This window comes from Flavobacterium sp. KH_035 (genome assembly GCF_057839565.1).
In genome coordinates, this window is sequence record NZ_CM174492.1 from 1,152,223 (window position 1) to 1,209,893 (window position 57,671).

Genomic DNA, 57,671 nt, shown 5'->3' on the forward strand with positions numbered 1-57,671 from the left:
CAGTTGCAGTTACACTTTCTCCCTCTTCCAACTTAAACTGATCTGCTACATCTATAGAAGCATTAAAACCGCTAGCTGCGAGATTTATACTTCCTGTTGCATTACATCCTCCAAAATCTACCTGAACGGTATAAACTCCGGAATCTTTTGCATTTACTGTACGGGTATCACCACCAAAAGCAGCGCCATCTTTTTTCCATACGTAATGATTTCCTTTAGAAGCAGTTAAAACAGTACCTTCTGTAGTTGCACAAAATGGATTTCCTAAGCTTGAAGTAATCACAACTCCACTACCTGATGCAGAACTTGTAACTGCAACCAAATTTGAACTAATATTAGGCTCAGTACATCCACCATATTCGACCAAAGCATAATATTCACCTGCAGAACTAACAACTAATGCAGTACCAATTTGTCCTGAAATAACAACACCATCTTTAAACCATCTGTATTTTAAAACTGGATAATTTAAAGGAGATGATTCTATAACAGTTGGTGTATCGTTGTCTATAGAAATGGTTAAATTACTCCCTGCGCATATTGTAGCATTGGTAGCTTTTCCATTAATAGAAAACGTTGACTCATAAACTTTGTAATAAGCTGGAAAAGATGTAACCCCCAAAGAATTTTTAAATCTTGGGCTAACAGCACCTGTAGAACTTTTAATTCTTAATCCGTAAGTATCGGATCCTACCAGAGTAACCGGAACAGCAAATTTTATAGTTTGTTGTGTCGGAGAAACGTCAATAGGACTTCCCAACAAAGTTGTTGCGATTGGAGAATTTGAACTATCTAAAAGTTCCACTGCAAATGTGGTTCCCACTGGAAAATTTACATAACTAAATGTCGCATAAAATTCATTAAATGACTTACCTGCGCATAGTTTTTCAAGCCCATCAAGAGGCTGTGGAACTATTGTCTGCGCATGGATATTCGGTTTACAAAAGAATAAAATGCTAAATAATAGAAAAAGATTGGTAAAATTTGGGGTAATTTTTCGAATCATATAGTGCGTGTTCTTGCTAAATCTATGTCTTCAAAAAACAGGATATCAATAAATGTTTCAGAAAAATCGTACTTATAGTTCTCGATAATATCTTTTGCAAGAATTGAAAAAGAACCAGTTAAAAATCGATTTTCTTTGTTACACTCTGAATTCTGATCTTTCATATCAATTGCCATAGAAAGGCTATCCTTGGGGATGGATAGCCCTGCTAATAACTGATTAGAATTATCTAATTTGCCAGTACTTAATTGTCCGGCATTTTTTATATTTTGATTCTCACACCCTATCTTTTTAGTCGTAGCATCAATAGAAATTGTAGGTCGTTCTATTGTATTTTGAGCATATAGACTAAGCAAAATAGGGGAAACCAAAAATATTATATATATAAAATATTTTTTTCTAGATGGAGCCATTATGTTTTGATCTTTATTTGTCCGGTATTAAGACGAATACATAAATTGTGTCTGGGGACTTTATTAATAAAATTTACGCTGAAATAAAAATCGAAATCTATTTTATCTGTTGCTGCTAGACGCTGTAATTTTTCCTAATTGTAATCTGAAATCCGGTTTCTTAGCATTGAAAATATCGATGAACGTCTCTCTGTTATTACTTTGAGAATATACATTGAAAAACACGCTATTTCCATACCAGCTCTCTAAATCTTCATTGTTTGAATTGTACTCTGTAAAGATATTTCCGTTACATAGGTTGAAGTACATTTCTTCAAATTTGATTTTCTTAAGATTAGCATCATTAATTTCTGTTTTACTATCTAATAAAACAGCAGGATTAAATCCGGAGATCACACTACGCTTCATTTCAAGTGAAGCATTTTCAGCCACATATACAGCTTCTTTTACTAAACCAGACTGAATATCAGCTTTAATATTTTCACTGTCATTAAGCATTGTAATGTTAGTTGCAACAACTAAAGTTTGTTTTTTAGTAAAATCTGTTTCACTTTTCTTTTCGAATGATTTTACTTCCATACAACGAGATCCGTCTTTATTACTTGATAAATATGAAGATCTTACCGCTAATGAATTGTATAAACGACATTGAGCACCTTGAGTAAACTTGTAATCGTCGTTGATTGATTTGTAAGAAACAAACTTAGTAGCGTTTACATCACCTCCAAAAAAGGCAAAAGAGTCACCACCAGAATAACTTACCATAATGTTTTCAAGTATTGTTTTAGATCCAACACCTGCAACTGTTAAACCGTTGAAAGTATCTACTCCTTTTACTTTTTTACCTGCGAATTCGATTCTTACGAATCTCAAAATCCCTGAATTTGCAGCAGCATTATCACCACCATAAGTTGTCAAAGTAGGATCAAGATCTAAATTGTAAGAACTAACATTTCCAAATTTATTGATTGGAGCATCACCAAGAATTACAATTCCACCCCAGTCTCCAGCTTTTTTCTGGCTGCGGTTTGAAGTAAATACAATTGGGTCTGTTTCTAGACCATCGGCAACAAGTTGAGCACCTTTTGTAACTACCAGTGTTCCTTTTGTTTCAAAATCACCAATAATTAAAGTTCCAGGTTCGATTGTTAAAACAGCATTGTTAGTAACATAAACATTGCCTTGTAGTACATAAATATTCCTTTTCAGCAATTTAGTATTAACAGAAATATTTCCTGCTAAAATTTGGTTTGCTTCTCCATACTCTACTTTGTTAGGCTTAAATTCGGTCCAGTTGTTCAACCAATTGTTGTAGCCCATAATTCCTTTCTCTTGCTGAGCACTCATACTGGTAACTGTCAAAAGAACGCAAATCATTTGAGTAATTTTTTTCATGATAAGGGGGTATTAGGGTTAATAATAAATTTGGGTATGCGTAAATGAAAAAACTCATCTCGAGTTTTCTGATTATAGTCAGAACCTTTCGAGAGAGTTGTTTTTTATCTCTTTTTTTTAAATGTTGACATAAATTGAACTCATCTACGTAAACACTCTCAAAAAAGTTTTAAAAAATAATATTTTATTACATATCGTTCAATTCGTTGAACTCGTGTAAAGATTTCAATGTGCTTTCGTAGAATAAAATCGCTGCGACTAAGTTTCCTTTATCAGAATACGGCATCATTTTTCTTTGAAATTCTACTGTTGTATCTAAAAATGTTGTAGTACCTATGGCCTGACCATCTAATACTTTTTTGTGTTCGTTGTCATCCGGAATACCTAAGTCTGCCATTGTAACTCCCGGTTTTGTTACTAAAGCAATATAAGGAAGAGTTTTTACTAAAACTTTAATACGCTCGATGTATAGTTCCAAAAGTTCTCCTTTTTGCATACCACTCAATTCTTTTTGATCATGGTATTTGCGAATAATCGCAGTTGTACTTATTATACTTCTCGGAGCATTTTTAGCTTGGGCCGAAATGGCACCAGTTGTCATAAAAAAAAGTGCACTTAATAAAATAATTTTCCCTTTCATAGCTTCTTAGTTTATAATTGGTTGTTCATAAAAACAAAAATATAGAAATTAACTTAAACTGCAACTTTATTGATTTCTTTTTTCAAAAAAAAAGCTTAAAAAAAGCTTAAAAACCAGCCTTATGTCGAGAAAATGTGCGTTTTAACGGAGTTTTTGTTAAAATTAACCCAATCACATCAGGTAAGATATTAGCCATAAAAAACAAACCTACCGCATAATTAATAATCAAAAAAAGCTTCCGTTAATCGTTTATCGCGAAAAACTATTAACAAAAAACCCTTAATATCTCCACATATTGACATGTTTATTAACAAAAGTTAGTCAACAAACCGCAAAAAACAGAGCTGAAATCTTCATGAACGTCAAAAATGCGACTGGATTAATAAACTTTTGAGCTAAAATTTTTGACTATATCATTTTCTTCTATCTTTGCTTCATGCAATTTTCTCAAATTTTAGGTCAAGACTACATCAAAAGTCACTTGATAAAAAGTGCAGCTTCCGGACGAATTCCGCACGCGCAATTATTCATTGGGCCGGAAGGAAGTGGTACATTATCAACGGCAATTGCTTACGCACAATATATTTTATGCAACAATACGGGAGATGAAAACTCGAATGGAAATGATTCCTGTAATTTAAAGTTTCAAAACATCTCTCATCCTGATCTGCATTTTATTTATCCAACAGTAACCACCGAGGACGTAAAAACAAAACCCAAAAGTTTAGATTTTATTCAGGACTGGCGTACTTTTATTCAGGAGATGCCTTATGGAGGTTTATTTGACTGGTATAAAATACTGGGTGTTCAAAACAAACAAGGAGAAATTCGTGTTGAAGATGCACAGGAAGTTTTAAAATCACTTTCGCTAAAATCATACGAAGGCGGTTACAAAATTATGATTATCTGGATGGCCGATAAAATGAACATCGCTGCCTCCAACAAACTTCTGAAACTACTGGAAGAACCTTCAGATAAAACCATTTTTATTCTGATTTCCGAAAACGAAGAAGACATCATTCAAACCATACGTTCCCGTTGTCAGGTAATTCATTTTAATGGACTTCCCGAAAAAGTAATTGCAGAAGCTTTAGTTACTAAAGAAAATACCGACGAAAAATTAGCCTTTAAAATTGCGCATCAGGCACAGGGAAATTTCAGCAAAGCCTTACATCTTTTAAAAGAAGACGATTCTGAATATCCTTTCGAACAATGGTTTGTTAATTGGGTACGCGCCGCTTTTAGAGCAAAAGGAAATGCAGCAGCCATTCAGGATTTGATATCCTGGAGCGAAGAAATTGCAGCTCTTGGACGTGAAAGCCAGAAAAAATTCATCCAGTTTTGTATCGAAATGTTTCGTCAGGCACTATTGCTCAATTATCAGGCTCCCACTCTCGTTTACATTGAACCGAAAGTAGATAAATTCAAACTCGAAAATTTTGCACCTTTTGTAAACGGAAACAATATTCACGAAATTTTCAAAGAACTTTCAGATGCGATGTATCACATTGAAAGAAACGGAAATGCGAAAATAATTCTAACCGATTTATCTATAAAACTGACTCGTTTAATTCATAAAAAATAGTTTTCAAATGAATAATGTTGCCTCCATTTTGTTATTAGCCTTTTTAGCCTTAACATTCTTACAATCAGGATACGAGAAAATATTTTATTGGAAAGACAATGTCGAGTGGCTTAAAGGTCATTTTGCGAAAACAATACTAAAAAACCAGGTACCACTCGCCCTACTCCATCTCTTAATTTTAGAATTAATTTCAGGAATTTTGTGTGTTGTCGGAGCCATACAATTACTCACCAACAGCGGTCGTGAATTTGGTTTGTATGGCGCCATATTCTCATGTATCAGTTTATTAATGATGCTTTTCGGTCAACGATTAGCTAAAGATTACGATGGTGCAAGAACCATTGTTATATATTTTATTCCAGCTGTAATAGCTGTTTACTGGTTGAATTAATCAGCCTTAATTTTAAAAAGTAAGCCACAACTTTCACAAATTTAAAAGGTTTATTAACTGTTTTTAATCAGTGAAATCTACGGCAAAAAAATTATCAAAAAATGAATCCAAAACACCCATCAGAGTCCCTAACAATCTTAACCGATTTAGTTTTACCAAGTGAAACAAATCCATTAAACAACCTTTTTGGTGGCGAATTATTAGCCCGAATGGATCGCGCGGCAAGTATTGCTGCTCGTAGACATTCTCGCCGAATTGTAGTTACCGCCTCTGTAAATCACGTTGCTTTCAACCGAGCCATTTCGTTAGGAAGTGTTGTAACTGTAGAAGCAAAAGTTTCAAGATCTTTCAAAAGTTCGATGGAAGTTTTTATCGATGTCTGGGTAGAAGATCGTGAATCCGGAAGCAGAACAAAAGCGAATGAAGCCATTTATACATTTGTTGCCGTTGACGACACCGGAAGACCTGTTGAAGTTCCGCCAATTGTACCGGAAAGTGAACTTGAAATACAACGTTATGATGCTGCTTTGCGTCGTAAACAACTGAGTTTAGTACTCGCCGGAAAAATGAAGCCTTCCGATGCTACAGAATTAAAGGCTTTATTTTTATAGTCGAAATTTGTGACAATTTGGAACAATTTGAGAGAATCAAACTTCGAAAAAAAGAACTAATTTTACAAAATTACAAGCCTGATACAAATCTAAATCAGTAAGTTATCATTTCTGGTTTGTTTTTGAGAATAAATTATAAAAATTTACATGAAAGAAAAAGAAAAAAAAGAGATGAGTTCAGAGAAAGATGCCAAATTAAAAGCGCTACAACTTACGCTTGACAAACTAGATAAAACTTACGGAAAAGGTACCGTAATGAAAATGGGCGATAAAGCCATTGTAGAAGTAGAAACCATTTCTTCAGGCTCTCTTGGTGTAGATTTAGCCCTTGGAGTTAATGGTTACCCTAGAGGAAGAATAATAGAAATTTACGGTCCGGAATCGTCTGGAAAGACCACTTTAACGTTACACGCTATTGCTGAAGCTCAAAAAGCTGGTGGAATTGCTGCTTTTATTGATGCTGAGCACGCTTTTGATAGAAATTATGCTGAGAAATTAGGCGTAGATATTGAAAACCTAGTTATTTCGCAACCGGATAATGGAGAACAGGCTCTGGAAATTGCCGAAAACCTAATTCGTTCCGGAGCAATTGATATTGTTGTAATTGACTCCGTTGCAGCATTAACACCAAAAAGTGAAATCGAAGGCGAAATGGGAGATTCTAAAATGGGTCTTCACGCACGTTTGATGTCACAAGCGCTAAGAAAATTAACGGGAACGATCAGTAAAACAAACTGTACTGTTTTCTTCATCAACCAGTTGAGAGAGAAAATTGGTGTTATGTTTGGAAATCCTGAAACGACAACGGGTGGTAATGCCTTGAAATTCTATGCATCTGTGCGTATCGATATTCGTCGTTCTTCTCAAATTAAAGACGGTGAAAATGTTATCGGAAACAGAACTAAAGTTAAAATCGTTAAAAATAAAGTGGCTCCGCCATTTAAAACTGCCGAATTCGACATTATGTATGGTGAAGGAGTTTCTAAAACCGGTGAAATTCTTGATCTGGCGGTTGAATTTGAAATCGTTAAAAAAGCGGGATCATGGTTTAGCTACGGAGATACGAAATTAGGACAAGGTCGTGATGCCGTAAAAGCCTTAATTAAAGACAATCCGGAATTAGCAGACGAACTGGAAGTTAAAATTAAAGAACATATTAAAGATTTAGCAAACGCTTAATTTTAAAAAAGCACTCAAAATCAACACCTTATATACAGCCCGAAAGTTTTTTAGAAACTTTCGGGTTTTTTATTCAAAAAATACATCGTTTTTCACGCAACCATTCTAAAATCAGGCCATCTTAATAAAAGACATAAGATTTGATTAATGCCTAGCAATAAGCATTAACTCAAAGGTTTTTCTACAAATTTGGTTGGTTTGTTCAATAAAAATCCGTTAGTTTTTTGGTTCTAACGGGTTTTTATTCTTTTTTTCATTTTTTTTGCCTTCCAACGCAACCTTTTTCATTTTTTTCCCTCTATACTAGTATGACATTAACCGGAGTCCTAGTCAAACTCTTTAGTATCAACCATAAATATTTTTAACCATGAAAGAAAGAATAGAAGTGTTGTACAACAAAAACCGTAGAAAAACCAAATTGAAGTTTAAGAAAGTATTGCGTTTTATTTCAGAAAAAATAATTCATAGATAATCATTTTTGAATATTAAATGGGGAAATTTTAATTCAAAAGAAAACCCGACAACTTTAAAAGTTGTCGGGTTTTATCCTTAAAATGGTTTATGATTCTTTGTTCTTAAACTTCAATAAACCTTTATAAATTATCTGTCTTACCTGATCTCGAAGTTCTTTTCTATGATCCGATGTTAATCCTTTAGTTGCTACAAAAGGAAGCACCTTTACACGCATTCTCCCTGGACTTCCACTTAAAAAAGTATAGGAAAATCGCTCCTTGTTATCAGCAAAAACAATTGGAACAATAGGAATCTGGTGGTCTATCGCCAGACGAAAAGCGCCGTCTTTGAACTCATCCAGTAAAATAGATTCGTCATCAGGAACACCGCCTTCAGGAAAAATACAAATACTAAGTCCTTGATTAAGTCTGTTTTGTGCTCTTTTGAAAACTTCATTTTTACTTTTTGAAGAACTTCGATCCACCAAAATACAAGTTCTTTTATAGAAAAAACCAAACAGTGGAATCTTTGAAAGCTCCTTTTTTCCAACAAAAACAAACGGATTTCGAACTACAGCCAACATCAGCATAATATCTGTCATTGAAGTATGATTTGCTACAATCATATAGCTTTTATTTTTAACTAGCTTCTCTTCACGCTCGACTTTGTAATAAAAACCCATCCCAAAAAGGATAAATTTAGCCCAAATGCGAGCCATTTTAAAAAAATAGGGGTAACCCTTCTCCGACACAATAGAAACTAGCAAAAACGGCAACATAATCAATATCGGAATGGCCATTAAAATGTAAAACCATATACGCCACAAAACCCAAAAAACAACTTTTAATCCTTTCATGGTTTCAAATGTAAGAAAACAGAAATGAATTTAGATTTTTCGGTCATTAGTTTTTTAAAATGTTCTCTTTTATCTAAAATAAAACTTAAAATCAAGGAGATCTTGAATAAACTTTAGGGAGATTGCGAAAAACTTTACGAACTTTGCGGTTAAAGAAAATAAACTTACAATCTTTGCGATTAGAAGATTTAGAAAAAAAATAGAATGGCAAAAATACTTACTGGTGTTCAAAGTACTGGAACGCCACACTTAGGCAATTTATTGGGAGCAATTATTCCGGCAATCGAATTATCAAATAATCCGGCAAACGAATCTTTTTTGTTTATTGCTGATTTACATTCCATTACACAAATTAAAGATGGCAAAACGCTAAGAGAAAATACATACAGCACTGCAGCGGCATGGCTAGCCTGCGGTTTAAATCCTGATAAAGTAACATTCTACAGACAATCTGATGTGGTACAAACAACTGAATTAACATGGTATTTAAGTTGCTTTTTTCCATTTCAACGTTTGACTTTGGCACATTCATTTAAAGATAAAGCAGATCGTTTAGACGATGTTAATGCCGGGCTTTTTACCTATCCAATGTTAATGGCTGCTGATATTTTACTTTATGATGCAGAATTTGTTCCGGTTGGAAAAGATCAATTACAGCATTTAGAAATCACTCGTGATGTGGCTTCCCGTTTCAACCATCAAATGGGCGAAACGTTTGTAATACCCGAGGCCAAAATCCAGGAAGACGGTAAATTGATTCCGGGAACAAACGGTGGGAAAATGAGTAAATCAGCCAATAATCTGATCAATATTTTCCTTGACGATAAAACAATTCGCAAACAGGTAATGAGTATTGAAACGGATAGTACACCACTTGAAGAGCCTAAAAACCCGGACACTTGTAATGCTTTTGCAATTTATTCCTTACTGGGAACTGAAGCGCAAATCGCCGAAATGAGAGCAAACTATTTAGGAGGAAACTATGGTTATGGTCATGCCAAACAAGCTTTGTTTGAACTGATTATAGAAAAATTCAAAACCGAAAGGGAAAAATATACTTACTACATGAATAACCTTGAAGAAGTAGATGCATTATTAAAAAAAGGTGCCTCAAAAGCTTCTGTAATTGCTGATGGTGTTCTCGCAAAAGTTCGCGAAGTACTTGGATTTGGTAAATAAAATAAATTTTGAGCCCGATGTTTTTGAAATCTATCGGGTTCAAAATTAAAACTAAATTGCCTCAAACAATTTCCCCGGAAGAGGTCTGATTACTCCTTTCAACTCCATATTCAACAGTAAACCTGAAATTTTATAAATAGGGAAATCGCATTGCAACGCAATAATATCCAACAATTCTTTTCCATTCTTTAAAAGAAAATCATAGATCTTTTGTTCATCAAATTCCAGCTCAACAAACAACTGTTTCTGCACCGGTTTCACTTTATTATCAATATTCCAATTCAAAATATAAATTAAATCAGCAGCACTCGTTAATACGTTTGCTTTTTGGGTTTTAATAAGATCATTACAACCTTGGCTGTATTTGTCTGTAACTCGCCCGGGAACGGCAAAAACATCGCGATTGTAATCATTTGCCAGATTCGCCGTAATAAGCGAACCTCCCCTATCAGCAGATTCAATAACAATTGTAGCTTCAGTCATTCCAGCTACAATACGGTTTCTGCGAACGAAATTTTCTTTATCAGGATTTGATGTACTCCAGAATTCCGTCATAAAACCTCCGTTTTCTTCTATTTGAGCAATATACTTTTTATGTGATTTTGGATAAATCTGATTCAGTCCATGTGCCAGAACACCAATTGTCTGCAAGTTAAAATCCATTGCCCGTTGATGTGCCACAATATCAACACCATAGGCAAAACCACTAACGATTACGGGATCTAAAGGGGCCAATTCTTCTATTAACTTTCGACAAAACTCTGCTCCATACGAGGTAATCTGACGCGTACCCACGATACTAATTATTTTTTTGCTTTTTAAATTTATATTTCCACTAGAAAAAATCAAAACAGGAGAATCGATACAATGTTTTAAGCGCTCCGGATAATATCATCCTTAAAAAAAGACATCCTTACCCCATTAGATTTCATAAATTCCATTTCCTGATTCGCTTTTTCAAAAATAGATTTATCTTTAAAATTTTTCAAAAGAACTGATCCAACACCATCAATAGCAACCAATTGATTCGCTTTACTTTTAAAAACAGCCTCTGCACTACCGTAGTGATTAAGCAGCTTTTTTGCCATTATATCTCCAACACCTTCTACTTTTAACAAGGCTAATACATAAAATAAATCTTGATCTGACATAAATTGAATAAGGTTTAAAGGCGGCGACAAAAATCTTTTTAAAAAACAAATCTTAAAATAAATTCAAGAGCAGCAAAGATATAAATTAGAAGTAAATTCCTTCAAATATTATATATTAAAAGAAATTGCGAACCAATTAGTAAAACTTCAAAAAAACTTAACTACTTGAAAAATAATTATCTATAAAAATATCTCAATTGTTAATAAAAATTGTGAATAAAATTTTGATAACTATATTCGTTGCATAACTTTGTTACTATGAAAATCGAAAATTACATAGCACAGTTACTGTATCGTTATCAGTGTGTAACGGTTCCAGGGTTTGGAGCATTTTTAACAGAAATTCAATCGGCGCAGCTGAATGAAAGCACAAATTCATTCTTTCCACCGACAAAAATGATCTCTTTCAACAGTCATTTAAAAAACAATGATGGATTATTGGCCAATCATATCGCACAGGCTGAAAAAACTTCTTATGGTTTTGCCGTAAGCGCAATTGCTTTTGAAGTGGTGAGCTGGAAAAAAACCTTAGAAGAAAACGGTGTTGTAACACTTAAAAACATAGGTGAAATTCGTTTTAATGCTGATCAAAAAATGGTATTCACACCAAATGATCAAACCAATTTCCTAACGAGCTCTTTCGGACTTAGTCCGTTTGTTTCTCCGCTAGTGAAAAAAGAAAATTTTGAACGAAAAATTGAGGAAATTTCAGAAAAAGACTCAATTTCTTTATACGAAAATGAAGAAGAAAGAACTTCTAATCCTCTTTTAAAATATGCTGCAATACTGGTATTAGGCCTTGGAATTACCGGTAGTATTGGATATCCCTTATACCAAAACCAAATCGCTGCCCAAACACTTGTTGTTGAAAGTGCTGTTCAGAAAAAAGTCGAGAATAAAATACAAGAGGCAACTTTCTTTATTCAAAGCCCACTACCTGCCGTAACACTTTCTGTAGATTCTGCAAAAGTAGAAACGGTGGCCGAAAAAGCAATGCCATACCACATTATGGCGGGTGCGTATAGAAGCGAAAAAAATGCAAGAAAAGCTTACAATCAATTAGTTAAAGATGGTTACGAAGCCAGAATGTTAGGCGAAAACAAACACGGTTTATTTCCTGTTTTATACGGCAGTTATGCCACTATGGCCGAAGCCGAAAAGGCACAAAAAGAAATTCAAAAAGGAGAAAATCCAGATGCCTGGATTCTCGTTCAACCACTATAAAACTTAAAAAGCCTATTCAAATGAATGGGCTTTTTTTTACTTCATACTTATTTTCGCGTCCTGCGAAAGAACAATTTTTTTACCCTGATAAACAGTCAGCTTCGCCGGAGGTGAATTTTTCTCGCCCAAAACAATAATTGCGCACTCGTAAACATTACCATCCTTTCTAAACTCATACTGGTGATTTCCACCAATACCTTCCACAACCAAAACGCCACCATTGATCACTAAATCAGGCTTTTCAGTCATTTCCTTCTGAATCGACCATGAAGCATAACGATAGTTGTTATTTCCTAAATTATCAATTCTGATTTTAAATTTAGAAGTTTCCAGAATACAAATCGGAGTTTGAAAAAAAGCAATACTCGGATCCAGATTTTTCTTTTGCGTAGCAATCAATGATTTCCTTAGATCCAGCTCAAATTTCGATTGATAATTTACCGCAATCAGCTTCCCTTCAGTATCCAGCCAAATTTTGCCCTGATTGAACATTAGTCCTCTCAAACCCATATCTGACCAGCTTTTTACGGGATCAGACTTCACAATTTCATTTTTTAAAACCGCGTCGAATATCTCGGAATAACGCTTTAAAAAACCCGTTTTATCCTTGACATCTGCAATAGGATATTCACGCTTTAAAGGATAAACTACCCCATCAGCAAGTGCATCTTTGTTATCGCTTTTTATGTTTTCAATGAACTTTTTAACAAGTTTTTGATAATCAATGTTCGAATCCTGAGCAGAAATAAAACTGCTGCAAAAAATTAATATTATTAAAAATACACTTCTTCTTTTCATCTTAAATAATTTTAATTAATTAATAATCCGATAATTACAATCAAATATAAATAATTTATAACAGCTGTACTTAAATTTAAATTGGGCTATAAAACAAAAAATCCCATTCTCTCGAATAGGATTTTGTTTAACGTGGAACAATTTTAGCGTCCTGATTAAGAATTTCTCTTCCGTTTTGATAAATGGTTAAAGTAGCTGGTGCTGAATCTTTTGTACCCAAAACAGTAATATAACACTGGTAAAGAAAATTACCTTTTTTGAAATCGTAATGATTATTTCCGCCGGTTCCGTCATGAAACCATTTTCCGTTGGAAATAATTAAATCCGGTTTTTCGCTCATTGATTGTTTTATCGACCATGAAGCATATCTGTAATTATCATTTCCTAAATCATCAATTCGAACTCTGAATTTAGATGTTTCTATGATAATTTGTGGCTCTTTAAACTTAGTAATTGATGGGTGAAGTTTACTTTTTTCAGAAGCTATCGATTTACTTTTGATATCACTTTCAACTTTTGACTGATAAATAATCGAGAAAACTTTACCATCAGTATCCATCCATAAAGTTCCTTGATTTAGCATTATGCCACGCCAGCCCACTTCTGACCAGTCTTTTACAGGATTCGATTGTGAAATTTCAGTTTTCAGTTTAGTATCAAAAATTTCATCATATCTTTTTACAAATTCTGTTTTATTCTTGATAGACGGAATTGGATTCTCTCTTCTTAAAGGATATTTAATAGCCTCTGCAACAGCCTCTTTCCTATCATTTTTTATATTATCAATAAAATTTTTGACAAACTTTTGATATTCTGGTTTCAAGTCCTGCCCCGACATACTTTGAATCGTAATGCCTATGAATAGGATGTATAGCAACTTTTTCATGATTTCTATTTTACATAATGTTTTTATAATTGATTCCTAAATTTCATACGAATCTTCAGAATCAAATTTCAAACTCTGAAACTCTAATTTACAGAATCTGAAATCAATTTATACTGGCCTTAAACATTTTAAGTTCATCCCACGTAAATTCATCTCCATATTTTTCTTTTAACGGACTTAGTGATTCTTCCTGATAAAACTCAAAAGCTTCGCGCAAGGCCAGGATTTTATCATACGGTAAAACATCTGAAATCTCGACTTTTTTAGCCTGAATTAGTTTAACCAAGTGCATCTCTACGGTTTGCACTGTAAGTTTACGAATTCGGGCAATATCCTGAATTGAATTTTTCTCCAGCCACAAATCATGAGTTTCTTCGATGGTTGTTTTCTTTTCGGCCTTTGGTGCGCTTTTATCTAATTTGCGTGCCGTATAACGAACTGTAGGTTCTTCAGATTTAAAAATATCAGTGTTCGACATATTAAATTCCTCTCGGATCTTTGCAACCTTGTCTGATTTGTAGTTTTTAATCGCTGTAGACGACAATTTCTCTTTACAGATGGTTTGGCCTGCAACGACAATTTTTATAAGCAATTTGGCCTTCATTAAGCGCAAAACTGCTTTCGTTTGCAAATCATCCAGAAAAGCGAGCTCTTCGTAGAACTCTTTTACTTTTTTAAACTTCTGAATTTCGGCCATTTTATTCAAAAGATCCGTAACCAGTTTGTCCATTGGTTTAAAAAAATAATCATAAGCTGCCACTACCCTTTCCTGTACAAAAAAGAGATCGACAGTTTCTTTATTGAAAATTTTATTAAGCTGATGCACGAATTTTTGTGCAGGATCTGCCAGCGAATCTATTATTTCTAAACGTTTATGTGCCCACGCTGAATGTTTTGATTTTTCTGAAGCGACTGCATTTTCGTTATAACTAAAACGATGATTGCGCCATTCCTGAGCTAAATCGGCCCAATTAAAACTACTAATCAAATAGTTATGAATAAAATTTTTCGTTTCAAAATGCAAAGAATGTTTTAAAACTTCTTCTGTTGCTTTATTCAAAGCATAGTCCATCACATCCTGATCATTCGAAATCCCATTCATTTGCAGCGGAGACAGCAAAATAAGCCCATTTAAGGACGTTAAACGTGACAATGCTACATATGCTTGTCCGGGCAAAAAAACTTGCGATACATCGAGCGCAGCTTTCTCAAAAGTTAAACCCTGACTTTTATGTACTGTAATTGCCCATGCCAGCTTAAGTGGATAATGTGCAAATGTGCCCAAAACTTCTTCTTCAACTTCTTTGGTGAGATCGTTTACTTTGTATCGGATATTTTTCCATTCATACTTTTCAACTTCAATGGTTTTATCCTCCTCAGGAAAATGTATGAATATTTCTTCGGCCGAAAGTGATTTTACGACACCCATTTTTCCGTTGAAATAACGTTTTTCAAAAGACAAATCATTTTTAACAAACATAACCTGAGCGCCCACTTTGAGTTTCAAATTTTCCTCAACCGGAAAAATTTTCTCCGGAAAATCGCCCACAATAAACGGCTGATAAGCAAATTCATTTCCGGCTAAATCGCCAATTGCCTGTTCGTTAATCGAATCGGCTTTGACATTATGCGTGGTAAGTGTAATATATCCGGGATTATTTTTTAAGTCAAAATCAGGTTTCACATATTCGTTTAAAACCTGAATATCCTGAGGCGTAATCTGATTGTTTCTAAGATTATTCAAAACCGAAATAAAAGTATCATCTGACTGACGATAAATCTTTGATAATTCAATATATAACGGCGGATATTGCTGAATTACATGCGAATGAAAAAAGAATTTCCCTTTGTAATAATTGCGCAAAGTTCGCCATTCTTCATCTCTGATAACCGGCGGAAGCTGTAACAAATCGCCAATAAAAAGCACCTGAACACCTCCAAAAGCACGGGTATTTTTACGCACAGTCTGCATCATAAAATCAATTGCATCCAACAGATCAGCGCGTAACATACTGACTTCATCAATAATCAAAAGCTCCATATTCCTGATTACGTTACGCTTCACATTATTCATTTTAAAGTGTCGACGTAAAGTTTCCTTATTCTCAAATTTTACTGTTTCAGTAAACTGGGAAGCCTCTTCGTATGATGGAATAAAGGCTGAAAATGGCAACTGAAACATCGAGTGAATCGTAACACCACCAGCATTTAACGCTGCAATTCCCGTAGGAGCAACAACTACAGTATTTTTATGAGTTGTAGCAATGATTTCGCGCAAAAGCGTAGTTTTTCCTGTTCCTGCTTTACCAGTGAGGAAGATCGATTTTTGCGTTTGATTGATAAATTGTAAGGTGTAAGCAGCTGCTTCTGTAACGTTTTGCATTGGGCGTGTATTGAAAAACTAAAAGTATCGCATTTTTATAAAAGAAAAAACCTAAATCTTGACAGATTTAGGTTTTTAAATTTAGTTAGTTAGTTTGGTATTATTTTTTAGCAGCTTCTACTTCTTTTACTGCCGGTTTTTCTTCTGATTTTGGGCTCGATTTATACTTATCATTCAGAGCTTTAATGATATCTTTTGTAATATCATATTTTTCTTCAGCGTATAAAATTGAAGCAGCATCACCAGTACCGTAGATATAAGAGTAACCGTTTTTCTTACCGTAATCTTTGATGAATTTTTTAACTCCACTTACTAGAGAATCCATTTCAACACCACTTTCTTGTTGCAATTGTTGAGACAAAGCCTGTTGAGCATAACCCAATTGTTGTTCTCTTTTTTGTAACTCAGCACCTCTTTGTTGCGCCCAGGCCTGACCGTTCGCCTGTGCTTGACTTTGAAAATTAGCAGCGTCTTGTTTAAAACGTGTAATCTCAGCTTGTAGTTGTCTTCCTTTTTCTTCTGCTTGAGCTTTGTATTTTGCTTCAAGGTCTTTTGCTTCAGTGTACTCTTTCATTAAAACTGAAGTATCTACGTAAGCTGTTTTTACTTCCTTAACTTCTGCAGTTTTGCTACACGAAACGGCGAAAATTGAAAGTGCGATAATTACTAATGCTTTTTTCATTTTTTGAATTTCTATTTTTTTAATGTATTGGAGACAAAAATATAAAAAAATAAATAGCATCAACATAAAGTTTAAAAAATGCTATAATTTTATGATATTAGTTTTATTTATAGAGAGGAATTTTACCATAAAACATCACTATTGAAAGCGGCTTTCACAGCTTTTATTTAAGCTGTTTTCTAAAAAAAGACAACACAAACCTTCATCTTTCATTAGAAAACCCCTTAGATGCACTTATTTTGCTTTTTAAGCTAATTATAGGGATTAAATCCGCAGAAAACAGCCATCTTGACTGCTATTCGAAATTTGATCACAAATCAGAAAAAAAATGAAGTTATAAAAACTCATTTTTCAATTTTTGTATTCTTCGAACAAAACTTAAAGTAAAATTTGATTGGAAGCATTTTCTCAAATGCAAAAAAGAAATGGCTTCAAAAAAGAAAAACTTTTATTCTTTTTTAAGTCATTGTATTCAAAATTTAAAAAAACAAAATTTCAGAGCAAAATTTGAAAAAACGTGCCGTTTTTTATGACATTAGTTTTACTTATGGAGTCCCATTCTACTATAAAATATCACTATTAAAAGCGGCTTTCATAGCTTATATTTAAGGCGTTTTCTAAAAAAAGACGACACAAATCCTCTATTCGTTCTAAAAAACGCCTTAAATGCGCTTATTTTACGTTTTATTTGTTTTTCAAGACATAAATGTGCGATGAATACTCTTTTGTATTGCCCGCTTTTAAATTTGATCTTAATCCCACTAAAAAGGCATTGATATAATTCATTTTTCCGGTTTTGTATTTTTCGGATAACAAACTCACATAAAAAGAATCAAATTTCATTGGAAGCACTTTTTCCAATTTCATATCTACTTTTTCAAAAAGAGACTGAATCGCTTTTTTAGAAAAATGCCAGAAGTGAATTGGCACATCATAGGCTGCCCAAAATTCATTATAATATTTTGCATCATATGATTTGAAATTTGGAACCGCAACAATTAAAGTTCCAGTTGGTTTTAACAAACGCTTCAATTCCTGTATTTGCAATTCTAGATTTGGAACGTGTTCCAAAACGTGCCACATTGTAATTACGTCAAAAGAATTATTTTCAAGAGCATCAATTCCATTTACAAAAGAAATTCCTTTTTCTATCGCGATATTTTTTGCTCTATCACTTGGTTCTACTCCAACAGTTTCCCAACCGTCATTTTTTGCTGTTAATAAAAAATCTCCCGTTCCCGCACCAATATCTAAAATTCTTCCTTTTTGGGATTGCTCACCATTAATTAAATTCAGCTTATTTTTTAAAGCTATATTTTTTACAAAATGATATGCTTTTTCAAACAAGGATCTTTTATTGTCGGTATGAGAAATATAATCTTCACTTTCGTAATATTTCCCAAGATTTTCTAAATCGGGTTGTGGAGAAGTAATCAGCATATCTAAAGTTTCGTCATGATACAACTCAAAAATTTCTTTAGATACAGAATGGTCTTTTACAGTAAGAAAATGTTTTTTGTTTAAAACGTTCATTTTTAATTATAGGTTTTTAATAGAATTTGGCAACGTGCTTTTTTATTACATAACATGCGTTAATGCAACAAGTTTTATTTTATTAATTTGAAATGCATATGAACACATCTCATGAGATTATTTAGAATTATTTTTTTCATTCAGCAATAGCATCAAGGTTTAGTGAAATAGTTTCACGTGGAACAAATTTCTTTTTTTAGACTTCCATTTCTAACAACAAGATTTGGAATAAACTTCAAGTCTCAAACAAAGAAAATCTGAAACAAAGAAAGACGCACTTCTAGTACGTCTCTAATTTTCTATCTTCCCATGTAAATCAATAATACCGAAATATCACTAGGAGAAACTCCGCTTATTCTCGAAGCCTGCGAAATTGTAACAGGACGAATCTTGCTTAACTTTTGCTTCGCTTCTATTGACATTGATTTTATTTTTTCATAATCAAAATTCTCAGGGATTTTCACTTCTTCCAAACGAGTAAGCTTATCAGCATTATTTCTTTCCTTTTCGATATAACCTGAATATTTAACCTGTATCTCTGCTTGCTCTAAAATTTCCTGATCCAAATCATTCTCTTCTATATATGTTTTTACTTTTTCAAATTTCAGCATATCCTCCAAATCAATTTGTGGACGAGAGAAAACTTTAAACATTTTATCGCCTTGTGAAATTGGAGCTGTTTCCTTAGCTTCCAAAATCGGATTTGTTTCAGCAACCGAAACGCTCGTTTCTCTAAAGAAAGCAACCATTTTTTCAGATTCGTTTAACTTCTTCTCCATTCGGCGCAAACGCTTTTCAGAAGCAAGACCAATTTCGTGTGACATTGGTGTTAATCTAAAATCGGCATTATCCTGACGCAACAAAGTTCTGTACTCAGCTCTTGATGTAAACATTCGATAAGGTTCTTCCGTTCCTTTCGTAATCAAGTCATCAATCAAAACTCCAATATAAGCTTCATCACGTTTCAAAATCAACGGTGCTTTTTCATGTACTTTCAAATGCGCATTTATTCCGGCCATTAAACCCTGAGAAGCCGCTTCTTCATATCCTGTTGTTCCGTTAATTTGTCCGGCAAAATATAAACCTTCAACTAACTTTGTTTCCAAAGTATGTTTCAATTGTGTTGGTGGGAAATAATCATATTCGATTGCATAACCCGGACGGAAGAATTTCACATTTTCAAAACCGGCTACAGAACGCAATGCTTTAAACTGAATATCCTCCGGAAGTGAAGTCGAAAATCCGTTCACATAAACCTCGCAGGTATTCCACCCTTCCGGTTCCACAAATAATTGATGACGCTCCTTATCTGCAAACCGATTAATCTTATCTTCTATCGAAGGGCAATATCTTGGACCAAGACTTTTGATTCTCCCGTTGAACATTGGCGAACGATCAAAACCTTCTCTCAAAATATCATGAACATTCAATGATGTGTACGTCATGTAGCAAGATCTTTGATTTGTTAGCGGAACGGTTAAATCCGAATAAGAAAACTTATCCGGTTTCACATCTCCTTTTTCTTCGTTCATTTTCGAATAATCCAAAGAACGTCCATCAACTCGTGGTGGCGTTCCTGTTTTCATTCTTCCTGCTTCAAATCCAGCCTGAACTAAATCTTCGGTAATTCCTGTTGCAGCACTTTCACCTGCTCTTCCTCCACCAAACTGTTTTTCTCCAATATGAATCAAACCGTTTAAAAAAGTTCCGTTTGTCAACACAACCGATTTAGATCGGATCTCAACTCCTAGCGAAGTTTTGATTCCTTTTATCTTTCCATTCTCAATAATCAAACCTTTCACCATCTCCTGGTAGAAATCCAAATTTGGAGTTCCCTCCAACATCATTCTCCATTCTTCTGCAAAACGCATTCGATCACTTTGAACTCTTGGAGACCACATTGCTGGTCCCTTCGATTTATTCAACATCTTAAACTGAATTGCAGTTCGGTCAGAAACAATTCCTGAGTATCCGCCCAACGCATCAATTTCACGCACAATCTGTCCTTTTGCAATTCCACCCATAGCCGGATTACAAGACATCTGTGCAATGTTCTGCAAACTCATGGTCACCAATAAAGTTTTGGATCCTAAATTTGCTGCCGCTGCCGCGGCCTCAGAACCTGCATGACCAGCACCGACTACAATAACATCGTATTCTTCTAAAAACATTTCTTTTTACTATTCTCTGGAAACCGTTTAAGGCGGTCCTCAGAATTAATTTTTACATTCTTTTGTTCCACGTGGAACTTGTGTTTTGTTTCATGCTTCAATTTTCAAGCTTCAATTTTCACTCTCAAATTAGAAATACCCACTCACTCCTTAACGCTTTACTTCTTCAAATCTCTATACTTTTCAAACCTGTTGTTTCACGTGAAACAATTATAAACCCTTCAAATATCAGCATCCTTTCTGTTCCACGTGAAACATTTATCCGCTCTTCGAAATACCAAAATCTATTCTTCTTTCACGTGTTCCACGTGAAACACTTTAAAATATTCCTACTTTTTATTAGTTTGTTTCACGTGGAACACATAAAAACAAATTCAAAAAAAAGAATTTAAGCTACTGTTCCACGTGAAACATCGCTATTTTTTCATTTTCTTTAGAACGCATTAACTCAGCTTCAGAATCACTCTTGTCTTTATATCCACAATAATGTAATATACCGTGAGCTAAAACTCGCTTTAATTCTTCTTCAAAAGACACATCAAAATCTTTAGCATTATCCTCAACTCTTTCAACAGAAACAAATATATCTCCGTTAAGTTCGTTTCCAACAGTGTAATCAAAACTGATTATATCTGTTAGTGTGTCGTGATCCAGATATTCTACATTTATCTTATGAAGATATTCATCGTCACAAAAAATATAATTTATCTCTCCTTCGTTCTTATTTTCAGAAACGATTACTGCACTTAACCAATCAGAAAAGGCTTGTTCGTTGTCTAAAGTAAATTCGGTTTCGTAATTAAAATTGATCATTTTGTATTAAAATATTCTTGAACCTTTTGATTAAAATTCGAGCGCAAAGGTAGTGATTGTCTGTTTAATATCTCTACACTGTTTAAATATTCCAATAATGAGCTCGGCAATGCATTTGCTCTATTAGAAAATTCAGCTTTATTAGTTTCAGATTGACGCTTACTATCTTGTCCTTGTTGTTGGACAGCATTGTTCAGTTTTAGTAACTCCTGCTGAATATTAAGAATACGCTGCAAGTTTTCATTCTTAAAACCTTTATTTAAAAGTTGCTTTTCAGAAGCTTTCATTTGATCAATTACCGACTTGCCCTGAGAATCTAATCCTTTTTTAGCCAACTCTTTTTGCAAAGCTTCACGTAGTTTCACCTGCTCTTTATAAATTTCCATGATTGCTTCCGCATCTCCTTCTCCATCATCACCCTCTTTATTCTCATTTCCTTTTCCACCATTCTTGTTTCCCTGACCGCTTTTACCACTTCCATTTTTACTCTGACCATCTTTACCCTGCCCTTCTTTGCTTTGTCCATCCTTTCCATCACCGCTCTTTCCTTCTCCTAGTTTATCACCAGGTTTGTCTCCCGGCTTATTACCCGACTGCATACCCGCTTTCATTTTATCACCTAAACCTTTTTGTTTTTGAATAATATCTGGTAACTGCATCCCTTGTCCATCACCCGGTTTTGGTTTTCCAGATCCCGGTTTTGACATAGACATCTGCATGTTGTTTAATAAATCACTTAAAAAATCGGCAAGTTTATTTGCAGAAGAAACCGCATACTGCTGATGGGACACTCCTTTTGGAACCTGAACATCGCTTAAACTTTCGATCGCTTTATCAATATTGTACTGCACATTACCAATTTCCTTGGTTACATCTTCTGCCACTTTTGGGTTACGAAGTGACAAAGCAAACAAACTATCATCAACATAACGAAACTGTTGTTTCAGGTTTTGTTGAATTTTAATATTCTTTGTGTAAGCCGAAGACCCAAGTTTCATAGTTCTAAACTGTTTCATCACATCTTCCTGAGATAAAGAGTACGCCAAAAGATTATCGAGAATTTGGCGAAGCATTGCAACATCTTCCTCCATTTGTTCCTGCTCTCCACCTTCCATTCCAGCATCCATTAGTTCGGCCATGCTTTTCATTTTCTTTGCAGCACTCTTTTGTTTTGGTTTGGCCGAAGATGAATTCTTTTTACCCAACTCCTCAGAAGCTTTTTGTAAATCATTCTTCACATCTTTCTCTTTTGAAGCGTCAGATGGGATATCTAATGGAGCTTTTAATGTTTTATTTTCTTCTTTCAGATCCTTTAAATCTTCCTGTATTTTATCAAAATCCTTATTGATATCTTCCTGTTTATCTTGTGTGTTTTCTTTGTCTTTATTTGAAAGCTGTTCTTGTTTGTCTGCAAGCTTGTTTAATTTTTCAGCAACCTGTTCTGCTTTCTTAGATACATAAAAACGCTTGGTTAGTTCCACCAATTGCTCCAAATTACGAGATTGATTCTTACTGATTTGTTTGAACTTTTCCATCTTATCAAACAAATCTTCGCTATTCAATTTATCATTTAAGCTCTTCAATTCATCCATTAACTTCTGATTCTTTTCCAAATCCTTTTCTGCATTGTCGAGTCTCTTTTGTAAATCATCAGCCGTTTTGTCTTTTTTCTCAGACTGAAACTTATCTAAATTCTTATTCATTTTCTCTGTAAACTGTTTCATCAATTCATCCTGTTGTTTCTGACGTTTGATAAAATCATTTACTTTCTGCTGATCTTTAAATTCTAAATTATCTTTCTCTTTTCCTGCCTTCTGAATCTTATCCATTTCAGAAAATTGCTTTGTTTGATTTTTTAAAGATTTCTCTAAACTATTAATATTTGCATTCTGCTGTTGCAATTCCAAATCATGAATTTCATCTGTAGTTGAAACACGATCAGAAAACACAGAAGACTTTGTGCTTTTAAAACCATGAGGTGCATCGTTATCAAAAACCTCAAAATAATATTCATACGATACGCCTTCCTGAACAGACAGGTTACTTGGAAAATTAAAAACGAACTGATCAAATACACCTGACTTTACAGGTATTGTTCCACGCTTGGCAGTGTTTGGTTTGTTTCGTTCATAATAAACAACCTGCAATCTAGACAATCCATAATCATCTCCTAATCTTCCTAAGACATAGTTTTTATCCAATTTTAAACTATCAGGAGCCGGAGCAACATTGATTGTTGGGTGCTGATCTTTGATAACTGACAGCTGGTAATCCAGTTTTTCGTAGTTTTTGACCTTATTATTTGAGGTAAGAATTTGATATTCTGTATTTTGACTGATATTTTTAGCTAATTTAAACTCGTTTTCATCCTTACTAAACTTAAAAACTAAGTTTTCACCCTTCCAAACAATCTCCTGAGTTGATTGTGTTTTCATTTTCCAGGTCACCAAAGTACCTTCAGGTAAAATAGCATTACCCGTTCCCTGAATAGTTTCCGATTTCTTTTTTAAATACGATGGAAAATTAAGCACCATTTCGAAGTTAGCAATTGAAGGAACTGTAATAACTTTCAACTCATATTCCTCCGATGAAACTGTATTTCCTACAAAAGAAAAAGAAACATTTTCTACCGGTTTTTCAATTTTGAATTCAAACTTTCCTGGTTGAGATGACTCCATAAAATAACTTTCATTACCAATATGAATCATAACATTTTCTGGTACCACCTTTCCAACGGATTCCATTTTAATTAGAAAATCTTTATTCTGTTCTGTTTGCAAATTCTGATTGAGAACCACAAATTTAAAAGGTGCCGGTGGCAGGAATGTAGCATTAAAATGTACTACCCTATTTAAACTTTGGGAAATAACGTTGCTGTTTCCTGAAATATAAAACACAACAAAAAGCAAAACAGGAACAATTGCTAATGGTAAATACTTTTTATTGGTTTTAAAATTGATTGCATTCCCAAAAGGGATTGGCTGTAAAGAATTGGCTTTTTGCTCTATGGAAGCCAGCATTAATTCTGAACTTTCTGCCGAGTTTCCAGCAGCAGACAGTTGCAAAAAATTAGTTAGTTTATCACTCACTTCTGTAAAATGATTTCCAATAATGGCTGAAGCCTGATTGTAATCTATTCCCTTTTGAAGTTTAAATAACTTAAAAACCGGAAATAAAATAAACCGAAACAAAAGAAAAACTTCTACTCCTATAAATAGCCAAAACAATACGGTTCTTCCAAATGGTTTTAACCATAGGAAATACTCTATGAAAAGTGTAAAAAGAAAATACAACAGTCCGAATCCAATAAAAAGAAGTCCACCTTTTATCAATTCGTTTGTATAATATTTTTTTATAAATGCTTCTAGCTTTTGGTATATAGCAGATGTTGTTTTCAATGTGAATCTGTTTTATTTATAACCTATAAAAGTACTAATTTTAATTAGATAATGATCAATTACATAATTAGTCAATTGTATTACAAATAAGTCATTATCACTATTAAAGTCATTTTCTAATTATCTAATTAGAGTCGTATCTTTGCATCAAAATTTAAACAAATGTCAAAGCAAGTTCGAGTGCGTTTTGCACCAAGTCCAACAGGACCACTACATATTGGCGGAGTACGTACTGCCCTATTCAATTATTTATTTGCAAAAAAAAATAATGGTGTTTTTTATTTAAGAATTGAAGATACTGACCAAACCCGTTTTGTTCCCGGTGCAGAAGCTTATATTATGGAAGCACTGGAATGGTTAGGAATTGCTCCTGAAGAAACTGTTGGAAAGAATGAAAAATTTGGTCCATACAGACAAAGTGATCGTAAGGAATTATACCAAACTTATGCCAGTCAACTGATCAATTCCGGATGGGCATACTATGCATTTGATACTCCTGACGCTCTTGATACTTTGAGAAAAGAACAAGAAGCCGAAGGAAAAACATTTATTTACAATCATACTATTCGTGAAAAACTAGATACTTCATTGGTTATTTCTGCTGAAGAAGTTGCTAAAAGAATCGCTAATGGAGAACATTATGTAATTCGTTTTAAAACTCCAGTTGATGAAACTTTACATTTGAAAGATATTATACGTGGTGATGTAAAATTTGAAACCAGCTTACTTGATGACAAAGTATTGTTTAAAAGTGACGGTATGCCAACTTACCACTTAGCCAATATTGTTGATGATCATTTGATGGAAACTTCACACGTAATTCGTGGTGAAGAATGGTTGCCATCAATGCCTCTTCACGTTTTGTTGTACAGAGCTTTTGATTGGGATGCACCTGAATTTGCACATTTACCTTTGATTTTAAAACCGGTTGGAAACGGAAAATTATCCAAAAGAGATGGTGATAAATTAGGATTTCCTGTATTCCCGCTAGAATGGAAAACAGAAGAAGGCATTTCTTCCGGTTACAGAGAAAAAGGATTTTTCCCGGAAGCAGTTGTAAACTTCCTTGCTTTATTAGGTTGGAATGACGGAACTGACAAAGAATTATTTTCATTACAAGAATTAGTTGAAGCTTTTGACCTAAACAGAGTTCATAAATCCGGAGCAAAATTTGATCCTGAGAAAAACAAATGGTTCAATCATCAGTATCTAATCAAACAAAATGACGCAGATTTAGCGAAAGACTTCTCTCCTATTCTAACTGAAAAAGGTATTGATGTTTCTAAATTTGATCTGACAAGAATTGTTTCTTCTATAAAAGAGCGTGCTCACTTCGTATCTGAATTTTGGGATTTGACCGATTTCTTTTTCCAGGTACCAACATCTTATGATGAAAAAGCAAGCAAAAACTGGAAAGAAGAAACACCAGCTTTAATGCAAGAATTAATTTCAGTTCTTGAAAATATAGAAGATTTTACTTCTGCCAATATTGAAACTATCGTAAAAGATTGGTTAACTAAAAATGAAATTGGAATGGGTAAAGTAATGCAACCTTTCCGTTTGAGTTTGGTCGGAGCCCTTAAAGGTCCTCACCTATTTGACATTGTTGAAATCATTGGAAAAGAAGAAACTATTTCGAGAATTCAGAAAGCAATTTCAACTTTATAAGCAGAATTTCCTTTAATTATAGAAACGCTAAGAAACATCAAACAAATGTTCTTAGCGTTTTTTTAATGTTTTAAAATTTTAAATTGGAAGAATATTCGTAATTTACAGCATCAAAAACTAAATAAGTATCACCATGAACACAGCATTTATTATTATTCTCGTCCTAGCATTCTTCATACTAATGTCTTCCTTTTTTACTGTGAAACAACAATCTTCGGTTATTATAGAAAGATTCGGTAAATTTTTGAGTGTTAGAAATTCAGGTTTGCAATTAAAAATTCCGTTGGTCGATCGATTGGCCGGACGTGTTAATCTTAAAATTCAACAGTTGGATGTGATCATTGAAACCAAAACTAAAGACAACGTTTTTATCAAAATGAAAGTTTCGGTTCAGTTCAAAGTTATTCAGGAAAAAGTATATGATGCTTTTTATAAACTAGAATATCCACACGATCAGATTACTGCTTATGTATTTGATGTAGTTCGCGCCGAAGTTCCCAAACTAAAACTTGATGATGTTTTTGAAAGAAAAGATGATATTGCAATTGCTGTAAAAAGAGAATTAAATGAAGCAATGACTACTTACGGTTACGATATTATCAATACTTTGGTAACGGATATTGATCCGGACATTCAGGTAAAAAATGCCATGAACAGAATTAATGCAGCTGACAGAGAAAAAACTGCTGCTGAATTTGAGGCCGAAAGCTCCAGAATCAGAATCGTTGCCAAAGCAAAAGCCGAAGCCGAAAGCAAACGTTTACAAGGTCAAGGTATTGCAGATCAACGTCGTGAAATTGCCAGAGGTCTTGTAGAAAGTGTTGAAGTTTTGAACAATGTTGGAATTAATTCTCAAGAAGCTTCTGCCTTAATTGTGGTTACACAACATTATGATACACTCCAAGCGATTGGTGCCGATGCCAATTCAAACTTAATTCTGTTACCAAATTCTCCGCAAGCCGGAAGTGATATGCTAAACAATATGGTTGCTTCTTTTACGGCATCCAATCAGGTTGGTGAAATGATGAAGAAAAACAATAAGAAAATTGTAAAACCAAAACCGATCGAACCACAGCAATCTGGTTATGAAGATGACATTCAACCGGAAGTAAAATAATTATTCAAAAAAAAAGAGGCTCATTTGCCTCTTTTTTTCTTTATAAACCAGTTGATAATGAACGGTAAAATAGATTGTAAAATTTGTGGATAGGAACTAAACAGATATTCTTTGTAAGAAGAAAAAACTCCGCTTACTATACTTTGCGGTGTTATAGACTCTTTTGTTTTTTGAAAACTTAGAACTAATTTTTGATAATTAATCTCCTTCTCCAGTTTCAGAATTTCTAAATCTCTTTCGATCTCCGCATATGATGAGTATTTTTTCGTCTCCATAATTAATCATTAAAAAATATTTCTGAAAATTTTTCCAAAATTGGACCTTCCACAAACTTATCTTTTACAAAGAAAAGTAATATCGTTGCCAAAAGATAGATCCCTCCTACTGCTAGAAATCCTAATGTATAACTTCCAAACAGGTAACTAAAAGCGAAGGCTGCTGCTACAGATCCAAAAAGTAATACCATTCCAACACATAGTAAAATCAAAGTAAACTTAAAAATTAAGGTGGTTGACTTCATGGCAACCTTAAAACCCCAAAGTTTATAGTAGGCCAAATGACTATCGAGATAAATTTTAGCCTGATCCTGAATATTCTCAGTATTTTCTTTTAATTCTTCAAAAGCCATAATTATAATTTGATTAAAAAAAGAAGCACAAAACTCGTGATTTAAAAATTGTAATTCGATTATTCTAAAGAGTAAAATAATCTACACAATTAATAAAATCATACTAAGCTTTGTGCTTCCTGAATTATTATTTCTGAAGTTTAGCGTTTTGTGCTTTTAAATCAGCTAGTTTAGTTTCTAAAAAACTAATTACTTCTTCTGTTTTATAACTCATATTTGAAAGTAATTCACCATAAGTTCCATCTAAATTTTCTTTTGCATGTGTAAATTTTTCACGCAAAACCTCAGAACTTGCTGAAAGCGAATCTTTCAAATTATGTGTTGCATCATCTAAACCTTCCTTAAGTTTAGCACGAGTTTTAGATCCTTTGTCGGGAGCAAATAAAATTCCAATCGCTGCACCAGCGGCCGCAGCACCTAAAATTGCTGCTACAGTATTTAAGTTCTTTGACATAATATTTCGTTTAAATGATTAATAAAGGTACTCTTTTTTTAAATTATAAAATACTGACTTGACGTTATTTAATAAAAGTTAACACTAATTTTAATACGCATAAGCTACAGCTTCATACTTTCCATCTGCTTTTTCAACAATACTCACAAACGGATATCCACTAGAAGCCAACTTTGTTTTTATTCTCATCGCAGTCTGATTTTGATTTGCAATTGGTGATTCACCTTTTGTCTTTGTCGAGACTCCTGAAAAATTAGCCACCTCTTTCAAACCAACTGTTTTTTCCTTAGGTAAAACAGTAACAAATTTGTAATCTGATTTAGAATCTACTTTGACCTTATCAGATATTTTTTTGGTTTCTTTTGTTTGTTTATTGGTTAACTGCGAAACCGCATATTTACTAATTTTATGTTCTTCAGAACTTCCGTTGAATGTATAATAAATTAGATCATTCTGTTGTTTAATAAAATTAACATCTAATTGTTCCCCATTGTGTTTCGTAATTTGATGGGTCTGACCTATTGCAATATTTGCAAACAAAAACGATAGTGTAATAATTATATTTTTCATAACTAAATAAAATTTAAATCCTTAAATGTTTGTAGTCAAAAAAAGAATAAAAAAATTTGAAACTATCAGTAAAAATAATTCTATGCTATTTAACATTATGAAATCACTTTGAAAAAATACTGACACACTGATGTATTATCAAAATCAAGTCACAATAAAAATTAGAATATAAAACAACTGATACGAATTCGTGTTTAGAATTAAAACTAAAATAAAAAATTATTCATTTTTAAACTTTAGCCCAACTCAATTTCGATTCCCAACTATGATTTCAAATTATCGAAAAAAACTTCTTCTATTTGACATTTGCATAAAAATACGAACTTTATAAACAATTGCGTGTTAATAACCCGTTAAACTGAGAAAAATAAGGTCAAAAATTAAAATAAAGATCCAAAATCAACGATTATTCAATAAATGAGTTAGGAGATGGAAGAAATAAAAAAATGGCTTAGAACTAAATTATGAAAGCTGTTTTTAATATAAATAATCTATATGTTTTATAAATATAATAGTTTTTATAAATAATAAATTTAATAATCAAAAAATACAAATTTAATAACTAAAATTGATTTAAAAATTTATCAGTCCATATCTCTCAAAAATCTGCAATTGGATCAAAATTTTGGTCTGAATATAAAAAACGGATGTAACTAGTAATTTTATAAACAAACTGTTGTTAATAAAGTCAAAACTACGCTGAAATAAAGCCTAAAGTTAAAATAAAGCCTAATTATTAACTATTATTCAAAAGATGATTAATGAATCGGAAGAATTAAATTTTCCTCTTAAATCTAATTTATGGAGGTCATTTTTTAAATAAAACATCTATTATTTTTCACAAAACAATAGATTATACAAATAATAAATAAAATATTTAGATTTAAAAAAAAACAATAGCTAAAACTAATAATAAATTCAGCTGAGTTTATTTTCACTGAAAATATGAAATTGGATTAAAATTTCAACTCGAATTTACAAAACTGATCGAATTCTTAACTTTATAAACAATCTCTTATCGAAAAGAGTAAAATCAAACCAAAAAAAAGTAAAAATTAAAATAAAGCTCAATTTTTAACTGTTTTTTAAAAGATGATTAATGAGTAGGAAAAATTAAATTTTCAGCTTAAATCTAATTTATGAAGGTCGTTTTTAATCTCTAAAAATTATACTTTTTTCAATATCAATAGAAAATACAAATAATAAAAAAAGCGCTTATAAAAAGCGCTTTCAATAGATTATAATTATATTATTTTTTAATCATCTCGGTAAGAATTTCAATTTCTCTCTCCGAAGCATTTTTCGGTAGATTTGAATATAATTTTAAAATATCTTCCTCAAACTGATTTCTTAAACTGTCATTTTCTAAATCTCTTAAATTTAAAAGTGCTTTAGATCTAACATAAGTAGATTCGCTACGAAGTGACATGGTGTATAATTTTTTAATATCCTCTTCTTCAAAATCAGCAGATTTCAGACTTGAATATTTCAAAATAAACTGAGCAAACAACAGTGAACCTTTATTATTGTTAATATTCTTCTTTAATGAATTTTGCAATAAAGAAAAACTGGTAACATTTTTAATGCTCTCCCCTATTGCACTTTCAATTGCAATACGCTCTGCTTTTGTCTCAACTTTAAAATATTTATTAATATCTTTCAAAGAATTATTGATACTGTTTTCTTCTTTTTTACCCTTCTCTTCCCAGGCATCTTTTAGTCCAACTGTTTTGTTAAATACTAATTTTGAAGGAGTTGAATCTTTATCAACAGTAAAATAACCCAAGCGCTGAAACTGAAATTTATCTTCATTTTGAGCTGTGGCCAGACTTGGTTCAACAAATCCTGTGATAGTTTCTAATGAATTTGGATTGACAAAATCTAAGAAATTTTTCTCTTTATAGCTGTCCGGAGCTTCGTCTGTAAACAAACGATCGTACATACGAACTTCGGCTTCAACAGCATGTTGAATAGAAACCCAATGTAAAGTTCCTGATACTTTTCGCTGACTTGCTTCTGTACCGCTTCCGCTTAAAGAATCGGTATCATACGTTACATGAATTTCAGTAATATTTCCAACAGCATCTTTTATAACACTTTCTCCTTTAATTATATAAGCATTTTTAAGACGCACTTCTTTGCCTAAAGTCAAACGGAAAAATTTAGCAGGAGCTTCTTCTAAAAAGTCCTCTGTTTCTATGTATAATTCTCTTGAAAAAGGTACTTTTCTGAAACCTGCATTCTCATCCTCTTGATTGTTCTCCGCTTCCAACCACTCCTCTTTTCCTTCAGGATAATTAGTAATTACCAATTTAACAGGATCTAAAACAGCCATAACACGAGGCGCAATCTTGTTTAAATCTTCACGGATACAGAACTCCAATACAGATACACTAATCAGGTTATCACGTTTTGCAATACCAATTGTATTGGCAAAATTACGCAATGAGGCAGCCGTATAACCACGTCTTCTTAATCCAGAAATAGTTGACATTCTTGGATCATCCCAACCGTTAACATGCTTTTCTTTAACCAGTTGCTGTAATTTTCTTTTACTAACAACAGTATGTGATAAATTACGTCTCGCAAATTCTCTTTGCTTCGGACGCAGCTTATTTTCTTCTAAAATCTGATCTAAAAACCAATCGTATAATTCACGATGCGGTAAGAATTCAAGTGTACAAAATGAATGTGAAATGCCTTCCAAATAATCACTTTGCCCATGAGCCCAGTCATACATTGGATAAATTTTCCAACTATCACCAGTTCTGTGATGATGTTTATGTAAAATTCTGTACATGATAGGGTCACGCATAAGCATATTGGTCGATTTCATGTCAATTTTAGCACGAAGAATATGAGTACCAGCCTCAAATTCACCGTTTTTCATTCTTTCGAACAAGTCCAAATTCTCTTCAACTGAACGATTTCTATACGGACTATCCGTTCCTGTAGTCGATGGAGTCCCTTTTTGAATCGCCATATCTTCTGAAGACTGGCTATCTACATAAGCTTTATCTTTCTTAATCAATAAAACAGCCCAATCATATAATTGTTGAAAATAATCTGAAGCATAACGTTCTTCTGACCAATTATATCCTAACCACTCAACATCTTTCTTAATAGCATCAACAAACTCCTGCTCTTCTTTCTCCGGATTTGTATCGTCAAAACGTAAATTTACAGGTGACTGATAATCAATCCCTAAACCAAAATTTAATGCAATAGAACTTGCGTGTCCAATGTGCAAATAACCGTTTGGTTCTGGTGGAAAACGAAAATGAAGTTTAGTTTTAGAAAGACCTGATTTTAAATCTTCTTCTATGATTTGTTCAATAAAATTGAGTGATTTCTCTTCTGATGCCATTATTTTATAGTAATTTTAGCAAAGATAAAAAAGTTTACAGTTTTCGGTTTACAGTTTACAGTTTTCTTTAGAAACTTATCAGTAAACGTGCAACTTGGAACATAAAACCTGAAACTAAAATTAAAAATGGGAGTTATAAAATTAAAAAACATCCGTACTTTTTCGTACCACGGATGTTTGATTGAAGAAGGAAAAATTGGATCTGATTACACTGTTGATCTAAAAATTAAAACCAATTTACAAAAATCAGCACAAACGGATCATTTATTAGACACTGTTGATTATGTACATTTGAACAAAATTGTAACCGAAGAAATGGCAATTAGGTCTCATTTATTAGAGCATGTTGCCAAAAGAATCAATATTCGTGTACTTTCGGAGATAGAAATGATAGAAAAAACGACAGTTTGGGTTTCTAAAATAAATCCTCCTATTGGTGGTGATGTTGAAACAGTTACTATAAAAATGACGGAAATCAGAAAGTAATTTTTTCTTAAAAAGAACTAATTTTTTAAAATAGTTACTTTGAAACTTTTGAAATTTAAAGATTTTAGTTACTTTTGCCATCCGTTCAAGTAATGGCGTCGTGGCCGAGCGGCTAGGCTGGGCTCTGCAAAAGCTCCTACTCCGGTTCGAATCCGGACGATGCCTCAAAAAGAGATACAGAAATGTGTCTCTTTTTTTTATACCTAAATTTTCCCGCAATCTTGTCATTGACGAAGGAGAAATCTTTGCAAGTAACTACGCAACAATTGTCCAATCTTTGTAGAGTTTATTGTGGAGATTTCTTCTTCTTCGAAATGACAAACTTTGCGTAAAATAGCGTTGTTAACAATTTGCAAACCCGACAGTTTTTAAAAACCTGTCGGGTTTAATATATAAAAAAAGCCTCTGAAATTCAGAGGCTTTATAGTATATTTCAGAGTTATTAACAACTACTTTTCAATCTTCTCAAAAGCATTTTTAACCATTTCTTTTTCTTTTGGAAACCAACCCTGGATCATTAAAGCCACCCCAAAAACCATTAAAACAATACTGATTCCTTTCTTTATTTTCAGAATATTAGTAGGTGTCATTTTTGATTTTAATTGTTTGGCTAATAATATTTTAAGACAGTCCACTAATAAATACGTAATGATCACCGAAGTAAAAAAGGTAAACATTCTCGAATTCTGCATTTCTAATTTTGGACCAACAGAAATAATAACCGCTAACCAGAAACCAAGTACACCAATGTTAATAACGTTGAGTAAAAAGCCTTTTACAAATAAACTTCCATAGTTTCTTTTAATAATATCACGATCAATTTCTTCGTCGTTAATCTTTTCTTCTTTCCTTAACCTTACGAAAGAAATTATACCATAAGCCAGCATAATAATTCCACCAAAAATAAAAAGAGCAGGTTTATCTTTTAAGCTCTGAATCAGTCTGTAGCTTCCTAAATAAGCAACTGCAATAAAGAAAATATCACCTAATACTACACCAAGATCAAAAACTATTGCAGCTCTGAATCCTTTTGTAATACTGGTTTCCAATAGTATAAAAAATACCGGACCTACCATAAAACTTAAAAAAAGTCCCCATGGCAGTCCAGCTAAAATATCATTTATCATTCAAATACAATTTCTTATTTTACTTCTTCGATTTTACCTCCAAAAACCGTTTTCTGATTAATTTGTTTCGGTTTTCCATAAATGTAAATAGAGCCTCCTGCGCTCACTTTTGCATCAACAAGGGTTGAAGCATTCACATCTGCTTTTCCTCCCGCAGAAACGCTTACTTTCGTTTGTGAGGTCTTTAATTTACTTGCCAGCAAATAACCACCGGCTCCAAGACTCGCATCCTGATTATCTGCCTTACCACTTAAAGTGATTGAACCGCCGGAAACCGAACTTACATTTAGTTTATCAACATTCAATTCAACATTTATAGTTCCGCCTTCTTGTGCACTTACTTTAAATACCGTCGCTTTTATAACATCTTTACTGGTTACATTAGCTCCTTCATTAACATCTATAAGCTCTAAACGTTTGTAATATACGGTAATATCCAAATCATTTCCTGATAATAGCTTAGGAAAAGGCATTCTTAATTTTAATAAACCTTTCTTGTTAACAACTTCAACTTCTGATTCTCTTGCTCCTTTAATCACAATCTTGTTCTCTGAAGACTGAACTAATTTTACACTTAACTTATCGAATACTTTAACGGAATCAAAATCACCTAATTCTTTGGTAACCTGACCAAAAGACATTTGAACAAATAAAATTGCAGCTCCAATAATTAACTTTTTCATACTTTTATTTTTTTAATTAAACTTCTATTATGCTCTTCTTAAAAAATGAAAATCCAATTGTTTTTTAACTAAATCAGCATTTTTAACTTTTACGTAAATTTCATCTCCTAATTGTAAAATGCTATTTGAAGTGGCTCCAACCAATGCATATTGTTTTTCATCAAAAGTATAGTAATCATCTTTTATCTCTCTGATTCTTACCATTCCTTCGCATTTGTTAGAAACAATTTCAACATAAATTCCCCATTCTGTAACACCCGAAATAACTCCAAGGAATTCTTCGTCCTGGTGATCCTGCATGTATTTTACCTGCATGTATTTGATACTGTCACGCTCAGCATTAGTCGCTAAACTTTCCATATTCGAACAATGTAAACATTTTGTTTCATAAGCTTCTTCATCTACAGAAGCTCCATTGTCTAAATAATACTGCAATAAACGATGTACCATGACATCCGGATAACGACGAATTGGTGATGTAAAATGGCTGTAATAATCAAAAGCTAGACCATAATGGCCAATGTTTTCTGTCGAATATTTGGCTTTACTCATACTTCTAATAGCTAGAGTATCAATTAAGTTCTGCTCCTTTTTACCATTTACTTCTTCCATCAAAGCATTCAGTGATTTCGAAATATCGCCTTTGTTTCTAAAATCTATTTTATATCCAAATTTAGCAATTACGGTTTGCATCGCAATTAATTTGTCTTCATTAGGTTCATCGTGAATCCTGTAAACAAATGTTTTCTTTTGTTTTCCAATGTACTCCGCCACTTTTCTGTTGGCTAAAAGCATGAATTCTTCAATTAAATGATTGGCATCTTTTGAAATTTTGAAGTATACTCCTTCCGGTTCCCCTTCGGCATCCAGGTTAAATTTTACTTCTACTTTATCAAAAGAAATAGCGCCATTGGCCATTCTTTTCTTTCTTAAAATCTTAGCTAATTCATCTAATTTTAAAGTAGCTTCTGTAATTTCATCCGAAACCACATAAGATTCTCCGGTGATTGAAACATCAACAGGAATTGTATTGTCTTTTGTTTCAATAATATATTGCGCTTCTTCGTATGCAAATCGCTGATCGGAATAAATTACTGTTCTTCCAAACCATTGGTTAATAACTTGTGCAGTTGGCGAAACTTCAAAAATTGCAGAGAAGGTATATTTCTCTTCATTCGGACGTAACGAACAGGCAAAATTAGATAAAACTTCCGGAAGCATTGGCACTACTCTATCCACTAAATAAACCGAAGTTGCACGTTGATACGCTTCATCATCTAAGATTGTTCCTTCTTCCAGATAATACGAAACATCGGCAATATGAATACCAATTTCGTAATTTCCATTCTCTAACTTTTTGAAAGACAATGCATCATCAAAATCTTTTGCATCTTTTGGATCTATCGTAAACGTAAGTGTATCACGCATATCACGACGTTTTGCAATCTCGGCTTCCTGAATCGAAGTATCTATTTTTTGGGCATACACCTCTACTTCTACCGGAAAATCTGCCGGTAAACCGTATTCAGCCAAAATAGCATGAATCTCAGTATTGTGTTCACCCGGTTTTCCTAAAACTCTGATTACAGATCCAAACGGACTATCGGCTCTTTTAGGCCAATCTTCAATGGTAACTAAAACAACATCACCATTTTCGGCCTCCCCTATTTTATCTTTTGGAATAAAAATATCCGTGTACATCTTAGGATTTGCAGTAGATACAAAAGCAAAGTTGGCCTGAATATCTATTACTCCAACAAACTCTGTTTTATTTCTTTCTACAACACTAATAACTTCACCTTCAGGTCTTTTACCTTTTCTACGGTTATACACATAAACTTTTACCTTGTCTTTATCTAATGCCCTGTTTAAATTATTGGTTGGGATAAAAACGTCTTCGGTAAACTCATCACAAATAAAATATGCCGTTTTTCTGCTGGTCATATCAATTGTTCCTTCGTAGTAATCCTGACTTTCGGCTTTTACTAAATATTTACCCGGTTCAGATTCTATAATTTTTTTTGAAGCAGCGAGAATCTTTAAATCTTTTATAATCTCATTTCTGCTTTTAGTATCATCAAGTTCTAACTTTGCTGCTATTTGTTTGTAGTTGAATGCTTTATTTGGGCTTTGCGATAAAATTTTTACTATTTTACTGGAGAAATCTTTCTCCTTTTTTATCGGCTTTCTAATTTTCTTACTCATATATCTTTTCTTAAAAAGTTAAAATTACAAATAAGATATCAGATTATAGATTTTAACAAATAAATTATTAAAAATATAACTTTCGTATCTTTACAAAAAGACCCAATATGGAAAGCTTTAAAACCATTGCAGTATTCAATTACCTGCACGAAACAGTTGTTCTGAAACACTTATTAGAACAAGAAGAGATTCCTTATTTTTTTGAAAACGAAATGACCCTTTCTGTTGTTCCTATGTACACTTCCGCTCTTGGTGGAATCAAACTCAAAGTTCATCCAAACGATTTCGAAGAAGTTCAGCAAATTCTGGACAATCTTAATAACCCACTTAAAATTGTTTGATCTCTTCTTTTTTTCAATTTCAAAAAATATTTTTCTTTTTAATCTTTCAAAGTTGTCAACATATATTAAATACAACAAAAAGAAAAATTTAAATTAAATTAATTTTTGTTTGTTATTATAGCTTGTTAATATGTGCTATAAATTTATTTTTAAAAGCATTGAAATGAAGTTTCTCTTAGTTATATTGAGTTATCAACATACTTATATTTAGTTAAAAGTCTAATTTATAAGAGTTTTTGTATTTTAATTAACAACGGTTGACAACTAAAAATGAATTGATTTTGTAGATAAGTTCACTTGTTGATTTTTGTTGAAAATAGCATTTTTGATATTGATAACTTTTCCAAAAATTCCTCAAACTTTATTAGGTTATTTCATTCCGGTTTTGGATTAGGTTTTTTTTCGACACAACCAAAAAAAACTTCTAATTTTCTATCTCAACTTATTAACAAATAATGTTAACTTAAAGTTAATTGAATATCAACGAATTAGCTTTTGCTATTAACATTATAAAATTTTAACAAAATAACTGATTATTATTTATTGATTATGAGTTACTTACAGAGTTGTTAATAATGTTAATAAGTGTTAAAGTTTTGATAGTAAGGTTGTTGTATTCTACCGTTTTTTTACTGCGAATTTCACGAATTTACTCGAATTGAATTTAAACCTTTTAAAATAGTTTTGATTGTTAAAAAGAACAATAATTAGTAAAATTCGTGGCTAACTTTTTTCTAAATAGTATACAGCTAAGAAATTCTTTAAGTAAATTTGCAGGACACAACTTAATAGTAATTACAATGAAAATTTCGATAGGAAATGACCACGCAGGGCCAGAGTATAAAAAAGCAATTGTTAAGATGCTCCAGGCAAAAGGATATGAAGTAACTAATTATGGTACAGACTCAGAAGATTCTGTAGATTATCCGGATTTTGGTCACCCGGTTGCCAATGATGTCTCTGAAGGTAAAGCTGATTTTGGAATTGTAATTTGCGGAAGCGGAAACGGAATTGCAATGACTGCGAATAAACACCCAAAAGTAAGAGCTGGGTTATGTTGGACTAAGGAAATTGCGTATTTAACACGTTTACACAATGATGCAAATATTGTGAGTATTCCGGCACGTTTTACGTCTATTCCACAAGCAGTTGAAATTGTTGAAACCTTTTTAACAACTGAATTTGAAGGTGGAAGACATCAAAACAGAGTAAATAAAATTGCTTGTCAATAAAATTGACAAAAAAATCCGGTGCTTCGCACCAAATATAAATAATAGGCCGGACGAATTTTTAAAATTCATCCGGTTTTTTATTTAAATAATAGATTTAAGTAATTGATAAAAAGATGTTTGTGTAGTTATTAATAATACAAATGTTTAAATGTTAGTCTTTAAATTTTAGGTAAATTAAAACAACCTGAATAAAAAAAATAAACGAGAATTTTATAATAAAAGAAGATTTACTCGTTTTATGTCTAAAGGATAACATTGCTAACAATAATCCGACAGTTCCGCCAATAGCTTCCAGAAAAAATAAGGTGTTTTCGGGGATTCTTTGTTTGTTTTCTCGGGCTTGATATTTATCATATCCCGCGAGGATAAAAACGGTGATATTTACAACTAAAAAATACGTTAATAAAACTTCCATTGGCTAAAAATTAAAAACAAAGATATTATTTTAGCCGTGTGATTGCTTAATCTGTTGTTGATTTTGAAAGACAGGTTATCTCATTTTCTAATCCAGAAATTATTTCATTACAAAGTATGACTAATATTCAATTTATTGCGAAGTCTGTGACCACAGCAGCAATTAACATTCAAAACACGGTAAAATTATTAGAAGAAGATTGCACGATTCCGTTTATTTCCCGTTACCGAAAGGATACAACCGGAAATCTTGATGAAGTTCAAATCGAGCAGATTGCAAAACTTCAAAAGGAGTATGAAACGATCGTAAAACGCAAAGAAGCCGTTTTAAAATCGATCGAAGAACAAAAAGCGCTTAGTCTGGAATTGAAACAAAAAATTGAGCAAAGTTTTGATTTACAGGAAATAGAAGATTTTTATCTTCCGTACAAAAAGAAGAAAAAAACAAAAGCGGATGTTGCCCGTGAATTTGGTTTAGAACCATTGGCAAAAATCATCATGTCGGAGAATGATGTTGATGTTGATTTTATTTCGACACAATATCTTAATGAAAATGTGATTAATGAAGAAGCTGCCATGCAGGGTGCACGAGATATTATTGCCGAATGGATTAACGAAAACATTTATGTTCGTAAACAATTGCGAAGATTGTATCAGCGCAAAGCAGTCATAGGTACAAAAGTTGTAAAAAAGAAGAGTGAAGAAGAAGGAGCTCAAAAGTTCAGTCAGTATTTTGAGTGGGAAGAACCGTTGACAAAAGCGCCTTCACATCGTTTATTGGCTATGCTTCGTGCTGAAAATGAGGGTTTTGTGAAAATGAAAGTCGAGGTTGATTTAGATGAAGCTTATGATATTATTGACGAAATCATCATTAAAAAACAAAATAGTACAACAGCACATTTACAGTTAGCAATTGAAGACAGTTACAAACGATTGTTAAATCCTGCTATTGGAAATGAAACTTTACAGGAAGCAAAAGCAAAAGCGGATGTCAATTCAATCCAGGTTTTTGCAAATAATTTAGGACAGTTGTTATTAGCACCACCTTTAGGTGAAAAACGTATTCTGGCTATAGATCCCGGATTTAGAAGCGGTTGTAAAGTAGTTTGCTTAGACGAAAAAGGAGATTTGTTGTATAATGAAACGATCTATCCGCATGCACCTCAAAATGAGGAAACCATGGCGATCAAAAAAATTCGTTCTATGGTAAATGCGTATCAAATTGATGCCATTTCTATTGGAAACGGAACTGCTTCACGTGAAACGGAATTTTTTATTAAAAAAATCGCGTTCGATAAACCACTGCAGGTTTTTATAGTTTCTGAGGCCGGAGCGTCGGTATATTCGGCATCAAAAATTGCGAGGGAGGAATTTCCAAATTATGATGTTACGGTTCGTGGATCTGTTTCTATTGGAAGACGACTTTCAGATCCGTTGGCCGAATTGGTAAAAATTGATCCAAAAGCAATTGGAGTAGGTCAATATCAACATGATGTGGATCAGACGAAATTAAAAGAAGAATTAGATAATACAGTAATTCGTTGTGTGAACTCGGTTGGAATCAATATCAATACAGCGAGTAAACATTTATTGAGTTATGTGAGTGGAATAGGAGAGAAGCTGGCAGAAAATATTGTTCAGTATCGTTCCGAAAATGGTCCTTTTGAAGACAGAAAGCAGCTGAAAAAAGTACCTCGTTTAGGAGATAAGGCTTATCAGCAGGGGGCCGCTTTTATTAGAATTGCAAATGCTAAAAATCCGCTGGACAATTCAGCTGTGCACCCGGAAGCTTATCCGGTTGTTGAAAAGATGGCAAAAGACTTAAAACTTTCTGTGAATGATCTAATTGCGAATAAAGAGAAAACGGCTCTTATTAAGGCCGAAAACTATATTACTCCTGAAATTGGGTTATTGACTTTAAAAGACATCATAAAAGAGCTTGAAAAGCCTGGATTAGACCCAAGAAAGTCGGCTAAGGTTTTTGAATTTGATGCAAACGTAAAATCAATTAAAGATTTGAAAACCGGAATGATTTTACCGGGAATTGTGAATAACATTACCAATTTTGGTTGTTTTGTTGATATCGGAATTAAAGAAAGCGGATTGGTTCACATTTCTCAGTTAAAGGCAGGTTTTGTGAGCGATGTAAACGAGGTGGTAAAATTGCATCAGCATGTTGACGTAAAGGTTACTGAAGTTGATGAGGATAGAAAGAGAATTCAGTTGACGATGATATTATAAAATATGGAATAAAAAAAATCCCAAATTACAATCTTAATAATTGCAATTTGGGATTTCTAACAACTCGAAAGTTATTATTTTGTTTCTTCCTCTTCTTTTTTAACAGGAGGCGTAGGCGCGGTTTGATCGTCTTTAGCAGCGTTCTTAAATTCCTTAATTCCACTTCCTAAACCTTTCATTAATTCCGGAATTTTTTTACCTCCAAAAAGTAATATCACGATACCTACTATTACAAGGATTTCTGTAAGACCTAATCTTCCCATGGTTTGTATATTTAATGCCGAAGCAAATTGATTTCTAATTGTTCCGCAAATGTATATAGAATATACGAAGAACAACAGGATTTGGATTAAAATATTTGTTTGTGACAGCGTTAAATATTTTATAAAATAGTAAAATAAGTGTATTCGTTCATTTTTGTTCCGCAGCAACAAGACGATTAATTATTATATTTGCTCGTATTAAATAACCATAATGACCAAGAAAAAGTTCAATTTCAGAAAAAGATTATTCATCAAAAACCGATTGGTGATTTTGAATGAGGATACTTTTGAAGAAATTTTTTCATTCAAACTTAATTTAATGAACGTTTTTGTGACGTTTACTTTGGGAGGGATGTTTTTAATTTTAATCACCACTTTCATCATTGCTTTCACGCCTTTACGTGAATTTATTCCTGGGTATTCTTCTTCTGAACTAAAAAAGAATGCAACGGAATTGGCGATAAAATCAGATTCATTGGAAACTGCTTTAAAGAAAAACGAGGCCTATATAAAAGGAATTCAAAAGGTTTTAAGAGGAGAACTGGAGTATGCAAAATTCAATAAAGATTCTATCCTAGCAGAAGCAGATGAACCTTCAGAGGTAAATATGAAGCCAACAGAAGAAGAGATTAAACTAAGAGAAGAGGTAGCCAGAATGGAGAAGGAGTCGGGTGAAAAGCCCCGAAATAAAAACAAAAGTGACAAGAAATAATATCTTAAACAATGTCTATTAAATCAGTAGCAGCAAAATTATTTGCCAGCACCATATATTATCAAACAACGGCTTGGGCCAATAAGCCCGTTGAGACTCAACAGGCCGTATTTAAAAGTTTGATAAATAGCGCTAAAGAAACTCAGTTTGGTGTTGATCATCATTTTGATAAAATTAAGACAGTTCACGATTTCAAGAAGCGTGTTCCAATTCGGGATTATGAAGATTTAAAACCTTATATCGACAAAGTTCGAATGGGAGAAAAAAATATTCTGTGGAAAGGAAAACCGCTTTATTTTGCAAAAACATCCGGAACTACATCTGGCGCGAAGTATATTCCACTGACTAAAGAGTCGATGCCCTATCATATTGAAGCTTCGCGAAATGCAATTCTTCACTATATATATGAAACTGGAAATGCCGATTTTGTTGATGGAAAAATGATTTTCTTGCAAGGAAGTCCGATTTTAGTTGAAAAGTACGGAATCAAATTTGGAAGATTATCAGGAATTGGAGCGCACTTTGTTCCAAAATACCTTCAAAAAAACCGAATGCCATCTTGGGAAACCAATTGTATTGAAGATTGGGAAACTAAAATTGATGCCATTGTCGAAGAAACAATTGAGCAGGATATGACCATTATTTCCGGGATTCCATCTTGGGTTCAAATGTATTTTGAGCGTTTACAAGAAAAAAGCGGAGGTAAAAAAATAGGAAATCTGTTCAAGAACTTTAATTTGTTTATTTACGGAGGAGTTAATTACGAACCGTATCGCGCCAAGTTCGAAAACATGATTGGCCGAAAAGTAGACAGCATTGAGTTGTTTCCTGCTTCTGAAGGTTTTTTTGCTTATCAGGATTCTCAAAAAGTAAAAGGAATGCTGCTTTTATTAAATTCAGGAATTTTCTATGAGTTTATTAAAGCCGACGAATTCTTTGAACCTAATCCTAAAAGTTTGACAATTGGCGAAGTGGAAATTGGTGTAAATTATGCCATGATTATTTCGACTAACGCAGGACTTTGGCGTTATAATATTGGCGATACCGTGCAGTTTACTTCATTGTTTCCGCACAGAGTAATCGTTTCAGGAAGAATTAAACATTATATTTCGGCCTTTGGAGAACACGTTATTGCAAACGAAGTCGAAAATGCAATGAAAGAAGCGACAGAAGGAACTAATATTGTAATTAACGAATTTACAGTTGCACCACAAATAAATCCTTCAAGCGGATTGCCATATCACGAATGGTTTGTAGAATTTGAAACCGAACCTGAAAGTATTGACGCTTTCGAGGTAGCGATTGACAATTCGATGAGAAAGCAAAACATTTATTATGATGATTTGATTACAGGAAATGTTTTGCGAAAAGTAGTCGTAACCAAAGTTTCTAAAAACGCATTTCAGGAATACATGAAATCGCAAGGAAAATTAGGCGGACAGAATAAAACACCGAGATTATCAAATAATAGAGATATTGCCGATAATTTAAGATAAAATCATAATGAAACAACAGTTTAGTAACACTGCAGTTTTATGTAAGTGTAGTTTTTAATTACTATTTTCGTTGACTGAAAAACACAAAATACATCTTCTCAAAACAGAAGATTTTAAAATAAAATAAGCATGAAAGAAACCAAACATATATCACGATCAAGAGCACAGGAATCGTCTGCTGCTATAGAAAAAATGTACATTACAATGCGTCACTTATTCAACCGTGGTTTTTATAAACCAATGGGAGTTTCGGGCGATAGTTTACGTGAATCATTATTAGCATTACGTCCGGAAATTTACGGAAATATAGGCGAAGAAAAAGTAGAACTAAATGGACTTTTGTACGTTATAGAACGTCTGCCAATTGGAATTGAACAATGTCGTTTTATCAATTTAACCTCAGACGAAGGATATTCTAAATCGCATTTCCAGGCAATTGTTCCTCCTAAAAGAAGAAGAAACTGTTATAGAATCGATGAGGAACAAATGAATGTTGAAATCACTCGTGGCCGATCTGATATTTACGATATTCTGACGCATTTGACTTTTATTTTTATCGAATCGCATAAAATTAAAAACAGAGTTTTACTGGATGATGGAGGAGAGGTTTCACGCGATTGGATGAAATTAGAGCAAGCTGTATTGCAGACGAAAAAACTTTCTCAGATTGAAAAAGAAAAAGCAATTTCTCATGTTGCCAATATTCTGGCAAGAACCTTTGAAGAGGTGTTGGATATTTATGACGCTTTTGGATCAGAAAATGCTCCGGATCGTTTTCTTCACGTTATTTACTGGTTAGGGAAATTAGCGATTGAAGAAGTTATCGACAATAATAAGCGTACCATTACATTTAGTCCGGTTTTAAGAGAGCGTTTAGGACATCATATCCATGGTGAAATCTGGGCAACCAACATCAAGGAAGTTCTGAAAGCAAATAATCTTTTAAAGCGTCCGATTCACGTTATAAGTGCCAATATGCACAGTGTAATGAATTCCATTTTTGCAACTCCGTTGTTAAAAACAAAATTTAAGGATAAGTCTGATTTTTATATTTACGAAGAGTTAAGCAAATCAGGAGCAAAAGAAATTAGAGCGCTTGTAGAAGAGCTTGCATTAAAAAATGGTATGATTTCCCTACCGGATAGTTCTGGAACGAATATCGATGTTCAGATTTTTGACACTGCCAAAATTGACTGGGCAAAAACGGCATTTCCAAAAGCTGTTCTTGACGAAGCGGCACCGGTTATTATCGTAATGGATTATGCTTTTGGTGAGCAGGCATACGAAACGATTGACGAACTTTTAAAACCATTCAAAAAAGAAACTTTACTGAATGTGAAATCAGTTTCGATTATGGGGAAAGCCGGAATTTTAGAAGGTGGAAAAGGAGATATCATGATCCCAACCGCGCATATAAATGAAGGAACAGCTGATAACTATTTCTTTGAAAACGAATTAACCGGAGCTATGTTTGAAGGCAACGACATTGCTGTTTTCGAAGGGGCAATGGTTACCGTTTTAGGAACATCATTGCAAAACAGAGATTTATTGAAATTCTTTCACGAATCGACCTGGGGTGTAATTGGCTTGGAAATGGAAGGTTCTTATTATCAGAAAGCGATTCAGTCTGCCTCTAAAATCAGAAAAAGTGTACCGCATGATATCAAGGTTCGTTATGCTTATTATGCATCAGATAATCCATTAGAAACAGGCAGTACATTAGCTTCAGGCGGATTAGGGACTACTGGTGTAAAACCAACTTATCTGATTACCATTAAAATTTTAGAACAGATTTTCAACGTAAAATAACCACATAAATGAGTACAGAAATACCCCAAAATAATGCCGATCAGGAAATTGATTTAGCCCTGGTTTCAAAAAAAATAAATAATTTTTTTCAGGGAATCAATACTTCTATCTTCAGGGGAATCCAGTTTTTTATTCGAAATTGGGTCATTGTTTTAATTTTAGTTTTGGTTGGATTTGGTTTGGGAATGTTTTTAGACAATACTCAAAAAAGGTATGAGCATGAAATTATTGTGGCTCCAAATTTTGGTAGTACGGATTATTTGTATGCAAAAATTGATTTAGTAAACTCTAAAATAAAAGAAAACGACACGCTTTTTTTGAAAGAAACGGTTGGAATTAAACAATCAAAAAGTCTTAAATTTATTGGAATCAAACCGATTACTGATATATATAAATTGATAGAAAATAAGCCGGAAAATTTTGAATTAATTAAGTTGATGGCTGATAATGGCGATATTAAAAAAATTATTGAGGATAATTTGACAAGTAAAAATTATCGATATCACAGAATTTCGGTTACCACAGATGACCTGAATGGTGATAAAATTACAAAGTCTCTTCTGAATTTTTTAAATGAAACAGAATATTATAAAAAAATCCAGGAAGCAAAACTGATTAATGTCAAAGAGAAAATGACACAAAATGACACGACTATTTCTCAAATTAATGGCGTATTACAAGGGTTTTCTTCGAACCTGAACAGCTCTCAAAAAAGTGACAAGTTGGTCTATTTTAACGACAATACACAGCTTAACGATGTTATTAAAACTAAGGGAGATTTAGTTAATGAGCAAGGAAATTATAAAATTGAATTAATAGGATATGATAAAATTATTAAAGATATCAGTACAACGTTAAATATCGAAAAAACAGGTTTACTTTATGGAAGCAAGAAGTTAATATTACCTTTATTGTTTATTTTTATTTACATTTTATTTAAATCTTTTAAATCTTTTTACAGAAAACAAAAGTTGATTTTAGAGAAAAATAATTAATATTTTAATGACTGCCTAAAACGTAATATTATGAGTTTAGGTGGAGCATTTTTTTTTTAAGTTTAAAAAACTAATTTAGCCGAAAAATTTTAATAATGAGAACAAAACTAATTTTTGCAAGTTTGATTTTATTAGTATCTTTTACTTCCTGTAAGAAAGAAGCAAGTAAAGACGAGGTCAAACCAATTGAAGTTGAAACAAAAAAAAATAATTTCCAAGTAACCTTAACCGCAACAGTAAAAACGGATGATAATTTTCAGCTGTATTATAGTGAGGATGAATATGAGGTACCTTATAAAGAAGAAAATTCTGTTTGGATGGCCGTAAAAGCTAATGATAATCCACAAGATATTGTTTTTAATTTGCCTGAAGATGCAATTCCGAACTATATTAGAATTGATTTTGGAACAAATGAAGGACAAAAGGAAATCATTATTAAAAATTTTAAAATGAAGTATTATAGTAAAAGTTTTGAAGCGAAAGACTCATTATTTTTCAACTATTTTATTCCAAATGAATGTATAAAAGTTCTTGACAAAAAGAATTCAATTATACAAAACATCAAATCTAAGGATGGAAAATATGATCCGTTGTTTTATTCAGAAAAAGCACTTTATGATCAAATTCAGTTAATTGTAAAATAATTATTTTACATTGTTTAAAAGCCACAATTTGTGGCTTTTTTTATCTTAAGTTCCTAATATTGAATTTTATCATTTTAGAATAGACCCTAAAGTCTTATACTATATTTATAAACAAACCCTATTCTCTTGCTTAAATCAAAACACCTAAATGTATTTCAAAATAATAGAATTAAAAATTTTGTTATTTATGGAATTGGTCAGATTGTTAATCTGGTTAGTCCACTTTTGGTAATGCCTTATTTGGTTACTATTTGTGAAAAAGAAGGGTTGGGAAAGATTGGAGTTGGGTTTTCGTTTGCTTTAATATTTAATGTTTTGGTTGACTATGGGTCTTATATTAACGGAACTAAAGAAATATCGATCAATAGGAACAATCCTGAGATTATTAAAAGAAAAATAGTTTCTATCTATGTAATGAAACTGTTTTTGATTGTAATCTTACTATTTCTGGCTTTTTTGCTTATTTATTTTGTGCCTTTTTTTAATAAAGAACAAGATCTTTTCTTTTTTAGTTTTTTGTATGTAATTGGCCAATTAATAAATCCAACGTGGATTTTTCAGGGTTTGGAAAACTACAAATGGATTTCTTTTATTAACATTATTTCTAAAGTAATTTATGTGGCTGGTATTTTTATTTTTATCAGTAAAAAGGATGATTATATTTATGCAAATGCTTACTTGGGAGTAGGGTTGATAATTTCGAGTTTAATAGGATTAATTAGTCTGATAAAAAAATATGATTTACGATTCTATCAAAATGCTACAAAGGATGCGTTATATTTATTAAGAGAGGAATTTTCTCTGACCTTTTCACAACTCTTCCTTTCATTTTACCAATATTTACCTATAATGATAATTAGTTATGTAGGAGGAAACAGTATGGCGGGACAATATAGAATTATAGATCAAATTATTATGACTTTCAGAACCTATTTGCAAATGTTTTTCAATTTTATATATGCTGATGTTTGTTTGCAGATACATAAAAATTTAAAAAACGGAATTTCGAACTGGTTAAATTACAATGGTCTAAATTACTTGTTTGTACTAGTATTAGTGGCCATAGCATTTATTTTCACAGAGGAAATTTTATTATATTTTAATATTGCTTTAAATGAATTGGATTCGATGACATTCTTTTTTAGGTTAGGTTTGATTATCCCGGTATTTATGACAATTTCTATCGCTTTAAAGCAGCTGATTTTTGCATTAGACAGCAATAAGGCATATATAAACATAACAATTGGTTCTTCTATTTTTAGCTTGTTGGTATTCTTTTTATTAGTAAAAAATATTGGACTTCAAGGTGCTTTTATTGCCACGATTATCATAGAAATAATGGTGATAGTTTTATATTATATTGTTTTAAAACCAGTAATTAGATTAAGCAAGTAATCATGAATATTACAATTTATAAAAGTTTTCCTTATCAGATTTTATTTTTGCTTTGCATTGGAGTTTCTTTGTTTGCAAATTATGAACTCACTTTTGCGGTTTGGACTTTAACTTTACTGGTAACAATAAAAAGAAAATACTCGGTTACAATAATTAAGTATTGTTTTATTTTTCTCTTAATACTTTCATTTTCAATTGTTTCTACTTTATTCAGTAAAACAACTGTTTTTTTATTCATTAGAGATTTTACATATTTATTTAAACCCATTTTAGGATTATTAGTAGGTTATCAACTGTGTAGATTTAGTAGTAAATTAGCGTTAAAAGTTATAGTTTATACCGGATTAGCGATTTCGTTAATGCACCTGGCAATGCTGTTTTTTACGGTTATTGAGTTTAGAACTTTAAGTGTTAATCTTTTAAGAGAACATGGGGGCTATTTTAGTGATTATGAGATCTATGTATTAATCATTCTTATTTTTTATAAAAATCTGGAGTTAGAAATTTCAAAGAGGCAGAGACTGATATTAATGTCAATAATAGGTTTATCGAGTTTTCTATATTTAGCACGAACAAATCTGATTCAGTTTATAATCTTATATGTCGGTTTAAAAGGATATTTGATTTTTAACAAGAAATCTTTAAGAGTAATTTTATTTGTATTATTAGGTACCGTTATTGGGTATACAGCGATTGTTTACATTAATCCAAAAAGAGAAGGGAAAGGGATACAAGCTTTTTTATATAAAATTAAAATTGCCCCTCAAGAGGCTTTTAAAACACGAATCGACAAAGAAGATTGGAAAGATTTTAATGATAATTACAGATCGTTTGAAAATATAATTGCTGTTAAACAAGTTTCAGACAAAGGAGAAAGAGCCGTTTTTTTTGGCGAAGGCTTGGGATCAACACTTAATTTGGGTAGAAAAGTCTGGACTAATGATCACGAATATGTTCAGTATATTCCAATTGTTCACAATGGCTATATGACAGTGTTTTTAAAATCAGGATTATTGGGCGTTTTATTGCTTCTTGTTTTTTTGATTGCTTTGTACAGACAAAAAAAATCGGATATCGAAGCTGTGCAAGCCATTAATTATTTATTAATTGGCTCAAGTGTTTTTCTGATCGTTTCGAACTGGGTATTTTTGGGGTTGTATTTAAAATTAGATAATAAATCAATAATACTCGGATTCCTGATTGCTCTTAGAGAAATTATTATTAGAGAGTATAATAGCCAAAATAGAATAGAAAATGAGGAGTAAAAATTCAACTTTTATTTTTGTTGATTGTCATGTTTTTGATGGGGGTTTTCAAGGAACAAGAACTTATATTCAGGGATTATATTCTGAGTTAATAAGGAAGAAAGAGCTTCATTTTTTTTTGGCTTCAAACAATCCACAAAATTTAGAATCGATTTTCGGGAATCATTCAAATGTTACCTATGTAAAGTATAAATACCAAAACAAATATTTGAGGTTACTAATTGATATACCGAAAATTATTAAAAAAAATAAAATTGATTTTGCACATTTTCAGTATACTGTTTCCCCATTTAAAAGATGTAAATACATCGTCACAACCCATGACGTGTTATTTATTGATTTTCCGCAATATTTTCCATTTTTCAGTAAAATAATAAATACTTTACTATATAAACAAAGTGCTAAATGGGCGGATATCAGATTAACAGTTTCACAATACTCTAAAGAGAAAATTCAACAACATTTTGGATTTTCTAATTATGAGATTACACCCAATGCTATTGATAATGCTTTTTTTGAAGAATACGACAAAGAATCGATTAAAGCAAAGGTGACGAAAGAGTTCTCTCTTAAAGAATATATTATTTATGTAAGTAGATGGGAGCCAAGAAAGAATCAGCAAATGGTTTTAAAGGCTTTTGTTGATTTAGAATTATATAAAAAATATCAACTTCTTTTTTTAGGAAACGATACTATTATCAATCCTGAATATAATGAAGTTTTTGATCGGATAGATTCTCAAATAAAAAAGCAGATAATTAATTTGAAAAATACCGATTTTCAGACCATGTTGTTGTTGCTAAGAGGAGCCAATGCATCTGTTTATCCTTCAATTGCCGAAGGTTTTGGAATTCCGCCCCTAGAGTCTGTTGCGGCTAAAATTCCAACAATTTGCTCAGATAAAACGGCAATGTCAGATTTTAGTTTTTTTAAAGAGTTTTATTTTGATCCCTATAACCAGGTTGAATTCAATAAAAAACTACTTCAGATCTTAGAAGAAAACCGAGATTCAGATTTTGAGTTAATGGCGCAAAAAATTAAAGAAACATACAGTTGGGAAAAATCAGCCGCAGTATTATATCAGCTTATAAAACAAAATTAATAGTCTAACAATTTTGTTATTGATTTTTTGACGTATTACTTCCAAACAATTTATTTTTTGTTTTTACTAAAAAATTATAATTTTTAGCAAATTGTTTTTTTAAAAATGAGGCATCTTCTTTTGGAAACCAATCTGTTGTTCTTGGTTTTTCAATTTGTTTTTTATGTATTTGATAAGCATAGGTTGCAACAGATGTTCTAAAACTTCCCTCAGGAAAGTTTGTCATATCATATCCATGAAGCGTATAGGGTGCACATTGTTGAATAATTAAACGATTAAAAGGAACATCAAGCTCAGCTTCTTCTTCTGTCCTTAAATCACTTATTTTTAAGCCTCCTTTATATTCCGGTTTCCAATCTTTATTTAAGTACAAAAGTAAATTTAGTTCTCTGTACCAGTCTTTGTTAATAGGATGATAATTAAAGTCCAGGTGCATATCCAAAAAACTATTCTTCTTACCCTGATGTAATCCTCCACCGTGATTTTTTGGATCAACAAAAATTGACTTTGAGGTTATATGAGATATGATTTTATTGAATCGTTCAGATGAGAGATCATCATATAATTCGTGTAGTTCAACACCTAATTCCTTATAATTTGATTTTTCAAATTTATTATTTGCAAATGAATAATCGCGACTCTTATTATTGAGTTCAGGAATGCTTTTATAGGCTTTTATCAATTTTTCTTCTTCGCAAAAACCATCAATTATTAAATGCGGAAATGGACTGGCAGTTAAGTACTTTAAACGCAGATCGTCTAAATGGTTTTCCAGATATTCAAAATTAATCATAAAAATATTGTTATAAGCGCTTTGAAACAAATGTAGAAATTAAATTAAATATTCATAAATTAAAATTGAATTTGTTCTAATTAAATTTTTAAGAACTTTTAAAATCATTATTTTTGGATCCTGATTGATAAAATTTAGATGAAAATAGCCATTCTTGGTACCAGAGGAATCCCTAATAATTATGGTGGATTTGAGCAATTTGCAGAGTGTTTTGCAGTTTATTTAGTACAACAGAAACATGATGTTTATGTTTATAATTCGCAGAATCATGTTTTTCAGGAGACATCTTACATGGGCGTGAATATTATTCATCAATATGACCCGGAAGATAAAATAGGCTCTGCAGGACAATTTATTTATGATTTGAACTGTATTTTGGATTCCAGAAAAAGAAATTTCGATATCATTCTGCAATTGGGTTACACAAGCAGTTCTATATGGTCGTTTCTTTTACCAAAAAAATCAACCATCATTACTAACATGGATGGATTGGAGTGGAAGAGAAGTAAATATTCTAAAACAACCCAAAAATTTTTAAAATTTGCTGAGAAAAAAGCAGTCAAAAGTAGTGATCATTTGATTGCAGATTCGCTTGGAATTAAACAATATTTAGAAAAGAAATATAATAAAGAAGCAGTTTATATAGCTTATGGAGCGGAACCATTTTATGAGCCAAAAGAAGATTTACTTTCACAATATAATGTCGAAAAATACAACTACAACCTACTAATAGCGCGTTTTGAGCCCGAAAATAATATCGAGGTAATTTTGGATGGAATTGCGGAAAGTAATGATGATAAAGTAATATTGGTTATAGGAAATAGCAATAATACTTTTGGAAATTATCTTAAAAAGAAATTTTCAAAAAATCAAAATATAAGATTTACGGGAGGAATTTATAATAAAGAGCATTTAGACAATCTAAGATATTTTTCTAATCTTTATTTTCACGGACATTCAGTAGGAGGAACAAATCCTTCTTTATTGGAGGCAATGGCAACAAAGGCATTAATTGTAGCACATAATAACGAATTTAATCGCGCTATTTTAGAAAAAAACGCATTCTATTTTTTAAATGCAACAGAAGTTAAAAAACTTATTGAAACCATAAAACGAAAAGATCATGAACAAATCGTTCGCGATAATTTTAACACTATAATTCAAGAATTTAATTGGAATAAAATAAATGAATCGTACCTCAGGTTATTCGAAAAAAGTCTTCAATAAAATTGATGAATTATGGCAGAACAAAACATTGTTGGTTTATCTTTTAACAGCAATGTTGATTACACTTCCAATGAAGTATATAATTGGAAGTTTAACCGGCGTTATTTTTCTAATTTTTACTCTTGTTAAATCCAAAAAAGAAGATTTTTCAATACCAAAAGTTTTGTTACTTCCCATGCTACTGTATGTCTTGATGCTTATATCGCTTTTTTGGACAATAGAAAGTAAACAAACAATTAAAGGATTACAAAAAGAAGTATTGTTTTTATTGATTCCTTTAGCTTTTTGCGGATTACCAAAAATAACTCGTAATCAAGTAAAAAAGATATTAGATTACTACAGTTTTGCAATGGTTGGTTTCGCCATTTTCTATTTATTAAAGGCGATTGTAAAATTCATAGCTTCCGGAAATAAAGAGGTGTTTTTCTATCATGAGTTAGTCACTTTAGAAGTAAATGCCATTTATGTGGCAGTTTTTGCTTCTTTAGCCATGTTCTGGTTGCTTGCTAAAAAAGAAAAATCAATTGTTGATAAAACAGGATTTTCTATTCTTATAGTTTTAATATTTTTATTGTCATCTAAGAATATTATTATCGTTGATTTGGCTATGATAATTATTTATTATTTCTTTTTTTCTACTGTATCCAGAAGAACAAAAAGACTAATCCTTTCAACAGTAGTTATTGTATCTATTAGTGCTGTAATTTTTATTAAGCCAGTCAGAGACAGGTTTATGATTGAGTTTGAAACAATATTTGTTGATAGTTCTTTAAAGAAAACTACTGAAGAAAATCAAGGGCCAATTTATAATATTAGTTTAAAACAAGCCTGGAACCAGGATAAATTTCAGCAGAATGACTTTTTTCCGGGAGCAGCTTTTAGATTCTTTCAAATTAGAATTTTTAAAGAAATGCTACAGGAAGAGAATATTTTTTTTACAGGATTTGGATTAGATGCGTCACAGAATAAAATAAAAGAAAAAATAAAAGAACATAATTTATATCCAGATTATGGGGAGTTTAATTTTCATAATGAATACATTCAAATATTTTCAGAATTAGGCGTATTTGGTTTTTTATTAGTGATAAGTATGCTAGTGGTCACAATTAGAAAAGGAATTATAAATAAAGATTTTATACATATTGCTTTTTCAGTAACAATGATAGTCTTATTTTTGACCGAATCTTTTTTGAGTAGACAAAGAGGAATAATCTTCTTTATAATTCTTTACTGCATGTTTAATGTAGCAAATGATTCTAATGAACAGAAAATATTGAAATGAAAAGAATACTTATTACAGGAGCGGCAGGATTTCTGGGATCGCATTTATGTGATCGTTTTATCAAAGAAGGATACTATGTTATCGGAATGGATAATTTGATTACGGGAGATCTTAAAAACATAGAACATTTATTCAAGTTAGAACATTTCGAGTTTTACCATCACGATATTACCAAATTTGTACACATTCCGGGTGATTTAGATTATATACTGCATTTTGCTTCACCGGCAAGTCCTATAGATTATTTAAAAATTCCAATTCAGACTTTAAAAGTAGGATCGCTAGGAACACATAATTTATTGGGATTAGCTCGCGTAAAAAAAGCTAGAATTTTGATCGCTTCCACATCTGAAGTTTACGGAGATCCGTTGGTTCACCCACAAACAGAAGAATATTATGGAAACGTAAATACAATTGGACCACGTGGGGTATATGATGAAGCAAAACGTTTTCAGGAATCGATCACAATGGCCTATCATACTTTTCACGGTGTAGAAACCAGAATCGTGCGTATCTTTAATACCTACGGCCCAAGAATGCGCTTGAACGACGGACGTGTAATTCCAGCCTTTATCGGACAGGCACTACGTGGGGAAGATCTAACTATTTTCGGAGACGGAATGCAAACACGTTCTTTTTGTTATGTAGACGATCAGGTTGAAGGTATTTTCAGACTGCTGCATTCGGATTATGTGTATCCGGTAAATATTGGAAATCCGGATGAAATCACGATTAAAGATTTTGCAGAAGAGATCATTAAACTAACAGGAACTAATCAAAAGGTAGTCTACCATCCATTACCCATAAATGATCCGTTACAACGTCAGCCAGACACTACAAAAGCAAAAGAGTTATTGGGTTGGGAAGCAAAAGTAAGTCGCTCTGAAGGAATGAAGATTACTTATGATTATTTTAGATCACTTTCAAAAGAAGAACTTTCAAAAGAAGAACACAAAGATTTTTCGAATTATATCAAATAATAAAAAGTTAAAACGGGCATTATTCCAGAAATAATGCCCGTTTTCTTTTTTAAGGAAGCTACTTAGAAAGCATTATTTTCGATAAGTTTTGTCATTTGCTGATCCAGATTAAAATGACTTTTTGCATGAAGAAAAATAGTTTTTTTCATTTTTTGAATTTCTTCTTTACTAAGTCCGGAGATCTCGCTTAAAGTTGTATTTAAATTCTGAAAGTTTTCAACAGGAACGATCCAACCAAGATTATTTTCGACTACAATATCTTCACCTTCACCTCCTCCAAAATAAAAAACAGGAAAACCCAAAGCACTATACTCAAATATTTTTGAAGGAACAGAACCGTAGATTCTCGTTTTAAGCGGAACTAACGCAATATCTAAATTCTTCAACTTTTCATGCAAAACATTGCGTTCCAGCATTCCGTGAAAGATTATCTTTTTAGTCGGATTTTGGTTGAGGTAATTTACAATTTGAGTTTTCTCAGCACCATCACCAAAAATGTGCAATTCGACATTTAAATCCTCTAAATTCAATTGCTGAATAAGTTCAAAAACACCTTGTGCAACGCCTAATAATCCAGCATAAAATAATTTAATTGGTTCTGTAGAAGTTTCTTTTTCTTCAAGAAAATCTTCAACAAAATGATCCGGATAGTTACGATACAAGAAGCATTTTTTCTCAGGAAAAATAGAATGAATATGGGCTATGATTTCGTTTGATTGTCCAAAAATATGAGTTGCTTTTTTATAAATAAAGCGTTCAATAAAAAGCAAAATTTTATGAGAAATACTATTTTTATTTAAAACTTCGAGTTCAATGGCAGCTGTTGGCCAAAGATCTGAAACATTCAAAATAATGGTTTTACGTTTCAGCCAAAGCACAAAAACCGAAACAAAAGAAAGCAATAATGGTGGCGATTGTACAATAACTTTTTTAGGCGTTTTGGCAAATAACAAATAGAAAAATAAAGTGGTCGAGAATGACAATGTCGAAACAATTCGTTTGAAGATATTCGAACTATTGCTGGGATAAATCCAAAGGCGTTTGAGGGTAATATTCTGAATCTTTTCAGTTACTGAAAACTTTCCTTTATACTCTGGAAATAATTCCCCTTTCGGATAATTTGGAAGCGGGGAAATTACCGAAACCTCATATCCGTTTTGATTTAATTTTATAGCCAGTTGTTCTATTCTATTGGCTGCAGCACCTTTTTCGGGTGGATAATAGTTTGATATAATCAGAATATCCTTCATTAGTTTTTATCCAGTAAAATTGAAACAATTCGCTCAGAGGCTTTTCCATCCCATAATTCAGGAATACCACTTTTTCGGGCTCCATTTTTCAAGAACAGACCAAAGACATTTTGTAAATTTTCTAATGAAGTTCCCACAATAGTGTTAGATCCAATGGTTTCGGTTTCAGGACGCTCCGTGTTATTTCGCATTGTAAAACAAGGAATTCCCATTACAGTTGTTTCTTCAGAAATACCACCGCTATCGGTAATAACAGCAAAACTGTTTTTTATTAAATACATGAAATTCAGATAGCTTTGCGGTGCAACAAAAATGATGTTTTTAAAAGAAATTGCATTTTCTCCCAAAATAGCCTGCGTTCTGGGATGAATAGGAAATAGTATTTTTTTGTTAGTTACCAAATCATCAATTCCTTGAAGCAAAGCAATAAGAGAAGAAACTTCGTCGACATTTCCGGGGCGGTGCAAGGTTAGAACGATATAGTTTTTTTCACTAAGCTGATGTTCTTCCCAAAAATCCGGCGCAGAAATTCTATTGATGTTTTGGTATAAAGTATCAATCATAACATTTCCTACGAAATGTATATTTTCAGGATCGGATCCTAATTTTAATAAATTATCTGAGGCTGAAGTTGAGGTTGTAAAAAAGTAATCGGTAATACTATCTGTCAACATTCTATTGATTTCTTCAGGCATTGTTAAATCCCCGGAACGAATCCCCGCTTCAACATGCGCTACTTTGGTATTGCATTTTTTAGCAACGATTGAACATGCCATAGTAGAATTTACATCACCAACAACCAAAACCAAATCAGTAGGATTTTGAAGTAATTCCTTCTCAAAAGCAATCATAATTGCAGCAGTTTGTTCGGCTTGAGAACCACTTTTTACTTCCAGATTTACATTTGGTTTGGGGATATTTAATTCTTCAAAAAAAGTATCACTTAAGTTTTTATCGTAATGCTGACCTGTATGAACCAATCGAAACGAAACATCAAAACCTTCATTTTGTTTGTTTTGTATAGCATTAATGAGGGGTGCTATTTTTATAAAATTAGGTCTTGTACCTGCGATTAGGGTGATTTTCATAGGTTGAGTGAATTCTTTTTAAAACGTTCTTTTGGCAAAAGTAAAGTTTAAATTGAATTCTTTGTCGATTGAAAGACTTTCTTCAATATC

General features: G+C 32.5%; 49 protein-coding genes, 1 tRNA gene and 1 pseudogene (1 of these 51 running past the window's edge). 24 read left to right on the forward strand and 27 right to left on the reverse strand.

The features are described 5' to 3' along the window. The 4 genes from sprC to AC3IS6_RS05050 all read right to left on the reverse strand — a co-directional run. Positions 1-1,006, reverse strand: the 5' portion of a protein-coding gene (sprC, locus tag AC3IS6_RS05035) for a gliding motility protein SprC (RefSeq protein ID WP_489163952.1). The gene continues 434 nt to the left of window position 1, outside the view; the window shows 1,006 of its 1,440 coding nt (coding positions 1-1,006); the start codon lies at positions 1,004-1,006; its stop codon lies beyond the left edge, outside the window. Continuing rightward, complete coding sequence (locus AC3IS6_RS05040) at positions 1,003-1,419, reverse strand: hypothetical protein (protein ID WP_489163953.1); 417 nt, start codon at positions 1,417-1,419, stop codon at positions 1,003-1,005. Before AC3IS6_RS05040 ends, sprC begins: the two co-directional genes overlap by 4 nt. A 102-nt stretch (positions 1,420-1,521) precedes the next feature. Further along, a complete protein-coding gene (locus AC3IS6_RS05045; protein WP_173964514.1) occupies positions 1,522-2,814 on the reverse strand; it encodes a hypothetical protein in 1,293 nt (430 codons plus the stop codon). Positions 2,815-3,001: 187 nt separating this feature from the next. After that, complete coding sequence (locus AC3IS6_RS05050) at positions 3,002-3,454, reverse strand: hypothetical protein (RefSeq protein WP_489163954.1); 453 nt, start codon at positions 3,452-3,454, stop codon at positions 3,002-3,004. Between the two features lie 436 nt (positions 3,455-3,890). On the opposite strand from AC3IS6_RS05050, the gene AC3IS6_RS05055 reads away from it, so the two are divergent. From AC3IS6_RS05055 to recA, 4 genes are all read left to right on the forward strand, one after another. After that, positions 3,891-5,039 (forward strand): DNA polymerase III subunit, encoded by a 1,149-nt coding sequence (locus tag AC3IS6_RS05055; protein WP_489163955.1) that lies wholly within the window; start codon positions 3,891-3,893, stop codon positions 5,037-5,039. A gap of 7 nt (positions 5,040-5,046) precedes the next feature. Continuing rightward, entirely contained in the window at positions 5,047-5,430 is a 384-nt protein-coding gene (locus AC3IS6_RS05060; protein WP_489163956.1) for a DoxX family protein, read from the forward strand. A 101-nt stretch (positions 5,431-5,531) separates the two neighbouring features. Next, positions 5,532-6,041, forward strand: a complete 510-nt coding sequence (locus AC3IS6_RS05065) for an acyl-CoA thioesterase (protein WP_489163957.1) — start codon at positions 5,532-5,534, stop codon at positions 6,039-6,041. A 171-nt stretch (positions 6,042-6,212) separates the two neighbouring features. After that, positions 6,213-7,220 (forward strand): recombinase RecA, encoded by a 1,008-nt coding sequence (recA, locus tag AC3IS6_RS05070; protein WP_489164912.1) that lies wholly within the window; start codon positions 6,213-6,215, stop codon positions 7,218-7,220. Between the two features lie 559 nt (positions 7,221-7,779). Here the strand turns inward: recA and AC3IS6_RS05075 are convergent. Further along, on the reverse strand, positions 7,780-8,529 hold the full coding sequence (locus AC3IS6_RS05075; RefSeq protein WP_489163958.1) for a lysophospholipid acyltransferase family protein: 750 nt from the start codon (positions 8,527-8,529) through the stop codon (positions 7,780-7,782). A gap of 204 nt (positions 8,530-8,733) precedes the next feature. Here AC3IS6_RS05075 and trpS point away from each other — a divergent pair, with 204 nt between their 5' ends. Then, on the forward strand, positions 8,734-9,708 hold the full coding sequence (gene trpS, locus AC3IS6_RS05080; RefSeq protein ID WP_281922968.1) for a tryptophan--tRNA ligase: 975 nt from the start codon (positions 8,734-8,736) through the stop codon (positions 9,706-9,708). Between the two features lie 51 nt (positions 9,709-9,759). Here the strand turns inward: trpS and dprA are convergent. Continuing rightward, a pseudogene (gene dprA / locus AC3IS6_RS05085) lies at positions 9,760-10,859 on the reverse strand (DNA-processing protein DprA). Between the two features lie 258 nt (positions 10,860-11,117). Here dprA and AC3IS6_RS05090 point away from each other — a divergent pair. Beyond that, positions 11,118-12,083 (forward strand): HU domain-containing protein, encoded by a 966-nt coding sequence (locus AC3IS6_RS05090; protein WP_489163959.1) that lies wholly within the window; start codon positions 11,118-11,120, stop codon positions 12,081-12,083. Between the two features lie 36 nt (positions 12,084-12,119). Here AC3IS6_RS05090 and AC3IS6_RS05095 read toward each other — a convergent pair whose 3' ends face one another. The 8 genes from AC3IS6_RS05095 to AC3IS6_RS05130 all read right to left on the reverse strand — a co-directional run bounded on the left by AC3IS6_RS05095 (position 12,120) and on the right by AC3IS6_RS05130 (position 24,747). Then, entirely contained in the window at positions 12,120-12,881 is a 762-nt protein-coding gene (locus tag AC3IS6_RS05095) for a hypothetical protein (RefSeq protein WP_489163960.1), read from the reverse strand. A 127-nt stretch (positions 12,882-13,008) separates the two neighbouring features. Then, entirely contained in the window at positions 13,009-13,767 is a 759-nt protein-coding gene (locus AC3IS6_RS05100) for a hypothetical protein (RefSeq protein WP_489163961.1), read from the reverse strand. 103 nt (positions 13,768-13,870) lie between these two features. Beyond that, a complete protein-coding gene (locus AC3IS6_RS05105; RefSeq protein ID WP_489163962.1) occupies positions 13,871-16,150 on the reverse strand; it encodes a helix-turn-helix domain-containing protein in 2,280 nt (759 codons plus the stop codon). A 100-nt stretch (positions 16,151-16,250) separates the two neighbouring features. Further along, positions 16,251-16,832 (reverse strand): OmpH/Skp family outer membrane protein, encoded by a 582-nt coding sequence (locus AC3IS6_RS05110; protein ID WP_173964526.1) that lies wholly within the window; start codon positions 16,830-16,832, stop codon positions 16,251-16,253. A 684-nt stretch (positions 16,833-17,516) separates the two neighbouring features. Then, complete coding sequence (locus AC3IS6_RS05115; protein ID WP_489163963.1) at positions 17,517-18,365, reverse strand: class I SAM-dependent methyltransferase; 849 nt, start codon at positions 18,363-18,365, stop codon at positions 17,517-17,519. 299 nt (positions 18,366-18,664) lie between these two features. Then, positions 18,665-20,536 (reverse strand): tRNA uridine-5-carboxymethylaminomethyl(34) synthesis enzyme MnmG, encoded by a 1,872-nt coding sequence (mnmG, locus tag AC3IS6_RS05120; RefSeq protein WP_489163964.1) that lies wholly within the window; start codon positions 20,534-20,536, stop codon positions 18,665-18,667. A gap of 393 nt (positions 20,537-20,929) precedes the next feature. Then, positions 20,930-21,349, reverse strand: coding sequence for an rRNA maturation RNase YbeY (ybeY, locus tag AC3IS6_RS05125; protein ID WP_489163965.1), 420 nt, complete (start codon positions 21,347-21,349; stop codon positions 20,930-20,932). Further along, positions 21,346-24,747: a hypothetical protein gene (locus AC3IS6_RS05130; protein WP_489163966.1), complete on the reverse strand. Its 3,402-nt coding sequence runs from the start codon at positions 24,745-24,747 to the stop codon at positions 21,346-21,348. The genes ybeY and AC3IS6_RS05130 overlap by 4 nt, the downstream gene beginning before the upstream one ends. A gap of 162 nt (positions 24,748-24,909) precedes the next feature. Here AC3IS6_RS05130 and gltX point away from each other — a divergent pair, with 162 nt between their 5' ends. Both gltX and AC3IS6_RS05140 read left to right on the forward strand, forming a co-directional pair. Continuing rightward, positions 24,910-26,415 (forward strand): glutamate--tRNA ligase, encoded by a 1,506-nt coding sequence (gltX, locus tag AC3IS6_RS05135; RefSeq protein WP_489163967.1) that lies wholly within the window; start codon positions 24,910-24,912, stop codon positions 26,413-26,415. Between the two features lie 133 nt (positions 26,416-26,548). Next, a complete protein-coding gene (locus tag AC3IS6_RS05140) occupies positions 26,549-27,532 on the forward strand; it encodes an SPFH domain-containing protein (protein ID WP_173964532.1) in 984 nt (327 codons plus the stop codon). A gap of 20 nt (positions 27,533-27,552) precedes the next feature. Here AC3IS6_RS05140 and AC3IS6_RS05145 read toward each other — a convergent pair whose 3' ends face one another. The 5 genes from AC3IS6_RS05145 to AC3IS6_RS05165 form a co-directional block, all read right to left on the reverse strand. Continuing rightward, positions 27,553-27,807, reverse strand: coding sequence for a DUF6327 family protein (locus AC3IS6_RS05145; RefSeq protein WP_281922984.1), 255 nt, complete (start codon positions 27,805-27,807; stop codon positions 27,553-27,555). Positions 27,808-27,809: 2 nt separating this feature from the next. Then, positions 27,810-28,160: a competence protein gene (locus AC3IS6_RS05150; protein ID WP_489163968.1), complete on the reverse strand. Its 351-nt coding sequence runs from the start codon at positions 28,158-28,160 to the stop codon at positions 27,810-27,812. A 127-nt stretch (positions 28,161-28,287) separates the two neighbouring features. After that, entirely contained in the window at positions 28,288-28,614 is a 327-nt protein-coding gene (locus AC3IS6_RS05155) for a YtxH domain-containing protein (protein WP_173964535.1), read from the reverse strand. Positions 28,615-28,704: 90 nt separating this feature from the next. Continuing rightward, positions 28,705-29,184, reverse strand: a complete 480-nt coding sequence (locus AC3IS6_RS05160) for a hypothetical protein (protein ID WP_489163969.1) — start codon at positions 29,182-29,184, stop codon at positions 28,705-28,707. 1,249 nt (positions 29,185-30,433) lie between these two features. Continuing rightward, the gene (locus tag AC3IS6_RS05165) at positions 30,434-32,551 is read right to left on the reverse strand and encodes a glutamine--tRNA ligase/YqeY domain fusion protein (RefSeq protein ID WP_489163970.1); all 2,118 of its coding nucleotides are present in this window, start codon (positions 32,549-32,551) and stop codon (positions 30,434-30,436) included. Positions 32,552-32,677: 126 nt separating this feature from the next. On the opposite strand from AC3IS6_RS05165, the gene folB reads away from it, so the two are divergent. Together folB and AC3IS6_RS05175 are read left to right on the forward strand one after the other, a co-directional pair. Then, on the forward strand, positions 32,678-33,037 hold the full coding sequence (gene folB / locus AC3IS6_RS05170; protein WP_263362289.1) for a dihydroneopterin aldolase: 360 nt from the start codon (positions 32,678-32,680) through the stop codon (positions 33,035-33,037). A 94-nt stretch (positions 33,038-33,131) separates the two neighbouring features. Further along, positions 33,132-33,202: transfer RNA gene (locus tag AC3IS6_RS05175), tRNA-Cys, on the forward strand. Between the two features lie 284 nt (positions 33,203-33,486). Here the strand turns inward: AC3IS6_RS05175 and AC3IS6_RS05180 are convergent. From AC3IS6_RS05180 to rnr, 3 genes are read right to left on the reverse strand one after another with little or no spacing between them, the layout of a single operon-like run. Further along, entirely contained in the window at positions 33,487-34,164 is a 678-nt protein-coding gene (locus tag AC3IS6_RS05180; RefSeq protein ID WP_173968160.1) for a LysE family translocator, read from the reverse strand. 14 nt (positions 34,165-34,178) lie between these two features. Next, the gene (locus AC3IS6_RS05185) at positions 34,179-34,847 is read right to left on the reverse strand and encodes a head GIN domain-containing protein (RefSeq protein WP_489163971.1); all 669 of its coding nucleotides are present in this window, start codon (positions 34,845-34,847) and stop codon (positions 34,179-34,181) included. A 27-nt stretch (positions 34,848-34,874) separates the two neighbouring features. Then, positions 34,875-37,052 carry a ribonuclease R gene (gene rnr / locus AC3IS6_RS05190; protein ID WP_173968158.1) on the reverse strand — a complete coding sequence of 726 codons (2,178 nt, stop codon included), beginning with the start codon at positions 37,050-37,052 and terminating at the stop codon, positions 34,875-34,877. A 107-nt stretch (positions 37,053-37,159) separates the two neighbouring features. Here rnr and AC3IS6_RS05195 point away from each other — a divergent pair, with 107 nt between their 5' ends. Continuing rightward, positions 37,160-37,393 carry a DUF2007 domain-containing protein gene (locus AC3IS6_RS05195; protein ID WP_264525824.1) on the forward strand — a complete coding sequence of 78 codons (234 nt, stop codon included), beginning with the start codon at positions 37,160-37,162 and terminating at the stop codon, positions 37,391-37,393. 800 nt (positions 37,394-38,193) lie between these two features. Beyond that, entirely contained in the window at positions 38,194-38,625 is a 432-nt protein-coding gene (gene rpiB, locus AC3IS6_RS05200; protein ID WP_173968156.1) for a ribose 5-phosphate isomerase B, read from the forward strand. Positions 38,626-38,776: 151 nt separating this feature from the next. Here the strand turns inward: rpiB and AC3IS6_RS05205 are convergent, their stop codons facing one another. Continuing rightward, positions 38,777-39,040 carry a DUF1294 domain-containing protein gene (locus AC3IS6_RS05205; protein ID WP_489163972.1) on the reverse strand — a complete coding sequence of 88 codons (264 nt, stop codon included), beginning with the start codon at positions 39,038-39,040 and terminating at the stop codon, positions 38,777-38,779. A 116-nt stretch (positions 39,041-39,156) separates the two neighbouring features. Between AC3IS6_RS05205 and AC3IS6_RS05210 the strand changes: the two genes are divergently transcribed. Then, positions 39,157-41,280 carry a Tex family protein gene (locus AC3IS6_RS05210; protein WP_489163973.1) on the forward strand — a complete coding sequence of 708 codons (2,124 nt, stop codon included), beginning with the start codon at positions 39,157-39,159 and terminating at the stop codon, positions 41,278-41,280. 74 nt (positions 41,281-41,354) lie between these two features. Here AC3IS6_RS05210 and AC3IS6_RS05215 read toward each other — a convergent pair whose 3' ends face one another. Continuing rightward, a complete protein-coding gene (locus AC3IS6_RS05215; protein ID WP_041519852.1) occupies positions 41,355-41,543 on the reverse strand; it encodes a Sec-independent protein translocase subunit TatA/TatB in 189 nt (62 codons plus the stop codon). Positions 41,544-41,754: 211 nt separating this feature from the next. On the opposite strand from AC3IS6_RS05215, the gene AC3IS6_RS05220 reads away from it, so the two are divergent. From AC3IS6_RS05220 to AC3IS6_RS05255, 8 genes are all read left to right on the forward strand, one after another. After that, entirely contained in the window at positions 41,755-42,255 is a 501-nt protein-coding gene (locus AC3IS6_RS05220) for a peptidase (protein ID WP_489163974.1), read from the forward strand. An 11-nt stretch (positions 42,256-42,266) separates the two neighbouring features. Continuing rightward, positions 42,267-43,751 carry a GH3 auxin-responsive promoter family protein gene (locus AC3IS6_RS05225; RefSeq protein WP_489163975.1) on the forward strand — a complete coding sequence of 495 codons (1,485 nt, stop codon included), beginning with the start codon at positions 42,267-42,269 and terminating at the stop codon, positions 43,749-43,751. Between the two features lie 129 nt (positions 43,752-43,880). Next, complete coding sequence (locus AC3IS6_RS05230) at positions 43,881-45,560, forward strand: DUF6909 family protein (RefSeq protein WP_489163976.1); 1,680 nt, start codon at positions 43,881-43,883, stop codon at positions 45,558-45,560. Between the two features lie 8 nt (positions 45,561-45,568). Continuing rightward, positions 45,569-46,555: a hypothetical protein gene (locus AC3IS6_RS05235; RefSeq protein ID WP_489163977.1), complete on the forward strand. Its 987-nt coding sequence runs from the start codon at positions 45,569-45,571 to the stop codon at positions 46,553-46,555. Between the two features lie 95 nt (positions 46,556-46,650). Then, the gene (locus AC3IS6_RS05240; protein ID WP_489163978.1) at positions 46,651-47,199 is read left to right on the forward strand and encodes a hypothetical protein; all 549 of its coding nucleotides are present in this window, start codon (positions 46,651-46,653) and stop codon (positions 47,197-47,199) included. A 126-nt stretch (positions 47,200-47,325) separates the two neighbouring features. After that, a complete protein-coding gene (locus AC3IS6_RS05245) occupies positions 47,326-48,594 on the forward strand; it encodes an oligosaccharide flippase family protein (RefSeq protein WP_489163979.1) in 1,269 nt (422 codons plus the stop codon). Between the two features lie 2 nt (positions 48,595-48,596). Next, positions 48,597-49,859 (forward strand): hypothetical protein, encoded by a 1,263-nt coding sequence (locus AC3IS6_RS05250; RefSeq protein WP_489163980.1) that lies wholly within the window; start codon positions 48,597-48,599, stop codon positions 49,857-49,859. After that, entirely contained in the window at positions 49,849-50,961 is a 1,113-nt protein-coding gene (locus AC3IS6_RS05255; protein ID WP_489163981.1) for a glycosyltransferase family 4 protein, read from the forward strand. Before AC3IS6_RS05250 ends, AC3IS6_RS05255 begins: the two co-directional genes overlap by 11 nt. A 16-nt stretch (positions 50,962-50,977) precedes the next feature. On the opposite strand, the gene AC3IS6_RS05260 is transcribed toward AC3IS6_RS05255, so the two are convergent. After that, positions 50,978-51,754 (reverse strand): 2OG-Fe(II) oxygenase, encoded by a 777-nt coding sequence (locus AC3IS6_RS05260; protein ID WP_489163982.1) that lies wholly within the window; start codon positions 51,752-51,754, stop codon positions 50,978-50,980. A gap of 138 nt (positions 51,755-51,892) precedes the next feature. Here AC3IS6_RS05260 and AC3IS6_RS05265 point away from each other — a divergent pair, with 138 nt between their 5' ends. Genes AC3IS6_RS05265 through AC3IS6_RS05275 form a run of 3 tightly spaced genes read left to right on the forward strand, consistent with a single transcriptional unit; the run spans position 51,893 to position 55,243 of the window. Beyond that, complete coding sequence (locus tag AC3IS6_RS05265; RefSeq protein WP_489163983.1) at positions 51,893-52,981, forward strand: DUF1972 domain-containing protein; 1,089 nt, start codon at positions 51,893-51,895, stop codon at positions 52,979-52,981. Next, positions 52,941-54,263, forward strand: coding sequence for an O-antigen ligase family protein (locus AC3IS6_RS05270; RefSeq protein WP_489163984.1), 1,323 nt, complete (start codon positions 52,941-52,943; stop codon positions 54,261-54,263). The genes AC3IS6_RS05265 and AC3IS6_RS05270 overlap by 41 nt, the downstream gene beginning before the upstream one ends. Then, positions 54,260-55,243 carry a UDP-glucuronic acid decarboxylase family protein gene (locus tag AC3IS6_RS05275; RefSeq protein ID WP_042564890.1) on the forward strand — a complete coding sequence of 328 codons (984 nt, stop codon included), beginning with the start codon at positions 54,260-54,262 and terminating at the stop codon, positions 55,241-55,243. Before AC3IS6_RS05270 ends, AC3IS6_RS05275 begins: the two co-directional genes overlap by 4 nt. Positions 55,244-55,305: 62 nt before the next feature. Here the strand turns inward: AC3IS6_RS05275 and AC3IS6_RS05280 are convergent, their stop codons facing one another. Both AC3IS6_RS05280 and wecB read right to left on the reverse strand, forming a co-directional pair. Continuing rightward, a complete protein-coding gene (locus tag AC3IS6_RS05280; protein WP_489163985.1) occupies positions 55,306-56,493 on the reverse strand; it encodes a glycosyltransferase family 4 protein in 1,188 nt (395 codons plus the stop codon). Beyond that, positions 56,493-57,581, reverse strand: a complete 1,089-nt coding sequence (gene wecB, locus AC3IS6_RS05285; protein WP_489163986.1) for a non-hydrolyzing UDP-N-acetylglucosamine 2-epimerase — start codon at positions 57,579-57,581, stop codon at positions 56,493-56,495. The genes AC3IS6_RS05280 and wecB overlap by 1 nt, the downstream gene beginning before the upstream one ends. Positions 57,582-57,671: the final 90 nt, after the last annotated feature.

Coding starts and splice junctions, on each gene's coding strand:
- AC3IS6_RS05260 (WP_489163982.1), bottom strand. CDS start 51,754: ATGATTAATTTTGAATATCTGGAAAACCATTTAGACGATCTGCGTTTA.
- folB (WP_263362289.1), top strand. CDS start 32,678: ATGGGAGTTATAAAATTAAAAAACATCCGTACTTTTTCGTACCACGGA.
- AC3IS6_RS05220 (WP_489163974.1), top strand. CDS start 41,755: ATGACCAAGAAAAAGTTCAATTTCAGAAAAAGATTATTCATCAAAAAC.
- AC3IS6_RS05255 (WP_489163981.1), top strand. CDS start 49,849: ATGAGGAGTAAAAATTCAACTTTTATTTTTGTTGATTGTCATGTTTTT.
- AC3IS6_RS05180 (WP_173968160.1), bottom strand. CDS start 34,164: ATGATAAATGATATTTTAGCTGGACTGCCATGGGGACTTTTTTTAAGT.
- AC3IS6_RS05095 (WP_489163960.1), bottom strand. CDS start 12,881: ATGAAAAGAAGAAGTGTATTTTTAATAATATTAATTTTTTGCAGCAGT.
- AC3IS6_RS05195 (WP_264525824.1), top strand. CDS start 37,160: ATGGAAAGCTTTAAAACCATTGCAGTATTCAATTACCTGCACGAAACA.
- AC3IS6_RS05150 (WP_489163968.1), bottom strand. CDS start 28,160: ATGGCTTTTGAAGAATTAAAAGAAAATACTGAGAATATTCAGGATCAG.
- AC3IS6_RS05065 (WP_489163957.1), top strand. CDS start 5,532: ATGAATCCAAAACACCCATCAGAGTCCCTAACAATCTTAACCGATTTA.
- AC3IS6_RS05225 (WP_489163975.1), top strand. CDS start 42,267: ATGTCTATTAAATCAGTAGCAGCAAAATTATTTGCCAGCACCATATAT.
- AC3IS6_RS05155 (WP_173964535.1), bottom strand. CDS start 28,614: ATGTCAAAGAACTTAAATACTGTAGCAGCAATTTTAGGTGCTGCGGCC.
- trpS (WP_281922968.1), top strand. CDS start 8,734: ATGGCAAAAATACTTACTGGTGTTCAAAGTACTGGAACGCCACACTTA.
- AC3IS6_RS05215 (WP_041519852.1), bottom strand. CDS start 41,543: ATGGGAAGATTAGGTCTTACAGAAATCCTTGTAATAGTAGGTATCGTG.
- AC3IS6_RS05140 (WP_173964532.1), top strand. CDS start 26,549: ATGAACACAGCATTTATTATTATTCTCGTCCTAGCATTCTTCATACTA.
- AC3IS6_RS05205 (WP_489163972.1), bottom strand. CDS start 39,040: ATGGAAGTTTTATTAACGTATTTTTTAGTTGTAAATATCACCGTTTTT.
- AC3IS6_RS05040 (WP_489163953.1), bottom strand. CDS start 1,419: ATGGCTCCATCTAGAAAAAAATATTTTATATATATAATATTTTTGGTT.
- AC3IS6_RS05115 (WP_489163963.1), bottom strand. CDS start 18,365: ATGAACGTTTTAAACAAAAAACATTTTCTTACTGTAAAAGACCATTCT.
- AC3IS6_RS05275 (WP_042564890.1), top strand. CDS start 54,260: ATGAAAAGAATACTTATTACAGGAGCGGCAGGATTTCTGGGATCGCAT.
- AC3IS6_RS05100 (WP_489163961.1), bottom strand. CDS start 13,767: ATGAAAAAGTTGCTATACATCCTATTCATAGGCATTACGATTCAAAGT.
- AC3IS6_RS05280 (WP_489163985.1), bottom strand. CDS start 56,493: ATGAAGGATATTCTGATTATATCAAACTATTATCCACCCGAAAAAGGT.
- AC3IS6_RS05090 (WP_489163959.1), top strand. CDS start 11,118: ATGAAAATCGAAAATTACATAGCACAGTTACTGTATCGTTATCAGTGT.
- AC3IS6_RS05240 (WP_489163978.1), top strand. CDS start 46,651: ATGAGAACAAAACTAATTTTTGCAAGTTTGATTTTATTAGTATCTTTT.
- AC3IS6_RS05160 (WP_489163969.1), bottom strand. CDS start 29,184: ATGAAAAATATAATTATTACACTATCGTTTTTGTTTGCAAATATTGCA.
- AC3IS6_RS05270 (WP_489163984.1), top strand. CDS start 52,941: ATGAATCGTACCTCAGGTTATTCGAAAAAAGTCTTCAATAAAATTGAT.
- AC3IS6_RS05055 (WP_489163955.1), top strand. CDS start 3,891: ATGCAATTTTCTCAAATTTTAGGTCAAGACTACATCAAAAGTCACTTG.
- AC3IS6_RS05235 (WP_489163977.1), top strand. CDS start 45,569: ATGAGTACAGAAATACCCCAAAATAATGCCGATCAGGAAATTGATTTA.
- AC3IS6_RS05265 (WP_489163983.1), top strand. CDS start 51,893: ATGAAAATAGCCATTCTTGGTACCAGAGGAATCCCTAATAATTATGGT.
- AC3IS6_RS05045 (WP_173964514.1), bottom strand. CDS start 2,814: ATGAAAAAAATTACTCAAATGATTTGCGTTCTTTTGACAGTTACCAGT.
- recA (WP_489164912.1), top strand. CDS start 6,213: ATGAGTTCAGAGAAAGATGCCAAATTAAAAGCGCTACAACTTACGCTT.
- ybeY (WP_489163965.1), bottom strand. CDS start 21,349: ATGATCAATTTTAATTACGAAACCGAATTTACTTTAGACAACGAACAA.
- AC3IS6_RS05105 (WP_489163962.1), bottom strand. CDS start 16,150: ATGCAAAACGTTACAGAAGCAGCTGCTTACACCTTACAATTTATCAAT.
- AC3IS6_RS05230 (WP_489163976.1), top strand. CDS start 43,881: ATGAAAGAAACCAAACATATATCACGATCAAGAGCACAGGAATCGTCT.
- AC3IS6_RS05110 (WP_173964526.1), bottom strand. CDS start 16,832: ATGAAAAAAGCATTAGTAATTATCGCACTTTCAATTTTCGCCGTTTCG.
- mnmG (WP_489163964.1), bottom strand. CDS start 20,536: ATGTTTTTAGAAGAATACGATGTTATTGTAGTCGGTGCTGGTCATGCA.
- AC3IS6_RS05165 (WP_489163970.1), bottom strand. CDS start 32,551: ATGGCATCAGAAGAGAAATCACTCAATTTTATTGAACAAATCATAGAA.
- AC3IS6_RS05145 (WP_281922984.1), bottom strand. CDS start 27,807: ATGGAGACGAAAAAATACTCATCATATGCGGAGATCGAAAGAGATTTA.
- AC3IS6_RS05060 (WP_489163956.1), top strand. CDS start 5,047: ATGAATAATGTTGCCTCCATTTTGTTATTAGCCTTTTTAGCCTTAACA.
- AC3IS6_RS05075 (WP_489163958.1), bottom strand. CDS start 8,529: ATGAAAGGATTAAAAGTTGTTTTTTGGGTTTTGTGGCGTATATGGTTT.
- AC3IS6_RS05250 (WP_489163980.1), top strand. CDS start 48,597: ATGAATATTACAATTTATAAAAGTTTTCCTTATCAGATTTTATTTTTG.
- gltX (WP_489163967.1), top strand. CDS start 24,910: ATGTCAAAGCAAGTTCGAGTGCGTTTTGCACCAAGTCCAACAGGACCA.
- rpiB (WP_173968156.1), top strand. CDS start 38,194: ATGAAAATTTCGATAGGAAATGACCACGCAGGGCCAGAGTATAAAAAA.
- AC3IS6_RS05185 (WP_489163971.1), bottom strand. CDS start 34,847: ATGAAAAAGTTAATTATTGGAGCTGCAATTTTATTTGTTCAAATGTCT.
- AC3IS6_RS05050 (WP_489163954.1), bottom strand. CDS start 3,454: ATGAAAGGGAAAATTATTTTATTAAGTGCACTTTTTTTTATGACAACT.
- AC3IS6_RS05210 (WP_489163973.1), top strand. CDS start 39,157: ATGACTAATATTCAATTTATTGCGAAGTCTGTGACCACAGCAGCAATT.
- rnr (WP_173968158.1), bottom strand. CDS start 37,052: ATGAGTAAGAAAATTAGAAAGCCGATAAAAAAGGAGAAAGATTTCTCC.
- wecB (WP_489163986.1), bottom strand. CDS start 57,581: ATGAAAATCACCCTAATCGCAGGTACAAGACCTAATTTTATAAAAATA.